Below are 57,671 nucleotides of genomic sequence, written 5' to 3' on the forward strand. Positions count from 1 at the left end.
CGCGCCAGGGCTTCGAACCCGTGCAGGCGCCCCACCGCCAGTTCGATCTGTGGCTGGTAATACAGCTCCAGACCACCGCTCTGCAGCGCCTCCCGCAGCGCTATCTCCAGGGCAAGGCGCTCCTCGGCAGCGCGGCTCAGCGACAGACTGAAGAACCCGACCCGCCCGGTCCCGCCGCTCTTGGCCTGATGCATGGCCATCTCGGCCCGGTGCAGCAAGCTGGTAATGACGTTGCCGTCCTGCGGATACATGGCCACGCCCACGCAGACGCTCAGATCCACCTGGGCTTGGGGCAGCTGCAGCGGGCGCATCAGATGGGCCTGCCAGCGCTCGATCAGGGAACTGACTTTTTCCTCGGCATCCAGCAACGACGCCACCACAAACTCGTCACCGTGAAGGCGCCCTGCCACGCCGCCACTACGCACCAGATTCCTGATGCGAGCGGCCACCTCACGCAACAGCGCATCCCCATCGGCATGGCCGAAGGAGTCATTGATATTCTTGAACCGGTCCAGATCCAGATCCAGATACAGGATGGCGACGTATTGGCCGGTCTGCTGTGCAGTGTCCAGCAGCTGCGCGATCTGCGTTTCCAGCAGACGGCGATTGGGCAAACCGGTGAGCGCGTCATAGTAGGCCAGCTCCTTGATCCGCTGGCGCGCCTGTTCCCGCTCCATGGCCAGGGCGCACAGGTCCGTACACGCCTCCACCAGCTGCTGATGGAAACTGGAGGCCACGAAGGGGCCGTTTTCCTTGTAATAGAAGGCGAAGGTACCCAGCACCTTGCCGTCTTTCTGCAGGATGGGCGTCGACCAGCAGACCTTGTAGCCCAGCGGCCGGATCAGCGCCTTGAAATCGGCCCACAAGGGATCGGTCTCGATGTCCGTCACCAGCACGGGCTCCTTGCGCCAGGCGGCGGTACCACAGGAGCCCACCGTCGGGCCGATCGCCACACCATCGAGCTGGGAGGAATAGCTGAACGGCAGACTCGGGCTGGCCAGCGGATGCAGCAGGCCCTGTTCATCGACCTGCAGAATGGAAGCGCAGACCTCCGGCGCCACACGCTCCACTTCCTCGCACACCACCTCCAGCACCCGCATCAGTGGCAGGTCATGGGACATGGCCTGCAGTGCACGGTGGTGCAGCACCTCGTGGATCTTGGTCTTGGTGATATCCAGCAGTACCAGCACCGTGTACGCCCATTTCCCCTGGGCATCCATGACCGGGTTGCAGATGATCTTGCCCCAGTAACGCCGACCGCCCTTGCCCGTGACCACCTCTTCCATCTCGACGGGAATGCCCCGGCGCAAATCGGCGCGCACACGCTCGAACAGCTCCACGGGTGTCTGCTGCGCCAACAGTTCCAGTGACTTGTGGTCCTGGATTTCACTCAGAGTCCAGCCGAACATGCGCTGACAGCCGCCGTTGCTGTAAACCACCCGGGAATTGGAATCGGTGATCAGGATCGCCGCATCAGTGGAGTCAGCCACCAGTGACAGGCGCCACAGGTGATCCTGCCGGGCCAGCTCCGTGCGCTTGCTCTGGGTAACGTCGGTGGCGACCATCATGATGTGGGTAACAACGCCCTGCTTGTCCCGCACCGGGGCATACAGGGCCTCGAGCCAGCGATGATTGCCATCACTGCCCACACGCTCCACCACCCCGGAAAACTCGTGACCGGCACAGAGTGACTGCCACATGGCGTCGTACTCCGGGGTCTGAACCATTCCCGCCGGGCATAACTGGGCATGCTGCAGCCCCACCAGATCCGCTGGGGTCAAATGCAGCAATGCCTGGAACTTGGCATTGGCGGAGATCAACTGCCCATCCAGAGCAAAACCCGCCAGCGCCAGTGCCTTGTCAAAAGCACTCCAGCGAAGTTCCAACTGTGCAGCGGTATCAGCGCTAGCGGAGGAAGAAGGCATGTTAGAACTCCAAAATGGTCGGCTGCTGGCATCCATTTCCCAAGGCGCTCCAGCTCCCGAATCAAACCGATCCGGATGCACTGGAATCAAACATCAAACCTCGCCGGTCAACCCGGCAAAACTACACCCCCAACCGCGCAAGGGCAAACTCGCCGACACCTGAGCAATACATAGACCGCCCCGCGCGAAACGTCGATCTCCACTCCCGAATAATAGACGCAGTACCCTAAGCTTGAACCTGGGCGGTCGCGGAGGGAGCAACAGACAGCATGAACAGCGTCCTGCGCTGTGCATAGGGAGCAGACCACTTAGGCGATGGTCTCAACCACACCATTGGACTCGGTCTGCCGCTGCTCGCGCGTCACCTGCATCACTTCCACCTTAGGGCGAGCCTGTACATCTGAGTTGGCCACAAGATTGATGAACAGTTCCTTCACAGCCTTGGTATCCATCCGGCGCCCATGGACTGCACGAAAGTTCGTATCGTCCTACAGGATCAGCACATAGGTGCCATGCCGGTCCGGCACCGGCCACGCCTGCCCCTGGCGACCGACCAGAAAGTGAACCGCCTTCTCCGGCGGCAACTGGGGAACAGACTGCAGCTGCTGGCGCAGTGCATCAAGGTTGGGTAAATGCCGAAAACAGGTGGTAGCAAAGATACCGCTTTGATTAACGCCAGTGGTAATGGGCGCCAACGGAGCGCAGCGTAGTTGGCGTCCCGTTGACCACCTTGTTAGTTCACAGTCGGGCGCAACCCCGTTCTGTAAGAATCATCCGCCTCTATCATTTGCTTTACTAAGCCGAACCTGTCCTCTTCACAAAATATGTACTGCTCTGCAAACCTGACCTGTAAGCTATTCAAAAATTTCGTGTTATCAGAGGTGGTTATGAAGGCCTCACCTTTTTTAAACGCATTTGCATAGTCAACGATCATTTTTGGGTTTTTTACGTGTATAAACTGACTGATATCGTGATCTACAATAAACTGCAACTGTTCTCTTGCTTGGAGCGCTCTCTGCTCATGTGACGGGCATACGAAAGCGAGAGTCAACCTGCTTGATATAGGCAAGTGAATTTGAATGCCTCGGACGGCCAAGCCTAGATTTCCCCAAAATCCCATATCTACATCGTTATGCAGAGTCACTGGGTTATCAGATATATAATAAGGATCTTTTTCGCTAGTTTTGTATAGAATCCAGCTTTTATTCAGTATATGTTCGGCGTGGTCTGCATGCTTCAAAACCGTCTCAAGAAAGAAATTTTTAAGATCTGAGTGGTCTTGGCTACCTATCAGGTTCGGAAGATCTTCAGGCTTTGCCCCCATGTTCAGTAAGCGATCACCAAGACCGGTTACAAGGGCTTTTATAGACTGAAGACCATGGTATGTTCGCGCCTTCTGAATAACTACAAATACAGCTAGTTGTATCCTTTCGTCGTTAGTTAAGGAGCTTAGACTTTCTTCCTCGATGACCTTCCTGATCGCAGATGATGCTTCTGACTCGATTTCACCTAATATAGGCTCCAAGCTATGCTTATCAGGATGGTTTTCAAGATTGTAAAAAGAATTACGTGTAGATGCGTCGTAAACAGACTGGATATAGGAACGCTCAGACTGCTTATCGTAGGTATATAATTTTTTGGCCTTGCCCCCCTTCTCAAACCCGAAATTATCGAGGAGGAAGCGAGGGACCGTATGCTGTTTTTTGACCTCAGTTGTCAGCTTTAAGTCTTCGGTCATTACTGAACTGCCCTTGATGGTAGATGAACTAACGCCCGCCATAAACGGCGCGAGGAACGAGTGTCCGGCGACCGAAGGGAGCGAATTTGATGGCTTGGTTAGGTTTATTGACCATTTATTAATGCCTCCCAGCTTGTGGAGCTAAAACTACCAGCAGGTCTTGCTGGGCTTGCAGGAGTGGCAGGTGTTGCTGGAGTAGCAGGTGTTGCCGGAGTGGCGGGTGTCGCTGGGGTGGCAGGCGTTGCTGGCGTTGCACCGGGCGAGCTACCCCTCAAAAATGCCACAGCACCCGCACGCTTGTCCCTGAAGATTCCATTAATAAAAAATCCAATATGGCGACTTTTGTTTGTAAATAAGCCGTTACCTCTTATAAATGCAACAAATCGCATGCGAGTATTGAATACATACCCTCGCTCTTGGTTTAGCCATCCAACTAGCGAGCAGCTTTTATCGAAAATTGGTTCCATTTTTTCCTCTCAGCTCTTAAACCTAACGCCCGCAGCATGCGCGGCTTTGGAATGGGGGCGAAGCCGCCATGGAAAAGACGTCGCCGTGCCTGCGATGGTTATACCGATTCATACTCACTCGGATGATTGAGCTCACGCTTTTTCCCCTTGAACGCCTCGTAAAGCGCCCGATGGCGACGGAGACCGTATTCGTCTGAACGGGTGTCGTAGGCAGCTACCCATTCGATTAGATTTTCCAAGTTTTCATCCTGCTCTTCTTTCGAGCTGAATTTCTCTGGCTCCCAGGGGCGCGCGCGACAATGAGCGATACAAATCTCAACTCCGGGGTTCAGAAAAATGAGTTCGTCACACTCGCACATAATCGGCTCGATGATGTCTGCGTAACAGCCTTCAATTATCCAGCTCTCATTATGGGCAATAAAAAGCCTTACATCCGCGATGCTATCTTGGATCGGGCGCCGCTGCGCCCCATTGTGAAATGCCACTTCATCAAGAGAAAGGCGAGCGGCTGGCTGTTTGGCAATTAATCTCTTTGAGAGAGTGCTTTTACCAGCACCGGCATTTCCAAGAAGTATCGTTCTCACCTCGCTGTTCCTTCCTCGGTATAACGCCTGCATAAACGACGGCTTTTGCGCAGCGAAGCGGAGAAAAAGCCGTCCGGTGGAGGGCCATCGGCCCGGAACGAATTTAATGCAATTGTTAAACGTTTTTAGCCTGCCGCCTGGTACCTCTCATACTCGGAAACCAGAAAAGGTGGGCCGACCAATAATAGAAAACAAAGCAGGTAACTGCCGATGCTGTCGCCACCTAACGTGGCAATGCGATATATCAAAAATGGCAGAACCAACGCACAATATCCAACCATCCACAGCTTCAGCAGGCCATGCCGACCGATGAAATCCCCAAGCGACTGTTGCTCAGCTCCGTAGCCTCTCCAATTCCTGATCTCAGGGTTTAACAGCGGCCACAACGAAAACAAAACCCCAAGGACCAAACCGGTCTTCAGGCGATACTCGTGCGGTAGCTGAAATACCACTGCGACAGCCACCAGCCACACGCAGCCGATGACCCAGTTTTTAACCATAACTTTCTGGGCTGAGGTCATAGACGTTTAACGCCTGCATCAGGTGCGCCGTAAGCGTCACCTGGATGCACTTGTTATATTCCGTATGCGGCTCTCTCTAAGAAGCTTTTGATTACAGGATCTTCTATTTTTGAAGTGTCAACCGCTGATAGGCGATTTAGAGCTTCATCTAAGTCTCCATCGGTGGACAGATAATCCTCAATTAATGCAGATATTTCTATTGGAAGCCCATACTCTTCTAGAGCGACTATGGATGAGTCATAGAAATAGTTCTCAACTGAGGAGGCATAAGCTGTGTATTCGCACTCGTAATCAATTTTGTGCTTTCTCAAGTACTCATTCGTGATAGTTTCAATTGCTCGTATTATTCTAGGGAAGTGAAAATTCGCCCAAAGCCTTTTAAAATCGAGCTCTTTCGTAATTATGCTTGTAATATCTGAGTCTGCATTATAATTGAGCCTGTCATTAACTATGTTATGGATAGTGGGCTTAGACATTAACTGGTTTATTTTGAAAGCAAGCTGTTTAGCTGAGCTAATACTTCTGTTACCAAGACTTTTACCATTAAAGTTGTTCCAAATCAGTGTACAGATGAAGGACAACTGCTCATAGTCAGGGTATCCCCTCCAGAGCAGCATATGACTCCAGTTCTGAAAATTTGCCTCAAGAGCTTTAGCAAAGTTGACTTGATCACTTGGATCTATCGTCTTATTTAATCTTATTGTTTCAAGCGACAAATGATCTTGCTCGTAGTATTTCTTGATCTTCTCTTTGCCTTTTTCAGTGAGGTCATTTTCATCAATATTTAATAGCAAAGAGTCAGGTGTATTCTCATCTTGATTGTATAAAGGCAGCTCTACAAGGGGGAGCTGATCTATTGGAGGTGGAGATAATATATACACATTTCCAACGAAATGCTTAAACATTCGACCACTTCTTCCTGAGATATTATTAAATGTAAATATATCTAGCTTCTTCCTGTTAATCGAATCATCATAACAGACTATGTTTTTTGCTGATGTATTAACACCTTCAATAAGCGTTGACGTGCATACTAAATATTTGATTTCACCCGAGTTAAATAAATCAACAATATACTGAGAAATTCCTCTTGGAATTCTCGCATGGTGAATGCCTACACCATTTTTTAGTGCTTTGGTAAGAATCCACTCTTCATGATAATTTTCAGAAACCCATGCCGCTAGCTCCCTAGCTTTATTGCCTGGTTCTGTTCTAATATTCTCATAGATTAACTCAGCTGCTTTGTTTGCTCTATCAGGTGAACTTGAGAATACAATAGTTGGCCCTTCGACTTTTTCACATATGTCAATTAGTGAGCCCTCTTTATCAGAGCCTGTGAAGTCATGTATCTCAGTAACAACTGTATTGTAATTGTATTTGACAAATTCAAACTTTACATTTTCAACAAATTCACCAGCCACACCATTTATGTTTGGCCCTAACATATAAAAATGTTCGCATTTTTTATAAAGCCTGTAAAAAGCCTCATTGAGCAATGCACACCTATTTCCACTGTCGGCCCAAGTACTTAATTTATAAAACTCATCAATCACAAAAAAATCAACATCACCAACAAAATCTTCTTCTATCACTCGCTCTTGAGTTAGAACATATATATTTTTGTCAGACGCTTCCTGTAAGGAATGGGTAATCACCTTATAGTTTTCTTTGAACTTTGAAAGCCGGCGTCTTGTTTCATCTATTAGAGATATAGTAGGAACAACAACTACTATATTGCTAAACTTTTGACTCGCTATTACCGCATCAATGATCAAGCTTTTACCAAAACTTGTTGGAGCACTAAGAACAACACTAACTCCAGACAAAAGCTTGTAGAAAATTTCAGCCTGAGGGCCATGCAGTACAGCTTCTGAGTCATTTCCAATGTCTGTTGTATGTGCAAAGTACGCTAATGCATCCGCAAGGGATAATTCATCTGAATTTAAGTATGGGAATAGCTTTAACTCCCTCAACAAATTATCAATTATTATTTTGCTTGAACCGAACAACTCATATTTTTCTAACGACCTTATCACTAAATTTTGCACTTTACTCACTGATTGGGAGTCCGCATTGTTGTATAAAGTACAAAGATTTTTTGCAAGCTCGAATGAGTTCCTTGAAATATAGTCGTCATCTTTAAGATGATTTTCAACTTCTACTAGTTCCATCTTTGAAGCTCTCCATGAAGTTTATCCTGGAGGTCTTTCTTTGACTTCAGGGGCAATAAAATTAGAACTATGTTGACTGATTTTGGGAGGTTTTTACTTCTAAAAGTATTCCAGTGCTCGTTTACTTCAGACGCAAAGTCCCGCTTGAAGTCATCTGTAACTCGATCATAGCTGTTTACAGTGCCACTATCATACGACAAAAGAACAGGAATGGTGACTGAATCAAATATCTCATCTAGTGAAGTATTATTATCTAAAAGCTTGCTTAATTTATCTGAGCTAGGCCAGCTTTTATCTATTTTATTTGTAATGGCTGAAAATTCATCTCTTAGATAGTCACGCTTCGTATGGTCATTTAATTCTTTTATGACATCTCGAATTGCACTCCCAATATCCTTATAAAATTTAACCTCTCCTAGCCAAAGTTCCAGCTTATCTTCTTTTGCAATTGTGTGAACACAATCAAATCCTTTTACTGTGTCATTCCTTGAATCTTTATAATGTATCTTACTTATAGCGGGAAATGTTCTAAATACATGGCGTATAACAATGTGAAGAAGTAGTTCACCAAATTCACCTCTACTTCCATATTTCTCTGTTTTATATATTGCTTTTGCCGCCTTCTTAATCAATTTTACAGCGTTGCCTGGGCCAAGTGATTTCCATTCACTATATTTCAAAGCAAATTCAGGCAACCATTCCATTACATGCTCTGCAAGTTGCTCACCTCTCCACTCCCCAAGTTCATATCCCGCACACATTGCAACTAACCAAGGTTCAGCCTCATATTGTTGGCACCTTACTTCTAAAAACTTTTCGGGATGAGGAGGAGTTACTCCATGAGACATGATCTTTCCTTCGTGAACTTACTCAAAACTTGAATTAGGAATTAACGCCCACCATAAGCGGCCGAGTGAAACGAGGTCCGGCGCACGAAGTGCGCGAAATTAATGGCTTGGTTATGCAATTTTTAGTGCCCTTCTCCAGCGGATAGCATAGAAAGCTGCGAAGCAGATGGCGGGCATGCCTAAAGGAATAGCGAAAACCAAAAATTTGAAGTTAATGATTACTGGCACCACAATGCCCATTGACCCAATACAAACTCCGACAATTATTTTTTTGCGCGAGCTCTCTTTTATTACTTGTTCCGTCAACACCCTTTGATGAAGATTTCCCATCCACCAAAGAGTGAACAATCCGACATAACCACATAGCAGCAGCGCAAGAAACGGAAGCAAGCTCACCGTCAACGACTCCAGTAGCAGACCTGTCAGGCCGAAAAGCATAAGGCAAGCGAACATGACGTATATTCTTGTAAGCCATTTAGCAATCATCAGCCTTCTCTACTGGTTTTGTATAACGCCTACATTTGCGGCTGGTTTGGAGCGCAGCGGAAAACCAGTCCGCCAACATGTACTTGTTAGGCAATTTCATTCACTCCACTTGGCCTTAATGTGTTTGCCAGTGCCCTTTCCAAAGCTCTTTCTATCGAGCATTTTTGCTTTAAACTCGAAGTCTTTGCTGATTTTCACGATAAGAAGTTTGCTGAAATTACCGGCTCGCTTCACTAGCACGGCATTGTCGGACTTAAATGGGCTAATTGTTTTTATTTCGACGAAATCGTTTCCCAATTTGCCATCGGAGCCTCGTGTATAAGGCTTATGCCTTTTGATTCCGTATTTAGCTTCACCGTATAGCTCGCCAAGCTCTCCATAAATTGGCAGATGCCGACCTGTAACTTCGAAGTAATTTCGGGCGGTTTCAACCAATTCATCTAGCAACTCCCAAAGCTCTAGAGTCGTAGGGTTCTTTGGCTCACTACTAGAATCCCAGCCCGCTTCATCGTCAATAAACTCCTCGATGTTATCCCAATCGCCATGCTCCCAAGGGTTATAGCCACAGGCAGCAGCATCCGCTATCTGCTCTGGGCTAAAACCCTCATTATGCATATCGTGCAGAAAGTCCCAGTCGCTCATATGTTCCTCTTGCCTAACGCCCCGCTAAACGGCGAGCGATAGCGAGTCCGGTGTAGGCCACGATTTTTGTGGCCGGAACGAATTTGAGCGGCTTGTTATGAATTTTGTACAGCACCAAACAGCTCACTCAACTGCTGCTCAATCAGCCCTGTGTGTCCGGTATAGCCCACTAGCCGATCATCACCAGCCTCAATGGCAAGCAGCAGTATTTCTCTTGCCTTGCCTCTGGAGATCAAATCACGCGGAGTGACGAATTGGCCATCAGAACGGCTGAAGTAAAGGGAATCTTCGCGAAGAGTACGAAATTCGCCATTTGCAGCCTCTTTCAGGAGCTCCTTACAGCGCTCTTGCCCAAGCGCATCCTCTAGCCGCTTGCCCATAAATACGGTGGGAAGAATTGCCATTTGATGTTTAGACGCATGATTGAATAGCTTATCGTTCCCTCGTTTCATTGGTTTGATACTTTTTTCTCTGCGGTACAAGCCTACTTCGGCTTTCGCGATTTCTTCGATTGCCGTAATAGCCAGGAATACCGCGGTTCCATAGGAATCACGCTCGAAGCAAGAAACCGCATCGCGAAGCAAAACCACTATATGATCACAGGCGCGATTGAAGTCCACGCCCTTCGATTCTTCGCCAAACACGAGTTCTCCGTTCTCGATGGCTATTCCAATTGCATCTAAACCAACGTTCTGCAGATCGGTTTCCATGTCTATTCCTAACAGTGATTAGACCGCATGCGGCACTAATACATAACAATGACTGCGGTATAACTCCGGTTCAACCAGAGCTATGCCTGCCATAAAACCCATAAAAATCAATAGATTACGAACGCAATGCCAACTTTACCCGTATTCGCTTGACTGCGTCTTTTCACAATCCATTACTACTGGATAAATCCGCTCCCCAGGCACGCTACCGCCCTACCCTTTTCGGCGGGCATGGCCTGGGTGGTTTATCAAAATTCGGAGAGACTGATGGCTGTCCTTGCCTCTGGGCGGGGATAACCGCAGTCCTTTGCCTGACCCAACCATAGTCGAAAAGTATGGCGCATGGCTACCAGTTGGGACCCGCTGGTGTCAGTGAAAATCCCGGCTTCTGGTATCCAGCCCCTGCAGCATGGGCGTGAGGTCAGTCAGGCTGCTGGCGATCAGGTGGCGGATGCCTTCCTTGTGTTCGAGCTTGCCCTGTACCTGCAGTAATTGTGAGTGCACCAGTTCCTTTCTCTGGCGTTCGGCTAGTGTGCGCCAGACGACGACGTTGATCATGCCGTGTTCGTCTTCGAGGGTGACGAAGGTGACGCCGCTGGCGGTGCCGGGGCGTTGGCGTCCGGTGACCAGGCCCGCGACCTTGACGTGGCTGTTGTCGTTCATCTGCTTGAGCTGCTTTGAGCTGCGGCAGCCTCTGGCCTTGAGCTGGCTGCGCAGCAGGCGCAGGGGGTGTGGGCCCATGGTGGTGCCGACCAGGGCGTAGTCGGCCATGAGGTTTTCGCCGACGCTGGGCAGTGGCAGGGCTACGTCCTGCTCTGTCTGGGCAGGTGCTTCGGTAAACAGGGGCAGTGGTTCCTGTACACCGGCGACGGCCCAGCGGGCCTGGTGGCGGTGGCCGGCGAGGCCGCGCAGGGCGCCGGCGTCGGCGAGCAGTTCCATGGCCCGGCGGTTGAGTTGGCTGCGCAGGGCCAGCTCCTCTACTGATGTGAAGCCCTGCCGTTGTCTGGTTGCAACCAGTCGGTGGGCATCGTCCTCGCGGAAGCCGCGGATCATGCGCAGGCCGAGGCGGATGCCGTATTCGCCCTTGCGGTCGTGCTCCAGGGTGCAGTCCCAGTCGCTGTAGCGCACGTCTACCGGCCAGGTTTCGATGCCGTGGCGGCGGGCGTCCTGCAGTATCTGGTCGGGGCTGTAGAAGCCCATCGGCCAGCTGTTGATCAGGGCGCAGGCGAAGGCGGCCGGTTCGTGGCATTTGAGCCAGCTGCTGGCGTAGGTGAGCAGGGCGAAGCTGGCGGCGTGGGATTCGGGGAAGCCGTAGTCGCCAAAACCCTTGATCTGCTCGAACAGGCGTTCGGCAAATTCCTTTGTATAGCCGCGCTCGAGCATGCCTTGGGTGAGTTTCTCCCGGTGCGGCTCCAGCCCGCCCTTGCGCTTCCAGGCGGCCATGGAGCGGCGCAGCTGGTCGGCTTCGCCGGCGCTGTAGCCGGCGGCGACTATGGCAATTTCCATGACCTGCTCCTGAAACAGGGGGACGCCGAGAGTACGCTCCAGCACTTTTTTCAGCGCGGGGGATGGATAGCTGACCTCCTCTTCGCCGTTTCGGCGGCGCAGGTAGGGGTGCACCATGTCGCCCTGGATCGGGCCGGGGCGGACGATGGCCACTTCGATCACCAGATCGTAGAACCGTCTGGGTCGCAGTCTGGGCAGCATGCTCATCTGTGCGCGGGATTCGATCTGGAAGACGCCTATGGTGTCGGCCTGGCTGATCATGCTGTAGGTCGGCTCATCCCCGGCGGGGATGGTGGCCAGGGTCAGTTCCCGGCCGCGGTAATGGCGGACCAGATCGAAGCAGCGGCGCAGCGCGGTGAGCATGCCCAGCGCCAGCACATCCACCTTGAGCAGGCCGACCGCATCCAGATCGTCTTTGTCCCACTGGATGACGGTGCGGTCTTCCATGGCGGCGTTTTCCACCGGCACCAGGGTATCCAGCGGCTGCTCGGAGATGACGAAGCCGCCGGGGTGCTGGGACAGATGTCGGGGGAAGCCGATCAGCTGGCCGCTGAGGGTCAGTACTCGGTGCAGTACCGGACTGTCCGGTTCAAAGCCCGCTTCCCGCAGGCGCTCGGCATCGGGAATACGATCGCTCCAGCGGTTGCAGCAGCGGGCCAGGGCATCCACCTGATCCGGCGGCAGGCCGAGGGCCTTGCCGACATCGCGGATGGCACCAGCGGCGTGGTAGCTGCTGACCACCGCGGCCAGTGCCGCGCGGCGGCGGCCATAGCGGTTGAATATGTACTGGATGACCTCTTCCCGGCGCTCGTGCTCGAAGTCCACGTCGATGTCCGGCGGTTCGTTGCGCTCGCGGGACAGGAAGCGTTCGAACAGCAGGTTGGATCGGGCCGGGTCGATTTCGGTGATGCCCAGAGCAAAGCACACCGCCGAGTTGGCGGCCGAGCCACGGCCCTGGCAGAGGATGCCCTGCCCCCGAGCGAAGCGGACGATGTCGTGCACGGTGAGGAAGTAGCTTTCGTATTCCAGTTCGCTGATCAGGGTCAGCTCCTTGTCGAGCTGGGCGCGCAGTTCGCTGGAGATGCCCCGGGGCCAGCGCCAGGCGATGCCTTCCTCGGTGAGGTGGCGCAACCAGCTGGACGGGGTGTGGTCGGCGGGCACCAGCTCCCTGGGGTACTGGTATTTCAGATCGCCCAGATCGAAGCGGCAGCGCCTGGCAATCTCCACTGTGGCCTGAAGCAGTGTTGGGGGATAAATCTGGGCCAGCTGCTGCAGCGGACGCAGGTGACGTTCGCCATTGGGGAACAGCCGGTGGCCGGCCTCTTCCAGCGTGCAATGATGGCGGATGGCGGTCAGGGTGTCCTGCAGGGCCCGCCGGCCCCGGGCGTGCATGTGCACATCGCCGCTGGCCACGGCGGGGACCTCCAGCTGGCGGGCCAGTCCAAGCAGTTGCTCCAGTCTTTGCGCATCATCCGGGCCGCGGTGCAGCTCGACCGCCAGCCACAGCCGCTGGTCAAAGCGGGTTTTGAGCCATTCGCCGTGCTGCGGGTCCGGCTCCGGCTCGGGCAGCCAGAGCGCCAGCAGGCCGCTGGTGTCGGTTTCCAGATCGTCCCTGAGCAGTTGATAGCTGCCCTTCTCGGTGCGGCGGCGGGCATTGGTGATCAGTTGGCACAGGCGCTGGTAGCCGGTCTTGTCCTCGGCCAGCAGGACCAGCCTGGGGCCGGATTCTACCTGCATTTCGCTGCCGATGATCAGAGGGATGCCATGAGCCTTGGATGCCTCCCAGGCTCGGACTATGCCGGCCAGGGTGCACTCGTCGGTAATGGCCAGGGCCTGATAGCCGTGCTGTCTGGCACGGGCAAAGAGCTCGTCGGCGCTGGAGGCGCCCCGCTGGAAGCTGAAGTTGCTCAGGCAATGCAGTTCGGCGTAGTCGGCTGTCATGCGAACCACCCGTGCAGCATCCAGGGGCCCTGCCCGTCCACCGCCTGCCAGACCCAGGCCAGCCGCCCATCCCGGGTGCGCACCACATAGTAGTCGCGACGGCGGTCGGCCCCGTCCCACCAACCGGACTCGATGCGCTCCGGCCCGGCGAGGATCTCCGGCACCAGCTCGTTCAGGGGCTCGGGTTCTGCCAGCAGCCAGCCGGGGCGCTTGCCGAGCTGTGCGGGCGGAAGGCCGGCGCCCTCGGTGTCGCGCCGCCAGGCACATTCGGGCCTGTGATCGGCCACTGCGACCAGACCGTGAATGGCCTCATCACCCAGGCGCGCCCTGAGCCGTTCGCGCAGTTGGTCCCAGGGCTGAACCGGTGGTGGGCGTTCCTCCAGCAGTGAGACCGGTTTGGGGGTGAAGGACGGCAGGTCACTGGCGCGCAGCCTTACCGCCAGCACGGGTTCGGGCAGCTGCAGTTGCTCCAGCCGGCTGCGGGTGACTTCGAACAGCTGCTGGGCATCCCGTTCGGCGCTGAGCAGGCCGATGGGCAGACAGGTCGGTTCGTGATCCCGGTGCTCAAGGGTCAGCTCGAAGCGCTGCACGCTGCAGTCCCGCCCGGCCAGGAAGGCCTGCAGGTCCAGCAGCAGGCGGCGGATGGGGAACAGCAAGGCCTGGTGGGAGTCGACCTCGAAGTTGAATTCGATGCGGGCAGCAAACTCGTCCGCTGGCTGGTAACTGCCCAGCGCCACCGGCAGCACGCCGAGCAGCCGGTCGAGATGGGCCAGCACCTCGGCGGGGAAGCGTCGGGCCAGGGTATCCCGCGGCAGGCGGAGTATCTGCCCCAGTTGTTTGAGCCCCATACGCGACAGTGTGGCCACGCTCTGGGCATCCAGACCGCTGCGCTGGATCGGCAGGCGCTGGATATGCTCGCGCAGGGCCAGGCTGTCCATGACCGCCAGCCCGTCGTGCACATTGGTCAGCGCCCGGGCGGCGGCGGGGTTGGGGGCCAGCACTATGCGGTGCTGAAAGCCCAGCCCGGTCAGATCCTCCCGCAGGCGCTGCTCGAATCGCGGCCAGGGGCCGAACAGCCCCAGGCTGGATTCGACCTCCAGCAGCAGTGCATGGGGATAATCCAGACTGACATGGGAGCTGTAGCGGTAGGCCCAGGCGGCGAGAAAGTGCTGCCAGTGGCTGATCTGCTGTTCATCGTATTCGGCCACGGCAAAGTCGGTGACCAGGGTCTGGGCGGCGGTCAGGCTCATGCCCGGCCGCAGGCCCAGGGCCCTGGCCTGGGCATTGACTGCCCGGATCAGGCGGCGCGGCACATGCCCGGATACCAGCACCAGGGGCGCATCGGCGTCATCCCGCCCGCGCTGCACCCCATCCAGGGCCAGCCGGGTCAGCAGTATGCAGGCCCAGCGCATGGCGGCTAACCCAGCGCCAGGGGGCGGGCTGCCGGCATGGCACCTCGACTCTTGAGCACCCGGACCTGCCGCGGCCAGGCATCCAGCGCCAGGCGCAGGGCGGCGGGGGACGGGTTGTCCGCCTCGCGCAAGGAACGGCAGGCAAACCCCAGGGACTCGCCGGTGGCAGCAGCCAGTTGCAGGCGGCGCAGGCCGCGGTCATTGATCCGCTCGGGCCAGCACAGTACGGCGGCGCAACTGCCGGAGCGCAGGCACTGCTCTGCCGCCCACAGGGCTTCCTTCTCGCTGGCCTGCACCAGTACCAGCCAGCGCAGATCGACCCCGGCCTGCAGCCAGGCCGGCGCAAAGGGAATGAAGGGCGGCGCCACCAGCACTACCCGTTCCCGTGCCCGGGTCAGGCGGGCCAGGGTCGGCCACAGCAGCTGCAGTTCGCCACTGCCGGGGTGGGCCAGCAGCAGTTCGCTCAGGGCCGCTTCGGGCCAGCCGCCGCCGGGCAGCACGGCATCCAGTTGCGCATGCCCGGTGGGCTGGGCCGGCGCCGCGGCAATATCCGCACCGCCCTTCCACACCCGCCGCTGCTGTAGCAGGGCGTCCAGGGACACCACGGCGCTCATGGCTGCCGCTCCGGTTCGGAGTCGGTTGGAATGGAGGATGGGAAAGCTGGGCCGCACATGACAGACACCGAATTACTGTATGGGCATACAGCTTATTCACTGACTAATGTCTGGTCAATCCCGGAGCGGAGGTGCCGGATGGATGGCTGTGACGGACAGGACGAGCTGGTGCTCGTCCTTCCCATAGCGGGCTCAGTCGGCCAGTTCGATATGATCCGGGTGGATGCGGATCAGACCCTGCTTGTACAGGCCGCCGATGGCCTTCTTGAAGTTGGCCTTGCTGACGCCGAACTCGGCGGTGATGAGTTGCGGCGGGCTCTTGTCGCTCAGCGCCAGCTTGCCGCCCTGTTCGCGCAGGCGATCGATAATCTGCTGCTCCAGAGCGCTGGCGGCATGGCGACCGACCGGCTGCAGGCTGAGGTTGATCTTGCCGTCGGGGCGGATCTCGCGTATGTAGCCCTTCTCGCGCATGCCCCGGCGCAGGAACTTGAAGGCTTCGTTCTTGTGAATCAGCCCCCAGTGGGCGTTGTTGATGATGGCCTTGAAGCCCAGATCGGTGACCTCGGCAATCAGCAGATCCACCTCTTCCCCGACCTTGTAGCGGGCCGGCTTCTGGTCCAGGTAGCGGTCCAGCCGGGCGGTGGCCACCAGCCGCTTGCTGTGCTTGTCCAGATAGACGTGAACCACGCAATAGTCGCCTACCTGCAGCGGGCGCTTCTCTTCGGAGTGCGGCAGCAGCAGGTCCTTGGGCAGGCCCCAGTCGAGGAACAGGCCGGTGCGGTTGATATCCACCACCTTGAGGCTGGCGAAGCCGCCGACCATGACCTTGGGTTTGAGGGTGGTGGCGATCAGCCGGTCGTCGCTGTCGAAGTAGACGAACACATTGAGCCAGTCGCCCACCTCGCTCGGCGTGTCCCTGGGGATGTAGCGCCGGGGCAGGAGGATCTCCCCTTCCATGCCGCCATCCAGATAGAGGCCGAAGTCCGTGTGCTTGAGCACCTCGAGTGTGTTCATTCGTCCAATCAGTGCCATGCCCTTGCCCGCCTTGCTGACCCGGTCGTGCCGGAGAGGCCGCCAGTATATAGAGTGGCCCTGACCAGACCAATCACTGCGGGGGGGTGACGGACTCCCGGCTGCGCCGGAGCAGTGCACTCAGGGACTCATCATCCACCGCTGCACTGAACAGAAAACCCTGATAGGCATGGCAGCCCTGCTGCCGCAGGAAGTCGAGCTGATCTGCCGTTTCCACGCCCTCGGCCACCAGCTTCAGGTTCAGACTGCGGCCCATGGCGATGATGGCGCGGATGATCTCGGCATCATGACTGTCCACCGTGCAGTCACGCACAAAGGACTGGTCGATCTTCAGCTGATCCACCGGCAGGCGCTTCAGATAGCTGAGTGAGGAATAGCCGGTACCGAAGTCGTCAATCGCGAAGCTCAGGCCCATGCTGCGCAGCTCGTGCATCTTGGCCACGGTATCGTTGATGTCGTGAATGACCATGCTCTCGGTGATTTCCAGTCGCAGACACCGGGAGGGTATCTGATGGGCCGCGATGGCCTCGCCCACGCGGGCGACGAAATCAGCCTGACGGAACTGCAGTGGGCTGATATTGATGCTCAGGCTGAATCCGTCCACATCGATCAACCGCTGTTCAAGGAGTCTGGCTATAAGTCCGCAGGCTTCCTCCAGCACCCAATGGCCGACATCCAGAATCATGCCGCTCTCTTCCAGCACGGACATGAAGCACCCCGGGCTGACCAGACCTTTCTCGGGATGCTCCCAGCGCAGCAGCGCTTCGGCTCCGAGAATACGCTGCTGATGGACATCGATCTGGGGCTGATAGTGCAGACGGAAGGCGCCCTGCTCCAGAGCGACGCGCAGGTCGGTCTCCAGCTGCAGCCGGCGGCTGACGTCGACCTGCATCTGCGGTTCGAAGAAAGCAAAGCCGTTGCGCCCGCTGGCCTTGACCCGGTACAGGGCAGTGTCGGCGTGCTTGAGCAGATCCTCCGGGGTGCGGCCGTGCTCACCGGACAGGGCAATACCGATACTGCAACCAAGCTGCAGGGCGTGGCCTTCCACCCGCATGGGGGCGGAGAGTGTTTCCAGCAGAGCCAGGGCATGGTTCCCGACCTGCTCGGTGATCTGCTCCCGGTTGCCGCTCAGACCGGCGAGCACCACCACGAATTCATCGCCGCCCAGCCGGGCCACGGTATCGGTCTTGCGCACGCCCTGACACAGGCGCCGACTGGCCTCGCGCAGCACCGCATCCCCCAGGCCGTGGCCGAGGGAGTCGTTGATGCGCTTGAAGTGATCCAGATCGAAGAACAGCACCGCAAAGCGCAGGCCATGCCGCTCGTCCAGCGCCAGATGCTGCTGCAGGCGGTCCTGCAGCAAGAGGCGGTTGGGCAGATTGGTCAGCGCATCATGGTAGGCCTGATGCTTGATGCGCCTCTCGATGGTCACCTGCTCGGTCACGTCCTTGAAGCAGGACAGGGTGCAACGGTCATTCCCCACGCGGATGAAATTGCTGGATACTTCGCAATTGAGGATGCGGCCGTCCCGGGTAACGAAGTCCACCGGTTCGGAGCGCAGGCAGCGGTGGCGGATGAGCTTCTCGATCAGCGCCGAACGCCGCTCGGGATAACGCCACAATCCAAGCTCGGTCGCCGTCCTGCCGACGGCTTCCTCTGCGGTATAGCCGAACACCTCGGTAAAACGCCGGTTGATCTCGGTGATTCGGGCGTTGTCCTTGTCGAACAGCAGGTAGGGCTCGGGGGAGTCCATGAACAACGCAGTGAATTTGGCCTCACTGCGCCTGAGCGCCGCCTCAGCCTTTATCCGATCGGAAATGTCATGGATCATCGACAGCCGGCAGAGCTCGCCGGCCACCGTCATCTGTTCCACATACACCAGACAGGGCAGGATGCGCCCATCGCTGCAGCGGAAGCGGGTCTCCGACTGCCGCAGGCTGCCCATCCGGTTGAGATCGTGAAAGAACGCCGCGCACTGTTCATCGGACAACCACAGCGGCAGCGCTTCCGTTCTGTTCTCCAGGATCATCTCTTTCGGCCAGCCGAACAGCTTGTCGAACGAGGGGTTGGTCGCCACCACAGCGCTGTCACTGAGGCGGGTCAGGATGCAGGCAATGGGCAACTGCTGGACGAAAGCGATGAAAGCCTGGTCACCGCCCGCCTGACTGGCACTCATGCCGACAGCCCGGCGTGCAGAGGGAGTAGAAGATAAAAACGGGCAGATTCCATGGCCTTTTCTCGTTATTTTTCCTAAAAGTAGCGCTTCGCTACTATTGATTCAAGCCTGCATGGCCGCTCTGGCGCGCGTTCTGTGCAGCTTCTTCAGGCTGTCGATCATGCGCTGGTGCCGCTCCAGCCCTTCCAGATTCATACTGGTGGGGGTCAGGCCGTGGAAGCGGACACTGCCCTGCACCGAGCCGATCACGGCATCCATGCGCTCGTCGCCGAACATGCGGCGGAAGTTGGGTTCGAAGTCCTCCAGCTCCAGCTCGTCATCCAGCACCACCTCCAGTACCGCCTGCATGGCCTGGTAGAACAGGCCGCGTTCGACGGTATTGTCGTTGTACTGCAGGAACTCCTCGACCAGCTCCAGAGCCGGTTCCAGATTGCCCAGCGCCAGATGGATCAGCAGCTTCAGTTCAAGGATGGTCAGCTGCCCCCAGACGGTGTTCTCGTCGAACTCGACGCCGATCAGGGTGATGATGTCGCCGTAGTGGTCCAGCTCGCTCTCTTCCAGACGGTCCACCAGACTCTGCAGCTGCTCGTCATCGAGCCGGTGCAGATTGAGGATGTCCTCACGGAAGTACAGCGCCTTGTTGGTGTTGTCCCAGATCAGGTCGTCCACCGGGTAGACCTCGGAATAGCCCGGGACCAGGATGCGGCAGGCCGTGCCGCCGAGATGCCGGTACACCGCCATGTACACCTCGTGGCCCATTTCCGCGAGGATGCCCAGCAACTCATCGGCCATTTCCGCATTGCTGAGGCGACCGCCGTCGGTGAAGTCCCAGTCGACGAACTCGTAGTCGGCCCGACTGCTGAAGAAGCGCCAGGAGATCACCCCGCTTGAGTCGATGAAATGCTCGACATAGTTGTTGGGCTCGGTGACTGCCTGGCTCTCGAAGGTAGGTCTGGCCAAGTCGTTCAGGCCTTCGAAGCTGCGCCCCTGCAGCAGCTCGGTCAGGCTGCGCTCCAGCGCCACCTCGAAGTTGGGGTGTGCACCGAAGGAGGCGAACACGCCACCGGTGCGCGGGTTCATCAGGGTTACGCACATGACCGGGAACTGGCCACCGAGGGAAGCATCCTTGACCAGCACCGGGAAGCCCTGCTCCTCCAGTGCGCGGATGCCGGCCAGAATGCCCGGATACCGTTCCAGCACCGCCTGGGGCACATCCGGCAGCGCCAGCTCGCCCTCGATGATCTCCCGCTTCACCGCCCGCTCGAAGATCTCCGACAGGCACTGCACCTGCGCCTCGGCCAGGGTGTTGCCGGCGGCCATGCCGTTGCTCAGATACAGGTTCTCGATCAGGTTGGAGGGGAAGTACACCACCTCGCCGTCGGACTGACGGACGTAGGGCAGCGAGCAGATGCCGCGCTCGACATTGCCCGAGTTGGTGTCATACAGATGGGTGCCGAGCAGCTCGCCCTCGGGGTTGTAGATGGCCAGGCAGTGCTCGTCGAGGATCTCCTCCGGCAGCTCGCCGTCGGGGCCCGGCTGGAACCAGCGCTCCTCGGGGTAATGCACGAAGTCGGCATTGGCCAGTTCCGGACCCCAGTACTGGTCGTTGTAGAAGAAGTTGCAGTTCAGCCGCTCGATGAACTCGCCCAGCGCCGAGGCCAGGGCGCTTTCCTTGGTCGCGCCCTTGCCGTTGGTGAAGCACATCTGGGAGTGGGCGTCGCGCAGGTGCAGGGACCAGACGTTGGGCACAATGTTGCGCCAGGAAGCGATCTCGATCTTCATGCCCATGTCGGCGATCAGCCCGGACAGGGTGGCGATGGTCTGCTCCAGCGGCACGTCCTTGCCGGGAATGCAGGTGCGCGCGTCCGTGGAGGGCGCCAACAGCAGGCCCTGGGCGTCGGCATCCAGATTCTCCACCACCTCGATGATGAACTCCGGACCGGTCTGCACCACCTTCTTCACGGTGCAGCGGTCGATGGAGCGCAATATGCCCAGACGGTCCTTCTCGGAGATGTCCTCGGGCAGCTCGACCTGGATCTTGAAGGTCTGCTGGTAACGGTTCTCCGGATCGACGATGTTGTTCTGCGCCAGGCGGATGTTTTCCGTGGGAATGCCACGGGTCTGGCAGTAGAGCTTGACGAAATAGGCCGCACAGAGCGCCGAGGACGCCAGGAAGTAATCGAAGGGACCGGGCGCCGAGCCATCGCCCTTGTAGCGGATCGGCTGGTCGGCGATTACCGTGAAGTCGTCGAATTTGGCCTCGAGACGAAGGTTGTCGAGGAAGTTGACCTTGATTTCCATGCGGGTACCAGAGCGGGCGAACAGAATGACCGGCCATTATCCGGATTTTCGCCGCCCGGGTCGCGGCTAAATGACTGGTGGCAGGCCGCGATTCAGTTTCTGGCGACGTCCACCAGCAGATCTTCCGGACCGGTTACGTCCTGACGGGTACTGCCGATCACCCGGATCGCCTGCTCCGCGCGTTCCGGCTGGAACACGAAACAGGCGCCGGCACGGGCCACCATGGCCTGCCCGGCATTTTTGATCAGGTCCAGATTGACGCCCTTGCTGGCGGCGACCATGACCGAGCGACGCTGCACATAGAGCGCTTCGAGCAGCCTGTCGTCCAGGGTCTGCTCGGCCCAGGGCATGATGCTGCGCAGGTCCTGCTGGTCGAACTGGTCGTTGCTGTGAATGGCGGTGCCGCGCAGCCGCCAGTCGAGCAGCTTCTCGCCATTCAGCCAGAGTTCGGCGTGGCGGTACTCATGCATGGCGCCCACCACCCGCGAGACATACTCGCGGTAGCCGGGCCTGGCCGCCTGGACCAGGGCCACCATGAGCAGGTCGTACTGGTGGGTGCACTGCTGCTTGGCATCGATCTCCGGCAGGTTGACCGCAATACGCTGGCGCAGCGGCTGACCGACGAATTCCTGCAATCTGGCGGCGGCCTGGGGGCACAGGGTCCAGGGGGTGCGGCGGGCGGTGCTGTCGACCGAGGTGATACGCTGCCCATCATGCCCAAGGGTCAGGACAAAATAGTGATGCTCATCTTCCATGGCCACCTGGCACTGGGTCTCGGTGACATCGAAGATGACGCGGCGGAAGAAGACGTGCGGTGAATCCAATGCTGGCATGCTGAGCCCCGACTGCTGTTCTTGTATTTGGCTTTGACCTGGGCAGATCTGTCTCGACAGTGGACAGGTTACCCACATTCGGGTGTGGCAACAAAGATCATTTAGCCCGAAAATACCCGTTCACAGCGTGGGTCCGCGCTCATTACAATCAGAACACAGGATGATCCATGTATCAGTTGATCGGCGCGCCGGTTTCCCTCTATACCGGCAAGGTACGCAGCTATCTGCAGTTCAAGGGCATCCCCTTCACCGAACAGTTGGCCACGCCCCAGGTCTATCGCGACCTGATCATTCCGCGCACCGGGGTGCGCTACATCCCGGTGCTGGTCACCTCCCAGGACCAGGTACTGCAGGACTCCACCGGGATCATCGACCATCTGGAGCAGCAGTTTCCCGAGCCCGCCATCTACCCCACCAGCCCCTGCCAGAAGCTGATCGCTCTGCTGCTGGAGATCTACGGTGACGAATGGCTGGTGATTCCGGCGATGCTCTACCGCTGGATGATCGATGAGAACCGGGAGTTCGCCATTGCCGAATTCGGTCGCGTGCGTCTGCCCGAGGCCAGCGCCGAGGAGCAGTATCAGGCCGGCCTGGAAGCCTCCGGCCCCTTCGCCGGTGCCCTGCCCCGGCTCGGCGTTACCCCGCACTCCCGGGCGGCGCTGGAGCAGAGCTATCTGGCGCTGCTCGCGGAACTGGACCGGCACTTTGCCGAGCACGACTTCCTGCTGGGTGGTCGCCCCAGCATCGGCGATTACGGTCTGATCGGCCCCCTGTATGCCCACCTCTATCGGGACCCGGCCTCGGGCCGGCTGATGCGCGAGAAGGCGCCCCAGGTCGCAGCCTGGGTGGAACGGATGATAGATCCGCCCGCCGCCGGGGATTTCCTGCCTGACGATGAGCTGCCCCTCACCCTGCTGCCGGTACTGCAGCGCATGTTCACCGAGCAGGTTCCGGTGCTGCAGGAGACGGCGCGCCAGCTGCAGCAGTGGGCCGACGCCAATCCGGATACCCCGGAAATCCCCCGCGCCATCGGCAGCCTGCGCTACCGCGTGGGGGATACCGAGGAGGAGCGGCTGGTGTTTCCCTACAACCTGTGGATGTGGCAGCGAGCGCTGGACCTCTTCGCCGAGATGGATGATCAGGCAAGGCAGACGGTGACCGCTCTGCTCGGCGAGCAGGCGGCAGCGGCTCTGGCGACACCCCTGCCGGTGCGCGTGCGCCGCGAGAATAATCGACTGGTGCGGGGCTGAGCCCGAGCAGGTACGGCTTCAGCCAGCTGGAGAAAAAAGCCGGCTCAACGCCGGCGCAGAAATTCCAAGTCTTCCGGGCGGGTGACCTTGATATTGTCCGCCCGGCCTTCGATCAGCCGTGGCGCCTGCCCTGCCCATTCGATGGCCGAGGCTTCGTCGGTGATATTGGCGCCGGCGGCCAGTGCCTCGCCCAGCGCACGGCGCAAGGCACCCAGGCGGAACATCTGCGGCGTATAGGCCTGCCAGAACTGGGAGCGGTCCGGCGTGGCGGTCACCCGGCCATCGGCGCCGACCATTTTCAGGGTATCGCGTACCGGTACGGCCAGCAGGCCGCCAACCGGGTCGTCACGCAGCTCCGCCAGCAGGCGGTGCAGATCGGACACAGCCAGATTGGGTCGGGCGGCATCATGCACCAGCACCCAGTCGGCATCATCGGCACCCAGCTCGACCAGCCGGTCCAACCCGCTGAGCACCGAATCCGCCCGCTCCCGTCCGCCATCGGCGCGCTGGATGCGCTCATCGCTGGCACAGGGCAGATCCGGCCACCAGCCATCATCCACGGACAGGCACACCACCAGACCCCGCAGGCCGGGCTGGCCGAGGAAGCAATCCAGGGTATGTTCGATCAGGGTGCGCCCGGCAAGGGGCAGGTACTGCTTGGGACGGTCGGCCTGCATCCGCGAGCCGACGCCCGCTGCAGGAATCACCACCCAGAAGGGAATAAGGGGGTCAGTCATCGCCACTCAACTGGAACAGGGTTTCGCCTTCCTTGACCATGCCGAGTTCGTGACGGGCACGTTCCTCGATGGTCTCCAGGCCCTGCTTCAGCTCGATGACTTCGGCGGTCAGGACGCGATTGCGTTCCAGCAGCTTCTCGTTCTCGCGCTGCTGTTCGGCAATCTCCTGCTTGAGCTGGGCAACATGCGCCAGACTGCCTTCACCGACCCACAGGCGATACTGCAGGGCGGCGAGCAGGGCCAGCGATATTACCCAGAGCCATTTCAAGCGCAGATTCTCCATAGGGGCGGACCAGGGTCCGCCCTCTGCCGGCTATCAGCCGCGGAACTCGGCACGGCCCTTGTACGGAGCCTTGTCACCCAGTTGCTCTTCGATGCGCAGCAGCTGGTTGTACTTGGACACCCGGTCGGAGCGGCACAGCGAACCGGTCTTGATCTGGCCGGCGGCGGTACCCACAGCCAGATCGGCAATGGTGTGGTCCTCGGTCTCGCCACTGCGGTGGGAGATGACGGCGGTGAAGCCGGCGGCCTTGGCCATGCGAATGGCTTCCAGGGTCTCGGTCAGCGAGCCGATCTGGTTGAACTTGATCAGGATGGAGTTGCCGATCTTCTCGTCGATGCCGCGCTTGAGGATCCTGGTGTTGGTCACGAACAGGTCGTCACCGACCAGCTGGACCTTCTCGCCGATCTTGTCGGTCAGCACCTTCCAGCCGGCCCAGTCGGACTCGTCCATGCCGTCTTCGATGGAGATGATCGGGTAGCGCTGGGTCAGACCGGCCAGGTAGTCGGCAAAACCTTCGGCGTTGAATACCTTGCCTTCACCGGACAGGTTGTAGTTGCCGTCCTTGTAGAACTCGCTGGAGGCGCAGTCCAGGGCCAGGGTCACGTCCTCGCCCAGCTTGTAGCCGGCGTTGGCAACGGCTTCGGCGATGGCGGCCAGGGCGTCTTCGTTGGACGCCAGGTTCGGCGCGAAGCCACCTTCGTCACCCACGGCGGTGCTCAAACCACGGCCCTGGAGTACGGCCTTGAGGTGATGGAAGATTTCGGCACCCATGCGCAGGGCATCGGCGAAGGTCTTGGCGCCCACCGGCTGGACCATGAACTCCTGGATGTCGACGTTGTTGTCGGCGTGCTCGCCACCGTTGATGATGTTCATCATCGGCACCGGCATGCTGTACTGGCCGGAGGTGCCGTTCAGGTCGGCAATGTGCGCGTACAGCGGCACGCCCTTGGCCTGGGCAGCGGCCTTGGCGGCAGCCAGGGACACGGCGAGGATGGCGTTGGCGCCCAGCTTGGCCTTGTTCTCGGTACCGTCCAGTTCGATCATGGCGCGGTCCAGGCCTTCCTGATCCAGGGCATCACGACCGACCAGCAGTTCGCGGATGGGACCATTGACGTTGGCAACCGCCTTGAGTACGCCCTTGCCCAGGTAACGGCTCTTGTCGCCGTCACGCAGTTCCAGTGCTTCGCGGGAGCCGGTGGAGGCGCCGGAGGGGGCACAGGCGCTGCCGACGATGCCGCCTTCCAGAATCACGTCTGCTTCAACGGTCGGGTTACCGCGCGAGTCCAGTACTTCACGACCCTTGATTTCAATGATCTTCGCCATGACTGCTGCTTTCTCCATCTGAAACATAGTATGTAAGTGAAGGGATAGGGATGCCTGGCAATCAGGCAGTATCGAGTTGCGGGAAGCTTTTCACCAGATCGTCCAGCGCCTTGAGCTGGCCGAGGAAGGGCTCCAGCTTGTCCAGGCGCAGGGCGCAGGGACCGTCGCACTTGGCGTTGTCCGGGTCCGGGTGCGCCTCGAGGAACAGACCGGCCAGGCCCTGGCTCATGCCGGCCTTGGCCAGATCGGTCACCTGGGCACGGCGTCCGCCGGCGGAGTCACTGCGGCCGCCGGGCATCTGCAGGGAGTGGGTGACGTCGAAGAACACCGGGTACTCGAACTGCTTCATGATGCCGAAGCCGAGCATGTCCACCACCAGGTTGTTGTAGCCGAAGCTGGAACCGCGCTCGCAGAGGATCAGCCGATCATTGCCGGCTTCCTCGCACTTGGTGAGGATGTGGCGCATTTCCTGGGGAGCCAGGAACTGCGCCTTCTTGATATTGATGACGGCATCGGTTTTCGCCATGGCCACCACCAGATCCGTCTGCCGGGACAGGAAGGCCGGCAGCTGGATGATGTCGCAGACCTCGGCCACCGGGGCGGCCTGATAGGGTTCGTGCACGTCGGTGATGACCGGCACCTTGAAGGTGGACTTGATCTCTTCGAAGATCTTCAGCCCCTCTTCCATGCCCGGGCCACGGAACGAGTTGATCGACGAGCGGTTGGCCTTGTCGAAGCTGGCCTTGAACACGTAGGGGATGCCGAGCTTCTCGGTCACCTTGACGTATTCCTCGCAGATGCGCAGGGCCAGGTCACGGGACTCCAGCACGTTCATGCCCCCGAACAGGACAAAGGGCTTGTCGTTGGCGATCTCGATATCCGCCACCCGAACGATCTTCTGTGCCATGAACTACTCCTCAGGCTTTGCTGGCGCGCTGCTTCAGTGCCGCATCGACAAAGCCGCTGAACAGCGGATGGCCGTCACGCGGGGTGGAGGTGAATTCCGGGTGGAACTGGCAGGCAACGAACCACGGATGATCCGGTACCTCGACCATTTCCACCAGGGCACCATCCACGGAGCGGCCGGAAACGCGCAGACCGGCCTTCTCCAGCTCCGGCAGCAGGTTGTTGTTGACTTCATAACGGTGGCGGTGACGCTCGACGATCACATCCTGACCGTAGCATTCGCGGGCCTTGCTGCCCTCGACCAGCGCGCACTCCTGACCACCCAGGCGCATGGTGCCGCCCAGATCGGAGCTTTCGTCGCGGGTTTCCTTCTCGCCGCTGGCGGTCTGCCATTCGGTGATCAGGCCGACCACCGGATGCTCGGTGGTCTTGTCGAATTCGGTGGAATTGGCGTCCTGCCAGCCCAGCACGTTGCGGGCAAACTCGATGACCGCCACCTGCATGCCCAGGCAGATGCCCAGATAGGGAATGTTGTGTTCACGGGCGTAGCGGGCGGCGGCAATCTTGCCTTCCACACCACGCAGGCCGAAGCCGCCTGGCACCAGGATGGCATCAACGTCTTCCAGCTGGCCGGTGCCGTTCTCCTCGATGGTTTCGGAGTCGATATAGCGCAGGTTGACCTTGGTACGGCTCTGGATGCCGGCGTGGCTCATGGCCTCGATCAGCGACTTGTAGGCGTCCAGCAGCTCCATGTACTTGCCGACCATGGCGATGGTAACTTCCTTCTCGGGATTGAGCTTGGCGTCTACCACACGGTCCCACTCGGACAGATCGGCGCCGCCGCATTCCAGACCGAAGCGCTCGACCACATAGTCGTCCAGGCCCTGGGCGTGGAGGATGCTGGGAATGCGGTAGATGGTGTCGGCATCCGGCAGGCTGATCACCGCACGCTCTTCGACGTTGGTGAACAGGGCGATCTTGCGGCGGGAAGCCAGATCGATCGGATGATCGGAGCGGCACACCAGTACGTCAGGCTGCAGACCGATGGAGCGCAGTTCCTTGACCGAGTGCTGGGTCGGCTTGGTCTTGGTTTCGCCGGCGGTGGCGATGAAGGGCACCAGGGTCAGGTGCATGAGCATGGCGCGGCGTGCGCCCACTTCCAGGCGCAGCTGACGGATGGCCTCGAGGAAGGGTTGGGACTCGATGTCGCCCACGGTGCCGCCGATCTCGACCATGGCCACGTCGGCATCGCCGGCGCCACGGATGATACGGGTCTTGATCTCGTCGGTGATGTGCGGAATCACCTGGATGGTAGCGCCCAGATAGTCACCACGGCGCTCCTTGCGCAGCACGTCCTCGTAGACGCGACCTGTGGTGAAGTTGTTGTTCTGGGTCATGCGGGTGCGGATGAAGCGCTCGTAGTGGCCCAGGTCCAGGTCAGTCTCGGCGCCGTCATGGGTGACGAAGACCTCACCGTGCTGGAACGGGCTCATGGTGCCTGGATCCACGTTGATATAGGGGTCCAGCTTGAGCATGGTGACCTTGAGGCCACGTGCTTCGAGAATCGCCGCGAGGGATGCCGAGGCGATGCCCTTGCCCAATGAAGATACAACACCACCCGTGACGAAGATGTAGCGCGTCATGAAAAACCCGTAGATTTGAAGTTAAGCGGTCGCAGCCGCAGGAATTCGAAGGGAGACGAAAGTCTCGTCAAGATGGGAAGTCAGGATACCAGACAGCCCGATCTTGCTCAATCCGGAATCGGCTCCCAGATCACACCAAAGCCGGTCTCACCGGCATCGGCCAGCGCGGATTCCGCATGCCACCGGCCCGCCACCGAAACGAGCCGCTCGTCGCAGTATAGCAAGGGCACCGCGGGGCGCAGCCAGGCCGGGATACCGGCGCTCTGGAACAAATTCTTCAGGCTCTGGGTCGGACGCCCGGGCAACCGGATCTCCTCGCCGCCCTGCCGATAGCCGATACGCCACTGCCCGGCGCGCAGAGCTAGCGGGCCACCTGCGCTGCAGCGCAGCCAACCATTGCCGGCAGCCAGCTTCACGCTGCTGCCCGCCTCCCAGCTCTGGTCCTGGCCAGCGGGTACACCTTGCTCCGGCAGCAGCCAGAGACGTCCCGACGAGCGGTGCACCAGCCCCTGGTGAATGCGCACCCGGGGCTGACTGTCATCGGCGGCGGCCAGCTGCTCGAGCAGGGTGTGCAGATGGCGCTGATCGGGCAGACGCAGGCCCTGCTGGTGCAGCCAGTAGCGCAACAGATTCTTCTGTCTGGCCGGGCTGAGCCCGCCCAGAGCCTGCATGTCCAGACTCGGCCAGCAGGCCAGCCAGGGATCAGCCGGTGGCTCGCCCAGCGCCTGCAGATCCTCGGCGGCGCGCTCGTCGAGCAGCTGGTTGGCTTCGCCCGCATGCCCAGCCAGGCGCAGCAGATTGTTCGGCAGCATCGGCCAGTGCTGGCGCAGATAAGGCAGCAGCTGGTGGCGCAGCGCGGTACGGGCATAGCGGGGATCGGCGTTGGCCGGATCCTCGATCCAGGCCAGCCCCTGTGCCGACGCCCAGTCGGCCAGCTGCGCCCGGGTCCAATCCAGCAGCGGGCGCAGCAGCCGGCCCTGCCCCAGCGCGCGGCTGCGCGGCATTCCGGCCAGACCGCGCACGCCGGTACCGCGCATCAGACGGAACAGCAGGGTTTCCAGCTGATCATCGGCGTGGTGGGCCAGCAGCAGCCAGTCGCCGGCGCCCAGTTGCTGCTCGAACACGGCATAGCGGGCATCCCGGGCCAGTTCCTCGACATTGCCGCCGGAAGGCAGGGTCACGCGGTGGACAACAAGATCGACCTGGCGCGCAGCGCACTCGCGCTGGCAATGCTCGACCCAGCGATCGGCGTCCGGATGGATGCCGTGGTGAACATGGATGGCCTTGAGGGGGGGAAGCGGAGAGTGGCGGCGCAACTCGGTGACGGCATGCAGCAGCACCATGGAGTCGAGCCCGCCGGATAGCCCCAGCCAGACTGCCGGGGCATCCATGCAGGGTGCCAGTTGCTCCAGCACACCCTGCAGATCAGACATTTACTGCAGACCGAAGGCCATCAGCCGCTCGAAGCGACTGTCCAGCAGCTCGTCGACCGACTGCTGGTCGAGCTTCTCCAGCTCGAGCAGCAGCTGCGCCTTGATGCGCGCGGCGACTTCGGCGGGATCCCGGTGGGCACCGCCCAGGGGCTCCTCGATGAGGTTGTCGACCAGACCCAGCTCCTTCAGGCGGCCGGCGGTCACACCCATGGCCTCGGCGGCATCGGTAGCCTTCTCGGCGCTCTTCCACAGGATGGAGGCGCAGCCTTCGGGGGAGATGACCGAGTAGATGGAGTATTGCAGCATCATCAGGCGGTCGCAGACACCGATGGCCAGGGCACCACCGGAACCACCCTCACCGATGACGGTGGAGATGATCGGCGTCTTCAGGCGCGACATGACCTGCAGGTTCCAGGCGATGGCCTCGCTCTGGCCACGCTCCTCGGCGTCGATGCCCGGGTAGGCACCGGGGGTGTCGATGAAGGTGATGATCGGCATCTTGAAGCGCTCGGCCATCTGCATCAGACGGCAGGCCTTGCGGTAGCCTTCGGGCTTGGGCATGCCGAAGTTGCGGCGCACCTTCTCCTTCACGTCGCGGCCCTTCTGGTGGCCGATGACCATGACCGGACGGCCGTCGAGGCGGGCGATACCGCCGACGATGGCGGCGTCATCGGCAAAGTGCCGGTCGCCATGCAGCTCTTCGAAATCGGTGAAGATGTGCTCGATGTAATCCAGGGTGTAGGGACGTTGCGGATGGCGGGACATCTGCGTCACCTGCCAGCTCGACAGATTGGCAAAAATGCTCTCGGTCAGTGTCCGGCTCTTCTCCTGCAGACGGGAGATCTCTTCGGTGATGTTCAGCGCGTTGTCACTGCCCACCAGCCGCAGCTCTTCGATCTTGGCCTGCAAGTCGGCAATCGGCTGTTCAAATTCGAGGTATTTCTGGCTTCTGATCATAAGCGTCGATTATCCGCGGCCCCCAGCGGGGCGTCCTGTTTTGTGCGTTACCTTACGGGATTGCCTTTACGGCGTCGACCCGTACCTTGGGAATCCGGTTTATCTATAGTGCAGAGAGACGCTGCCTTTGCCCAGCTGGTCACGTAAAGTCTGAACCAGATCATCGGCCGGCTCCACCCGCCACTCATCGCCCAGCCGCAACAGGGCGTGGGCATCAGGCCGCTGCACTTCTATGGTTACCGGGCATTCTCCGCGGTAGCGCTGCAGCACACCGGCGAGCATCTGCAGACAGCCCGGATCGTGGTGCTGACTGTCGAGACTGATGCGCACGCTCTCCAGCAGGGAGGTTCGCGCCTCCTCCAGACTCATCACCCGCTTGGCGCGCACCCGCATGCCGCCGGAGAAGTCATCCACCGCGACCTCCCCTTCGACCACCAGCAGGGCATCCTTCTGCAGCAGGTTCTGCGCCGCCTGGAAGGCCTCGGAGAATAGCGAGACCTCGATGCGCGCCGAGCGGTCATCGAGGGTCACGAAGCCGACCTTGTCGCCGCGCTTGTTCTTCATCACCCGCATGTCGAAGACCAGACCGGCGATGGTCTGGGCGTCGCGGGAGGGCTTCAGGTCGATGATGCGCTGGCGGGCAAAACGGCGCACCTCCTGCTCGTACTCGTCGATCGGGTGGCCGGTGAGATACAGCCCCAGGGTTTCCTTCTCGCCGCGCAGGCGCTCCTTGAAGCTCCACTCGCGCACCTTGCGGTAGGCCTCGAACACATCCCGGTCCGCCGCCGGCCCGAGCAGGTCGCCGAACAGGTCATCGTGGCCGCTGTCGGCGCTGCGATGGGTCTGCTCGGCAGCGGCGATGGCTTCCTCCATGGCTGCGGCCAGGGCCGCGCGGTTGCGGTCCACCTGCTGCAGGTAGGCCTGCTGCTCGGTACTGAAGAAGGGCCCCATGGAATCCAGCGCGCCGGAGCGGATCAGCGCCTCCATGACCCGCTTGTTGATGCGCTTGAGGTCGACCCGGGCGCAGAAGTCGAACAGGTCGGTAAAGGGACCGCCCTGCTGCCGGGTGTTGACTATGGTCTCCACCGGGCCTTCGCCCACCCCCTTGATGGCACCCAGACCGTAGACCACGCTGCCGCTGTCATCCACAGTGAACTTGTACTCCGACAGGTTCACGTCCGGCGCCTTGATGCGCAGCTTCATGCTGCGGCATTCCTCGATCAGCGTGACCACCTTGTCGGTGTTGTGCATATCCGCCGAGAGTACCGCGGCCATGAAGGGCGCGGGATAGTGCGCCTTGAGCCAGGCGGTCTGGTAGGACACCAGACCGTAGGCGGCGGAGTGCGACTTGTTGAAGCCGTAGCCGGCGAATTTTTCCACCAGGTCGAAGATGTTGCCCGCCAGCTCGGCGGAAATGCCGTTCCCGGCGCAGCCTTCGAGGAAGATGGCGCGCTGCTTGGCCATTTCCTCGGGCTTCTTCTTGCCCATGGCCCGGCGTAGCATGTCCGCGCCGCCCAGGGTGTACCCGGCCATGACCTGGGCAATCTGCATCACCTGTTCCTGATACAGGATGATGCCGTAGGTCGGCTTGAGTACCGGCTCAAGACCGGCGTATTGGTAATCCGGGTGCGGGTAGGAAATGGGCTCGCGCCCGTGCTTGCGGTTGATGAAGTCGTCCACCATGCCCGATTGCAGCGGCCCCGGACGGAACAGGGCCACCAGTGCGATCATGTCTTCCAGGCAGTCAGGCTTGAGCTTCTTGATCAGCTCCTTCATGCCGCGGGATTCGAGCTGGAATACCGCCGTGGTCTCCGCCTTCTGCAGCATGGCGTAGGTCTTGGGGTCGTCCAGCGGGATGCGGTCGATATCCACCGGCGGCAGGCCCTGGCGCGCCTGCTCGCGGTTGATGGTTTCCATGGCCCAGTTGATGATGGTCAGGGTCCGCAGACCGAGGAAGTCGAATTTCACCAGACCGGCGGCCTCGACGTCGTCCTTGTCGAACTGGGTCACCAGACCCTCGCCGGCCTCGTCGCAGTACAGGGGCGCGAAGTCGGTGAGCTTGGTCGGGGCGATGACCACACCGCCGGCGTGCTTGCCGACGTTACGGGTGATGCCTTCGAGCTTGACCGCCATGTCCCAGATTTCCTGGGCCTCCTCGTCGGCGGCAAGGAAGTCGCGCAGCATCTCCTCCTGCTCGTAGGCCTTGGCCAGGGTCATGCCGACCTCGAAGGGGATCATCTTCGACAGCTTGTCGGCCAGGCCGTAGGACTTGCCCTGCACCCGGGCCACGTCGCGCACCACCGCCTTGGCCGCCATGGTACCGAAGGTGATGATCTGGGATACCGCGTTGCGCCCGTAGGCCTCGGCCACGTATTCGATGACCCGATCGCGGCCTTCCATGCAGAAGTCGATATCGAAGTCGGGCATGGATACCCGTTCCGGGTTGAGGAAGCGTTCGAACAGCAGGTCGTACTGCAGCGGGTCCAGGTCGGTGATCAAAAGCGCGTAGGCGACCAGCGATCCCGCCCCGGAACCCCGGCCGGGGCCGACCGGCACGCCGTTGTTCTTGGCCCACTTGATGAAGTCCATCACGATCAGGAAGTAACCGGGAAAGCCCATCTGGATGATGATATCCAGCTCGAACTTGAGCCGGTCCAGATAGACCTGGCGGCGCTCCTCGTAATTCTCCGAACCGGGTGGCAGGATCACCTTGAGCCGCTCTTCCAGACCTTCCAGCGAGACCTTGCGGAAGTACTCGTCCATGGTCAGGCCATCGGGGATGGGGAATTCCGGCAGGTAGTAGGTGCCCAGCTGCACGTCGATATTGCAGCGCCGGGCGATCTCCACCGAGTTTTCCAGCGCCTCGGGGATGTCGGAGAACAGCTCGGCCATTTCCTCGGGGGACTTGAGGTACTGCTCCTCGCTGTACAGGCGCACCCGCCGCGGGTCGCCCAGCGCCCTGCCCTCACCGATGCAGACGCGGGTTTCATGGGCCTCGTAGTCCTCGCGCTTGAGAAAGCGCACATCGTTGGTCGCCACCACCGGGCAGCCCAGACGTCCGGCCAGTGCCACGGCGGCATGCAGGTACTGCTCGTCATTGACCCGACTGGTGCGCTGCAGCTCCAGATAGAAGCGCCCCGGAAACACCTGCATCCAGTAATCTGCCAGACGGTCGGCCTGGGCCGGGTCGCTGGACAGCAGGGCCTGGCCGATCTCCCCTTCCTTGGCGCCTGACAGCGCGATCACCCCGGCGCTGGCCTCGGCCACCCAGTCGCGGTGGACGGTAACCAGACCATTGCGCTGGCCCTCGGTATAGCCGCGGGACACCAGCTCGGTGATGTTGCGATAACCCACATTGTCCATGGCCAGCAGGGTCAGCCGGCTGACCGGGCTGTCCTCGTCCTCGCCCTGGACCCAGAGATCCACCCCGGAGATCGGCTTGATCCCTGCGCCCATGGCCGCCCGGTAGAACTTGACCAGACTGCACATGTTGCTCTGGTCGGTCACCGCCACGGCCGGCATGCCCTTCTCAGCGACCGCCTTGACGAACGGCTTGATTCTGACCAGGCCGTCTACCAGAGAGTATTCGGTATGGACGCGCAGGTGGACGAAGGAGGGGCTCATAGATTTCCTGAGTTCGGGGCGAAAAAACGGATCGGGTGATTGTAACGACGGGGGCAGTCAGGGACCAGTGGTGATGGTCCCGACCGTCGCACGGGCTAGTCGAGCAGAACGACCGCAGTCTCGGTTGTGGTCTCGGGCATGGTTTCCAGGGCACTGCGTACCGGCGCAAAGGAGCGCCGATGGATGGGCGTGGCACCCAGTGTACGCAGCGCCTCAAGGTGTTCCCGGGTCGGATAGCCTTTGTGCTTGCCGATGCCGTAGCCGGGATAGATCAGCTCCAGCTCCTGCATCTCCCGGTCACGGGTGACCTTGGCCAGGATGGAAGCGGCGGAAATCGCCGGCACCAGGCCATCGCCCTGGATCACCGGCTCGCTGGGCATCGGCAGCACCGGGCAGCGATTGCCGTCCACCAGCACCCGATCCGGCTGCACCGCCAGACCGGCCACCGCCCGCTGCATGGCCAGCATGGTGGCGTGGAGGATGTTCAGCTGATCGATCTCGTGCACCTCGGCCCGGCCGATGGCCCAGGCCAGCGCGCGTTCCTGGATGACCGGGAACAGCGCCTCGCGCTGCACGGCAGTCAGCTTCTTGGAATCATTCAGCCCCTCGATGGGGCGGGCCGGATCGAGGATCACCGCCGCGGTGATCACCGCCCCGCACAGCGGGCCGCGGCCGACCTCGTCCACACCGGCTACCAGTTCCTGCCCCTCGGGCAGGGACCAGTCGATCATGATCTGTGTCATGCCAGTCGTCCCTTGTCACGCAGCAACTGGATGATGGCGTCGGCCGCGGCCTGATCCGCGTCGCGCCGAAGCAACTGATGCAGCTCGCGGAAGCGCGCCTCGGTCTGCTCCCGTTCTGCGGTCGGCCCGAGCCGGTCGAGCAACGCCTGCCCCATGGCCTCGGGGGTGGCGGCATCCTGCAGGAATTCCGGCGCTACCTCCTGCCCGGCGAGCAGGTTCGGCAGCGCCACATGCCCTACCCGGACCAGTCGCTTGAGAATACGAAAGGTCAGCCCCGCCATACGATAGGCTACCACCATGGGGCGCTTGAACAGCATGGCCTCCAGGGTCGCCGTGCCGGAGGCGATCAGTACTGCATCACAGGCCGCCAGTGCCGCATGGCTCTGGCCATCAAGCAGGGTCAATGGCAATTGCAGGCCGCTGTCGGCCAGAATGCTCTCCATCTGCTGGCGGCGTTCGGGGTTGGCGCAGGGCAGGATGAAACGCAGTTGCGGATTGTGCTCCAGACACCAGGCCGCAGTCTGCAGGAACAGCAGCCCGAGCTTGCGCAGCTCGCCGTTGCGGCTGCCGGGCATCAGGGCAATTACCTGATCTGCCGGGCTCAGACCCAGCTGGCGGCGAGCCGCCTCCCGGTCGGGCTCCATGGGAATCTCGTCCGCCAGGGTATGGCCCACGCAGCGCACCGCGACGCCATGCCGGCGATAGACCTCCTCCTCGAAGGGAAACAGGGTGAGCATCAGATCGGTGGACTTGCGGATGCCCAGCACGCGCTTCTCGCGCCAGGCCCAGACCGAGGGACTGACATAGTGCACCGTAGGAATGCCGACATCGCGCAGACGTTGCTCGACACCGAGGGTGAAGTCCGGCGCGTCGATACCGATGAACACGTCCGGCCGGCGCTGCTTCAGAAACTCCACCAGATCCCGGCGGATGCGCAGCAGCTCGCGCAGCCGGCCCAGTACCTCGACCAGCCCCATCACCGCCAGACGCTCCATGGGCACCTGGCTGGCCAGACCCTCGGCCTGCATGCGCGGGCCGCCGATACCGATGAACTCGGCGTCGGGAAAATGCTGCTTCAGGGCACGGATTACCCCGGCGCCCAGGGTGTCACCGGAGGCTTCTCCGGCGACCAGGGCAATGCACAGGGGCTTGGTGGAGGCCACGGCACCACCCATGATCAGCGGGTAATACCGCGCGTGGAGGCGAGGATCGAATCGCGGTAAAGGGCCACTTCCGGAAACTGGGTAGCTTCTTCCTCCAGCTCCTGGAGAGCGTCCTGCAGGGTCTTGCCCTGGCGGTAGACCACCTTGTAGGCGCGGCGCAGGGCGGTGATCAGTTCCTGACTGTAACCACGCCGGCGCATGCCTTCGAAGTTCATGCCGTGGGCGCTGGCCGGGTTGCCACCGACCATGACGAAAGCCGGTATGTCCTTGAACACCGCGCTGTTGGCGGCGCTCATGGACCAGGCACCGATATGGCAGAACTGGTGCACCGTGGTGTAGCCGCCGAGAATCGCGCCGTCGCCGACATGCACATGCCCGGCGATGGTCGCGTTGTTGGCCATGATGATGTTGTCGCCCACCACGCAGTCATGGGCGATGTGGACGTAGGCCATCAGCAGGTTGTTGCTGCCGATGCGGGTCACGCCCTGGTCCTGCACGGTACCACGATGCAGGGTGCAGCCTTCCCGGATCACGTTGTTGTCACCAATGATCAGGCGGGTGGGCTCGCCCTTGTACTTCTTGTCCTGACAGTCCTCGCCGACGGAGGCGAACTGGAAGATGCGGTTGCCCCTGCCTATGGTGGTGGGCCCCTTGACCACCACATGGGAGCCGATCACGGTGCCGGCTCCGATTTCCACATCCGGACCTATCAGGGTCCAGGGACCAACCTCGACGTCATCCGCCAGCCGCGCGGCCGGATCAATGATCGCCAGAGGGTGAATTCGACTCATACCTTGTGTTCCGCACAGATGATTTCACCGGAGCAGGCTTCCTTGCCGTCGACACTGGCACGACAGGCGAACTTCCAGATGCCGCGACGGTTGCTCAGGTAGGTGGCTTCCAGCTGCAGCTGATCCCCGGGCACTACCGGCTGACGGAAGCGCAGCTTGTCGGAGCCGACGAAGTAATACAGGGTGCCATCTTCGGCCTTGGTGTTCATCATCCGGAAGCCCAGCAGCCCGGCCGCCTGGGCCATGGCTTCGATGATCAGCACGCCGGGCATGATCGGGTGGCCGGGGAAGTGGCCGGTGAAGAACGGCTCGTTGACCGACACGTTCTTGTAGGCGCGAATACGCTTGCCCTCCAGATCCAGATCGACGACCCGATCCACCAGCAGGAACGGGTAACGATGGGGCAGGTATTCTTTGATGTCGTTGATGTCCATTTTAATCCGCTAGGCCTTGATAATGGTTGGGTGCGCAACGCGCACAGCTCAGGACTCAGATGAGTCCTGAGACGGCTGGGTCACCGCTGCCAGCTGCTTCTCCAGTTGCTGCACCCTCTTGGCCAGCGCATCCAGCTGACGGATCCGGGCAGCGCTCTTTTTCCATTCGGCGGCGGTCTGCATCGCCGTGCCCGAGGAATAGGCACCCGGCTCGGTGATCGAACGGGTCACCATGGTCATGCCGCTGACAAAGACGTTGTCGCAGATCTCGATGTGCCCGACCATGCCTACCCCACCGGCGATCATGCAGTGACGGCCGATGCGGGTACTGCCGGAGATGCCGACGCAGGCGGCCATGGCGGTGTGGTCGCCGATCTGCACGTTGTGGGCGATCTGGATCTGGTTGTCCAGCTTGACGCCATTGCCGATCACGGTGTCGCTGAGCGCGCCGCGGTCGACCGTGGTATTGGCACCGATCTCGACATCATCACCGATGAGCACACCGCCGATCTGGGCGATCTTGTTCCAGCGCCCGCCCTGGTTGGCGAAGCCGAAGCCCTCGCCGCCGATCACCGCGCCGGACTGGATCACCGCCCGCTCGCCCATGCGCACGTCATGGTAGAGGGTGACCCGGGGAGCCAGCCAGCTGTCGGCACCGATACGGCAGCGCTCACCGATGAAGCAGTGGGCACCTATGGTGACCTTGGCGCCGACGACTGCGTCGGCCTCGATCACCACACCCGGGCCAATGCTGGCACTGGGGTCCACGCTCGCGGACTCGGCGATCACCGCTGTCGGGTGAATGCCCGCCCGGCTGCGCGGTCTGGGATCGAACTGGTGGGAAATCCGTGCGTAGGCCAGATAGGGGTCGGCCACGATCAGGGCGTTACCGGTGAAATCCGCCGCGTCGTCCTCGGTCAGCAGCACCGCGCCGGCGTGGGTACTGGCCAGCAGCTTGCGGTATTGCCGGTTGGCCAGAAAACTCAGATCGGAGGCGGTCGCGCTGTCAAGCGCGGCCAGACCCCGGATCAGCGTGTCGCCATCGCCCTGCACGCGGGCGCCCAGCTTCGCCGCCAGCTCGGCGAGGGTGAAAACCATCGAATCCGCCATGCCGATCAGCGCATGCTGTTCAGGCGTTCGATCACCTGGCGGGTGATGTCGAGGTTGGGCTTGACGTCCACCACGGCGCTGCGATCGATCACCAGGTCATAGTTGCCGGCCTGGATAACGGTTTCCACCGCCTGATCCAGCTTGGGCTTGAGCTGCTCGAGCATCTCGCGGTCAGCCTGGGCCTTTTCCTGGTTCAGCTGACGGGACTGGGTTTCGAACTCGCGGGCCTTCTGGCGGAATTCCAGCTCCAGACGCTCCAGTTCGGTCTGACCGAGCTTGTCGCCGTCACGCTGCATGCGCTCCTGCAGGCGCTTGGCCTCGGCTTCGAGGTTCTGCAGGCGCTGCAGCTGGCTGCCGAACTTCTTCTCGGCATCCACCGAGTAACGCTTGGCCGCGTCCGACTCGAGCAGGGCCATCTGGTAATCCAGTACAGCAATGGACTGGGCGGCAACCGGCAGGCTGGCCAGCGCCATGACTGACATCGCCGCTATGCAAAGACTCTTGCGCACTCTAAGTTACTCCTGATGAATTGGACCCTGACTCAGAAAGTCTGGCCGAGGGTGAACTGGAACACCTGACGATCGTCATCGGACTCGTCGTTCAACGGCACACCCAGACTGAAGCCCAGCGGGCCCAGGGCGGTCAACCATGACAAGCCAATACCCGCACTGTAACGCAATTCACCGACGCTCACATCAGGGCAATCACGTCGCGGTGCCGTGGCACCCAGCGGCTGCACGCAGTAGGTGTCGAACACGTTACCGGCATCCAGGAAGAGCACGGTGCGCAATGAACGCTGGTCCTGCACGAAGGGTGTCGGGAAGATCAGTTCCAGACCGCCGGTGACCTTCACGTTACCACCGAAGGGCAAGGGGTCCTTGTCCGGGTCATTCTCGTTGGGAGTACTCTTGGGACCCAGGGTGCTGCTTTCGAAACCGCGCACCGAGCCGATACCGCCGGCAAAGTAGTGCTCATAGAAGGGCACCATGTCGGTACTGCCGAAGCGACGGGCCACGCCGCTGTCGGTGTGCACGCGCAGGGTCCAGCCGTCGGTGATCGGGAAGTAGCGCTGCCCGCGGTAGCCCAGCTTGTAGAAGTGCAGGTCGCTGCCCGGCACCGTGACTTCCAGACCCAGGTTCTGGGAGTAGCCGCGGTCGGGGAAGACGCCACGGTTCAGGGTTGATTGCGACCAGCCCAGGTTGGCGCGGACGCTGAAGAAGCTGTCCCCTTCGGCATCCAGGAAGCGCTGGATTTCCTGAACGGTGTAGACACCCTCCTTGATCTCGTCCTGCTGCACGCTGAGGCCGAAGGACAGACGGGAGGTATCGCTGACCGGGTAGCCGATGTTGAAGCCGGCACCGTAGGAGTCCACCGCGTAGCTGGAGATGTCCACATCCAGCTCGTCATAGTCGGTGGTGCGGTAGAAGGCGTTGTAGCCCATGCTCACGCCATCGGGCGTGAAGTAGGGATTGAGGAAGCCGAAGGACAGCGAGGTCTGGTAGGCCGAACGGTTGGCGCTGAAGCTGACCCGGTTGCCGGTACCGAAGAAGTTGTTCTGGCTGATCGAGCCGCCGAGGATCAGACCTGTGCCCTGGGCAAAGCCGAGGCTGGCGGTGATGGAGCCGGAGGGCTGCTCTTCCACGGTGTAGTTGACATCGATCAGGTCATCGCTGCCGGGCACCGGAATGGTCTCGACGTCCACTTCCTTGAAGAAACCCAGGCGCTCCAGGCGCAGCTTGGACTGGTCGATCAGGTAGGTGGAGGCCCAGCCGCCTTCCATCTGGCGCATTTCCCGACGCAGCACTTCATCGTCGGTCTTGGTGTTGCCACGGAAGTTGATGCGGTTGACGTAGGCACGCTTGCCCGGGTCGACCACGAAGGTCACGTCCACGGTGCGGTCCTGCTCGTTGATCTGCGGCACGCCGTTGACGTTGGCGAAGGTGTAGCCCTCGTTACCCAGACGCCGGCCGATCAGATCGGAGGTGGCGGTCATCACCTGACGGGAGAACACCTGGCCCGGCTCGACCAGCAGCAGACGGCGGACGTCCTCCTCCGGTACCACCAGGTCACCGGACAAGCGTACGTCGTTGACCGTGTACAGCTCGCCCTCGTTGATGTTCACGGTGATGTAGACGTGCTTCTTGTCCGGGGTGATGGATACCTGGGTGGAGGTGATATCCATGTTGATGTAGCCGCGGTCCAGGTACCAGGAACGCAGACGCTCCAGGTCGCCGGACAGCTTTTCCCGGGAGTACTTGTCGTCGTTGCGGATGAAGGAGAACCAGCCGGTGGTCTTCAGCTCGAACAGGTGCTGCAGCTCCTCATCGGAGAACACCGAGTTGCCGACCACGTTGACGTGCTTGATCGAGGCGATGGAGCCTTCGTCGATGAGAATCTTCAGTGCCACCCGGTTGCGCGGCTCGGCCACGACCTGGGTTTCGATGTCAGCCGAGTAGCGGCCCTGGGCGACATACTGGCGCAGCAGCTCGTTGCGCACCCCTTCCAGGGTGGCCTGCTGGAAGATCTCGCCTTCGCTCAGGCCGGCCATGCGCAGACCGTTGAGCAGGTCCTCGCTCTTGATCGCCTTGTTGCCTTCCAGCTCGATGGAGGAGATGGACGGACGCTCGACCAGATTGATGATCAGCACATTGCCTTCGCGGGCCAGCTGGATGTCCTGGAAGAAACCGGTACGGAACAGGGAACGGGAAGCCTCGACCAGCGCCTGGTCATCGGCCTGGTCGCCGATGTTCAGCGGCAGGGCACTGAAAACGCTGCCGGCGGAGACGCGTTGCAGGCCATTGACTCGAATGTCGGAAATCTGGAAGGCATCGGCGTAGACGCCCGGCGCCAGGAGAATCAGCAAAATCGCAGGCAATAGGTAACGTTTCATGAAGTCCGTTCTGGCTGACTGGTTGAATTCTTATCTGCCGCGTACGACAGTTCGTGTCGGTGTTTCTGTCGTTCAGTTACCCAAGCGACTTATATCGTTGTAGATGGCGAACAACATCACCCCCACAATCAGGGTCAAGCCTATCTGCAATCCCCAGCCCTGGATACGCTCTGAGAGGGGTTTGCCTCTGATCCATTCGGCCACGTAATACACCAGATGCCCGCCGTCCAGCACCGGGATCGGTAACAGGTTCAACACCCCCAGACTGATGCTCAGATAGGCGATGAAACTGAGGAAACTCTCGAGCCCTGACTTCGCCGAAGCGCCCGCCACTTTAGCAATGGTTATCGGGCCACTCAAGTTTTTTGCCGAGACCAGCCCGGTGACCATCTTCTTCAGCGAGTCGAGGGTCAGTACCGTCATGTCCCAGGTCTTGACCACCGCCACGGGGATAGCCACCAGCGGGTTGTAATCGATCTGGCGGACCATGTGCTCGGGCCATTCGAAGGGCGCGATACCGGCGCCGATGAAGCCCACCTGGCGGCCATCCTGTTCGCGCACGTCCGGCGTCAGGGTAATGCTCAGGGTACGACCAGCGCGCTCCAGGGTCAGCTCCAGCGGTTCACCGCCACTGGCCTGAATGCGCGGTACCACCTGCCCCATCCAGTCCTGTACCGGCTCGCCGTTGATCGCCAGGATCAGATCCCCGGCCTGCAGCCCGGCGCGCTCGGCGGCGCCCTGCGGACTCAACTGATCGATCAGCGGTGCTATCACCGGGCGCCAGGTACTCAGCCCCAGGGCCTCCATGGGATCAGGCTGGTCCGCCCCACGCAGCCAGCTGTCCAGCTGCAGGGTATAGCTGCGCGGAGCATTCTCGCCTTCGCGGGCGAGAATCCGCAGTTCGCCGGTCTCGCCCAGACGGCGTACCAGCTGCAGATTGACGTCATGCCAGGAGGGGGTGGCGTTGCCGTCCACCTCGAGAATTTCCAGTCCTTCGACCAGGCCGGCACGCTCGGCGATGCTGCCCGGCTCAATCGGGCCGGTCACCGGCGCAATGGTGGTAATGCCGACGACGGCAATGATCCAGAAGGCCACGATGGCGAGCAGGAAGTTGGCCACCGGGCCGGCAGCGACAATGGCGATGCGCTGTTTGACGCTCTTGCGGTTGAAGGCCTGATCCAGCTGGTCCGCATCGACCGGCGCCTCGCGCTCGTCGAGCATCTTGACGTAGCCACCCAGGGGTATGCCGGCAATCACGAATTCGGTGCCGTGCCGGTCATGCCAGCTGTACAGCGCCGGACCGAAGCCGATGGAGAAGCGCAACACCTTGACACCACAGCGCCGGGCGACCCAGAAGTGCCCGTATTCGTGGATGGTGACCAGCAGACCGAGGGCTACCACGGTGGCCAGCAGGGTAAAGAGTAGATCCATCAGTGCCTCATTCGGAAAGTCACGCCGGGCACATCACGCGCCCCGGTTCAGGCCTGGTTGGCCAACCATTGCTCGGCACAGTCACGGGCCTGACGATCGGCCAGCATGACCTGGGCCAGCTCGCGCACCGGTTCGGGCGACAGGCTGTTCAGCGCATGCTCGATCATAACAGGGATATCGGTGAAACCGATACGCCGATCCAGGAAGGCCTGGACCGCGACCTCGTTGGCCGCATTCAGGATGGCGCAGGCCGTGCCACCGGACTCGAAGGCCTGGCGGGCCAGCCCCAGACAGGGGAAACGCAGCGGGTCAGGTGCCTGGAAGTCGAGCCGTGCAGTGAGCAGCAGATCCAGCGCACTGACCCCGGAGTCGATGCGCTCAGGCCAGGCCAGGGCGTGGGCGATGGGCGTGCGCATGTCCGGGTTGCCCAGCTGGGCCAGCACCGAACCATCCACATAATCCACCAGCGAATGCACCACGCTCTGCGGATGCACCACCACCTCGACCTGATCAGGCCGGGCGTCGAACAGCCAGCAGGCCTCGATCAGCTCCAGGCCCTTGTTCATCATGCTCGCCGAATCCACGGAAATCTTCTGCCCCATGGACCAGTTGGGGTGGGCACAGGCCTGGGCCGGGGTGACCCGGGCCAGGTCCTCCAGCGCGGTTTCGCGGAAGGGCCCGCCGGAGGCGGTCAACAGGATGCGGCGCACACCCACCTGCTGCAGGCCATTGGCATAGTTGCCGGGCATGCACTGGAAGATGGCGTTGTGCTCACTGTCGATGGGCAGCAGCCGGGCACCGGAGTCGCGCACCGCCTGCATGAACAGGGCCCCGGACATGACCAGCGCCTCCTTGTTCGCCAGCAGCACACGCTTGCCGGCGCGTACCGCGGCCAGGGTCGGCGACAGGCCGGCAGCACCGACGATGGCCGCCATCACCGCGTCCACCCGCTGGTCGGAGGACACCTCGGCCAGTGCCTCGGCCCCGTGCAGCACACGGGTCTGGCAACCGGCCTGCAGCAACTGCTCCTGCAGGCGGGCGCACTGGCCCGCCTCGGAGACCACTGCGTACAGCGGATCATGGGTAATGCACTGGTTGAGCAGCACATCCATGCGACTGTGGCCGGTCAGCGCGAAGACCCGATAACGGTCCGGGTGGCGACCTACCACATCCAGCGTGCTGACGCCGATGGAGCCGGTGGCGCCGAGCACGGTAATCCATTGATGACTCACCCCAGCAGACTCCCGAACAGGAACCAGCCGAGGGCAAACAGGGGGATGGCAGCGGTGAGACTGTCGATACGATCCATGATGCCGCCATGACCCGGCAGCAGGTTGCTGCTGTCCTTGAGCCCCTGCTCTCGCTTGAACAGGCTCTCGGTCAGATCACCGACCACGGAGAACAGCACCACCACCAGGGTGCCGAGCATGCCCGCCAGGATGGAACTGGCAGACCAGTTCAGGTAGAGCATGGCGCCCACCGCCAGCAGCTGGGTCAGCAGCACACCGCCGAGCAGGCCTTCCAGAGTCTTGCCGGGGCTGACCCGGGGCATCAGCTTGCGCTTGCCCAGGCTCTTGCCGGCAAAGTAGGCGCCGATATCCGCCGCCCAGACCATTACCACCGCCGCCAGCAGCAGCCACAGCCCGCCGTTCTGGGCGCGCAGCCAGACCAGCCCTGCCCAGGCCGGAAGCAGTACCGCCAGACCATAGGCCAGCGGCAGCAGCCCCGCGCGCAGCGCTCTGCCCTCGGGGTACTGGAGGACCAGCACCAGCGCCAGCAGCCACCAGAGCAGCGACAGCCACAGCAGATAGGGCGGCCAGCTGGCCAGATAGAGCCCGATCAGCAGCAGCGCCACCAGACCGGCGTAGGCGACCCGGCCGACCTGAGCGGTGATGCCCGCCAGACGAGCCCATTCCCAGGCCGCCAGGCTGACAATGGCGCCGACCATGACGGCGAACCACAGGGAATCGAGCAGCACGAAGCCGGCGATAACCAGTGGCGCCAGGATGATACCGGTGATGAAACGTTGCTTGAGCATCAGGACTCCGCAGCCACTTGCTCGCTGGTCTTGCCGAAACGCCGCTGCCGGCGGGCAAAATCAGCCAGCGCCTCGCGCATGGCGTCATGTTTGAAATCGGGCCAGTACAGATCGGAGAAGTACAGCTCGGCATAGGCCAGCTGCCACAGCAGGAAATTGCTGATCCGCCGCTCGCCCCCGGTACGGATGCACAGATCCGGCAGCGGGAAGGCAGCGGTACTGAGCCGGCCTTCCAGTGCGCCGATATCGATGTCGCCGGGCTGGATAAGGCCGTCGGCCACATCCCGGGCCAGCGAGCGTGCTGCCTGGGTGATATCCCACTGGCCACCGTAGTTGGCCGCAACCAGCAACTGCATGCCGGTGCAGCCGTCGGTGCTGGCCTCGGCATCGGCCATGGCGGTGCGCAGTTCGGGGCTGAAGCGGCTGCGATCGCCGATGATCTGCAACCGGATGTTGTTGTCCCGCAGCTTGCGCACTTCCCGGCGCAGGGCAAACAGGAACAGCTCCATCAGGGCACCGACCTCGTCCTGGGGCCGGGCCCAGTTTTCGCTGGAGAAGGCGAACAGGGTAAGTACCTCCACCCCCTCGCTGGCACACACCTCTATGACCGCGCGAACGGCGTCGACGCCGGCCTTGTGACCCGCCACGCCGGGCATGAGGCGCTTGCGCGCCCAGCGGTTGTTGCCATCCATGATGATGGCAACGTGGCGGGGGATGGTGCCGTTATCGGCTTTCTTGTCAGTCATGACCGCAGTGCCTTCAGGATGGACGGAGGGCATCAGATCGCCATCAGATCCGCTTCCTTGGCTTCCAGCGCCTTGTCGATCTCGGCGATGTACTTGTCGGTCAGCTTCTGCACCTCATCAGCGGCACGGCGTTCCTCATCCTCGCTGATCTCCTTCTCCTTCTGCAGGTCCTTGAGCTGGCCCAGGGCATCGCGGCGGATGTTGCGCACCGCAACCCGGGCGTTCTCGGCCTCGGCACGGGCCTGCTTGGTGTAGCCCTTGCGGGTTTCCTCGGTCAGGGCCGGCATGGGCACGCGGATGGTGGTGCCGGCGGTGGCCGGGTTCAGGCCCAGATCGGAAGTCATGATGGCCTTTTCCACGGCCTGGATCATGCTCTTGTCGAATACGGTGAGAGCCAGGGTGCGGGAGTCTTCAACAGTGACGTTGGCGACCTGACGCAGGGGGGTATCGGCACCGTAGTAGGACACCATGACGCTGTCGAGAATACTCGGGTGTGCGCGACCGGTACGGATCTTGGCAAAGGCGCTGTCCAGCGACTCTACCGATTTCTTCATGCGCTCCTGCGCTTCCTTCTTGATTTCGTTGATCATTACTCAGCCCTCGATCAATGTGCCTTCGGCGCTTCCTACCACTGCATTGAGCAGTGCGCCAGGCTTGTTCATATTGAATACCCGCAAAGGCATCTTGTGATCACGAATCAGACAGATCGCCGTCAGATCCATCACGCCCAGTTTCAGGTCCAGGACCTGATCATAGTTGAGACGCTCGAAACGCTCGGCATTGGGATCCTTCATCGGATCACGATCATACACCCCATCCACCTTGGTGGCCTTGAGCACCAGATCGGCATCGATCTCGATACCGCGCAGGCAGGCTGCCGTGTCGGTGGTGAAGAAGGGGTTGCCGGTACCGGCGGAAAATATTACCACGTCGCCACCGGTGAGATAGCGCATGGCCTTGCGGCGGTCATAATGCTCGGTCACCCCTTCCATGGCAATGGCGGACATCACCCGGGTCTGGATGTTGGAGCGCTCCAGGGCGTCGCGCATGGCCAGCGCGTTCATCACGGTGGCCAGCATGCCCATGTGATCACCGGTCACCCGATCCATGCCGGCGGCACTCAGCGCGGCACCGCGGAACAGGTTGCCGCCGCCGATCACCAGCCCCACCTGCACGCCGATACCGACCAGCTGTCCCACCTCCAGAGCCATGCGGTCGAGCACCTTGGGATCGATACCGAAGTCCTCGGCACCCATCAGGGCCTCACCGCTGAGTTTCAAAAGGATGCGTTTGTACTTGGGCTGACGGCTCGCTGGTACCTGTGCCATTGATCACTCTCCTGCTGTCGGGCGAAACACTCAACAAGTCACCCCCAGACACCCGGAGCGCTGACTTGTTCAGCGTTTGGTCGGTTTTTCTTAAAAAGAAGGCTTCTCGCCTGCACGAGAAGCCTTCCGTACTACCTGCTGGCAGTACTCCCATAAGGGAGACTGCCTGCGCAACGCACCTGGCGTTTCATTACTTCTTGGAAGCAGCCACCTGGGCAGCCACTTCGGCAGCGAAGTCGACCTCGGCGCGCTCGATACCCTCGCCCACTTCGAAGCGGGTGAAGGAAACGATTTCGGCACCGGCCTTCTTGGCCAAGTCGCCGACCTTGACTTCCGGGTCCTTGACGAAGGGCTGCTCGACCAGGCTGGCTTCGGCCAGGAACTTGTTGATGCGGCCCTTGACCATGTTCTCGACGATGTTCTCCGGCTTGCCGGCGATCTTGTCGGCGTTCAGGGCCAGGAAGATTTCCTTTTCCTTCTCGACCACTTCCGGAGAAACCTGGGAAGGCTCGACGAACTGCGGGTTGCTGGCGGCAACGTGCATGGCGATGTCGCGGGCCAGTTCGGCGTCGCCGCCCTTCAGGGCCACGACCACACCAATGCGGTGACCGTGCAGATAGGCACCGACCACGTCGCTTTCGATACGGGCCAGACGACGGATGTTGACGTTCTCACCGCACTTGGCAACCAGGGCTTCGCGGGCGGATTCCTGGTCGGCGATCAGCGGAGCGGCGTCGGTGTAGCCGGCGGCAAAGCCCTTGTCCAGGCTCTCGTTGACGAAGGCCTTGAAGTCGTCCTGCATGGCCAGGAAGTCGGTCTGGGAGTTGACTTCGATGATGACGGCGGACTTGTTGTCGTCAGCCACCTTGACCGCGATGGAGCCTTCAGCGGCAATGTTGCCAGCCTTCTTGGCGGCCTTGATCGCACCAGCGGCGCGCATGTCGTCGATGGCTTTCTCGATGTCGCCACCGGCTGCTTCAAGGGCCTTTTTGCAATCCATCATGCCCTGGCCGGTACGCTCACGCAGTTCCTTGACCATGGCTGCAGTAATCTGTGACATGAACTAATCCTCTGACTTGCTTGAGTGGGTGTCGTCCGCTGCTCTGGACGACCTCAACATGTTGCTTTCAAGATATTCCAACATAGTGCAAAAAGGGGGCATGGCCCCCTTTTTGAATACGGCATTCACACGAGGTGCCGAATTCCTGCTCAGCCTTCGGAGGCCTCAGGGGCAGTCTCTTCGACGAACTCGCCTACACCGCCGCTGCTCTTGCCGCGCAGTACGGCGTCAGCCATGGCACCGGCGTACAGCTTGATGGCGCGGATGGCGTCGTCGTTACCCGGGATGACGTAGTCAACGCCTTCGGGGCTGCTGTTGGTATCAACGATGCCGATGACCGGGATACCCAGCTTGTTGGCTTCGGTGATGGCGATGCGCTCGTGCTCGACGTCGATGACGAACAGAGCGTCGGGCAGACCGCCCATGTCCTTGATACCACCCAGGCTGCGGTTCAGCTTTTCCAGATCGCGCGAACGCATCAGGGCTTCTTTCTTGGTCAGCTTGGTGAAGGTGCCGTCTTCGGCCTGGGTTTCCAGGTCGCGCAGACGCTTGATGGACTGACGGATGGTCTTGTAGTTGGTCAGCATGCCGCCGAGCCAGCGGTGATCAACGTAGGGCATGCCGGCGCGGGTCGCTTCCTCGGCGATGATCTTGCTGGCAGCACGCTTGGTGCCCACGAACAGCAGCTTGTTCTTGCCGCTGGCCAGCTTCTCCACAAAGCTCAGGGCTTCGTGGAACATCGGCATGGTTTTTTCCAGGTTGATGATGTGAATCTTGTTGCGTGCGCCGAAAATGTACTTGCCCATTTTCGGGTTCCAGTAGCGGGTCTGGTGGCCGAAGTGCGCACCGGCCTTCAGCATGTCACGCATGGTAACTTGGGTCATGATAACTCCGTGAATTGTCTTGGGTTGAGCCTCCACATATCCCGCTGTTCAACCCCACAGGGCACCCAGAACAACGTGTCGATATGTGTGCGGTTTCAGTAAGGCCTGGGGCGGAAATGTCCGACCTTCGTTCAGGCGCGGCGCTTTATATCATGGAACCCCGGTGCAGATAAAGACCGATGTGCCGGACGGTCGTCCTTCGGCGCAGCAGAGCTGCCCCGGTTTCTGATAGACTCTGCCGTCAGTCAACCCATCCCACGCCGCCGTGGCGTGGTCGAACGAGAGAATCCCGCTTCATGAGTGTATCCATCAAGACCGCCGAAGACATCGCCGGCATGCGCGTGGCCGGCCGGCTCGCCGCCGAAGTGCTGGAAATGATCGAGGAGTACGTCAAGCCGGGCGTCACCACCGATGAGCTCAACCGCATCTGTCACGACTACATCGTCAATGTGCAGAAGGCCATCCCCGCACCGCTGAACTACGGCGGCGGCCACGGCCGCATCCCCTTTCCCAAGTCCATCTGCACCTCGCTCAACCATGTGGTGTGCCACGGCATTCCCAACGACAAGCCGCTGAAGAACGGCGATGCGATGAACATCGACGTCACCGTCATCAAGGACGGCTACTTCGGTGACACCAGCAAGATGTTCCATGTCGGCGAGGTGCCGGAGTGGGTCGAGCGGCTGTCCCGGGTAACCCAGGAATGTCTGTACAAGGGCATCTCGGTGGTACGCCCCGGTGCGCGCCTGGGCGATATCGGCCAGGTCATCCAGGATCACGCCCACGCCAACCGCTACAGCGTGGTGCGCGATTACTGCGGCCACGGCATCGGCAAGGTATTCCATGAAGAGCCCCAGGTACTGCATTATGGCAAGGCAGGAACCGGCATGGAGCTCAAGGAAGGCATGACCTTCACCATCGAGCCGATGATCAACCAGGGCCGCCCCGAGACCCGTCTGCTGGGCGACGGCTGGACCGCCATCACCAAGGACCGGAAGCTGTCGGCCCAATGGGAGCACACCATTCTGGTCACCGCCGACGGCTATGAGGTGCTGACCCTGCGCAAGGACGAAGACTTCCGCTGACCGGGTGGCGCCCGCGCGCCACCCTACCGTTGCCCCCCCGAGGAACCATTGTGGATCACGAACTGTTCAACCGCAGCCAGTTCGATGTCGATCTGGCTGCCGCCCGCAGCCCGGCCCGCGTTTTCAAGAAGGCATTGCAGCACGCCGACGCCGTACTCAAGGCCCGTTTCGAGGGTCAGCGCGACATCCACAAACTGATCCACGACCGCGCCTGGTTGACCGACCAGATTCTCTCCCAGGCCTGGGCGAGCCTGGATTGCCCGCTGGACAGCGACATCGCCCTGCTCGCCGTGGGCGGCTACGGACGCGGTGAGCTGCATCCGCATTCGGATATCGACCTCTTGATCCTGCTGCGCGACGGCAGCGCCGGCGAGCGCTACCACGAGGCCATCAGCCGCTTCCTGACCCTGCTCTGGGATATCGGCCTGGCCGTCGGCCACAGCGTGCGCAGCATCAGCGAGTGCCAGCAGGAAGCGCGCTCGGACGTGACCGTGATCACCAACCTGATGGAGTCGCGCCTGCTGGTCGGCGACAGCCAGCTGCGTCAGGAGATGGTCGACGCCCTGGGGCCCGACCACATGTGGACCAGCGCCGAGTTCTTCCGCGCCAAGCGCGCCGAGCAGCACGCCCGGCATGCCAAGTTCAACGACACCGAGTACAACCTCGAGCCCAACGTCAAGAGCTCCCCCGGCGGCCTGCGCGACATCCAGACCATCGGCTGGGTGGCGCTGCGCCACTTCGGTACCAATGACCTGCGCCAGCTGGTCGAACAGGGTTTTCTCAACGAGTCCGAGTACAGCCTGCTGACCAGCGGCCGGGCCTTCCTCTGGCAGGTACGCTTTGCCCTGCACATCCTTGCCGGGCGCGCCGAGGACCGGCTGCTGTTCGACCACCAGCGGGCCCTGGCCCGGATGTTCGGCTTCGAGGACAACGATGCCAAGCTGGCGGTCGAGCGCTTCATGCAGAAGTACTACCGGATAGTGATGTCCCTGTCCGAGCTCAATGACCTGCTGATGCAGCATTTCGAGGAGATACTGCTGCGTGATGCCGAGGCGGCGGAGATCCAGCCGCTCAATGCCCGCTTCCAGGTGCGCAACCACTATATCGAGGTGACCCACCCGCAGGTGTTCAAGCGCACGCCCTTTGCGCTGATGGAAATCTTCGTGCTGATGGCCCAGCACAAGGAAATCCGCGGCGTGCGGGCCGACACCATCCGCCTGCTGCGCGACCACCGCCACCTGATCGATGACGCCTTCCGCAGCGACATCCGCAACACCAGCCTGTTCATCGAGCTGTTGCGCTGCCGCGAGGGCATCCACCGCAATCTGCGGCGGATGAACCGCTACGGCATCCTCGGCCGCTACCTGCCGGAATTCGGCCGCATCATCGGCCAGATGCAACACGACCTGTTCCACATCTATACGGTCGATGCGCACACCCTCAACCTGATCAAGCACCTGCGCAAGCTGGGTCGCCCGGACTTCCAGGAGAAGTACCCGCTGGCCTGGAAGATCTTCTGCCGCCTGCCCAAGCCCGACCTGCTGTATATCGCCGGTCTGTACCACGACATTGCCAAGGGCCGCGGCGGCGATCACTCCGAGCTGGGCGCGGTGGATGCGGCCAATTTCTGTCAGCGTCACCAGCTGCCGGCCTGGGATACGCACCTGGTCTGCTGGCTGGTGGAGAACCACCTGCTGATGTCCACCACCGCCCAGCGCAAGGACATCTCCGACCCCGAGGTGATCCACGACTTCGCGCTGAAGATGGGCAACCAGGTGCGCCTGGACTATCTGTACGTGCTGACCATCGCCGACATCAACGCGACCAACCCGAACCTGTGGAACTCCTGGCGCGCGTCCCTGCTGCGCCAGCTGTACGCCGAGACCAAGCGCGCCCTGCGCCGCGGTCTGGACAATCCGCCGAACCGGGCCGAGCAGATTGCCGACACCCAGCGCGCTGCCATGGACATCATGGTGCGCAACGGCATCGACGAGGACGATATCGAGAACCTCTGGGACCAGCTCGATGAGGGTTACTTCCTGCGCCATACCGCCAGCGACATCGCCTGGCAGACCGAGGCCATACTGCAGCATCCGCAGCACCGTGGCCCCCTGGTGCTGGTCAAGGAAACCGCCCAGGGCGAATACGAGGGTGCCACCCAGATCTTCCTCTATACCCCCGAGCAGCACGACCTGTTCGCGGTGACAGCGGCGGCCATGGACCAGCTCAACCTGAGCATTCAGGACGCCCGGGTGATCACCGCCAACCACATCAATCTGGGCACCTATATCGTACTGGACGCCGACGGTGGCCCGATCGGCGACAATCCCGGCCGCATCCGCGAGATCAAGAGCGAATTGAGCGAGGCGCTGTCCGACCCGGATGCCTACCCGGCGATCATCCAGCGGCGGGTGCCGCGCCAGCTCAAGCACTTCGCCTTCGCCCCCGAGGTCACCATCTTCACCGACCACGGCGGCCAGCACACCATCCTCGAACTCAGCGCCCCCGACCGACCGGGGCTGCTGGCGAAAATGGGAAAAATATTTCTCGATTTCGACATCAGCGTGCAAAATGCACGCATCGTCACGCTGGGTGAGCGTGTGGATGATGTTTTCGTACTGACCGATGCGGACAACCAGCCCCTGTCCGATCCCCAGCTGTGCCAGCGCCTGCAGAGCACCGTCATTCGTACTCTCAGCTACAACATCGACCAACCGGATCACGATCCGCCATTGAGCATGGATATCTGAGCATGAACAGCGACCTGCAACTGCTGCAGCCCTACCCCTTCGAGAAGCTGCGGGCGTTGCTCGCGGGCGCGGTCGGCAATCCCGACCTGAGTCCGGTGTCGCTGTCCATCGGTGAACCCAAGCACGAGGCTCCCGGCTTCGTGCTGGATACCCTGGCCCGGGAGATGGGCCAGTATTCGGTCTACCCCACCACCGCCGGCGTGCCTGCCCTGCGTCAGGCCATAGTGGACTGGCTGAACCGGCGTTTTGCCGTGCCTGCCGGCTGGCTGGATGCCGACCGTCATGTACTGCCGGTGACCGGTACCCGCGAGGCCCTGTTCTCCTTTACCCAGGCTCTGGTGCAACGCGACCCCGACGCCCTGGTGCTCAGCCCCAACCCCTTCTATCAGATCTATGAAGGTGCGGCGCTGCTGGCCGGCGCCCAGCCCCAATACCTGGCCTGCACGGCGGACAACGGTTTCATCCCCGATTTCGATCAGGTACCTGCCGAGGTCTGGCGACGCTGCCAGCTGCTGTTCCTCTGCTCACCGGGCAACCCCACCGGCGCGGTGATTCCGCTTGAAACCCTGCAGAAGCTGATTCGCCTGGCTGATGAACATGACTTCGTGATCGCCTCGGACGAGTGCTACAGCGAGATCCATCACCCCGAGCAGGCGCCGCCGCCGGGTCTGCTGCAGGCCTGCGCCGCCATGGGCCGGGAGGACTTCGCCCGCTGTGTGGTATTTCACAGCCTGTCCAAGCGCTCCAACCTGCCGGGCCTGCGTTCCGGCTTTGTCGCCGGTGATGCCGCCCTGCTGGCACCCTACCTGACCTACCGCACCTATCACGGTTGCGCCATGCCGCTGCCGACCCAGCTGGCCAGCATCGTCGCCTGGCAGGACGAGGTCCATGTGCAGGCCAACCGCGAGCTGTACCGGCGCAAGTTCGACGCCGTGCTGGATATCCTCGGCGACGTGATGGATGTCCAGCGCCCCGATGCCGGCTTCTACCTGTGGCCGGCCACCCCGATAGACGATGAGAGTTTTACCCGGCGCCTGCTGATCGAGCAGAACGTGGCGGTGCTGCCGGGCAGCTACCTGTCCCGAGACATCGACGGATTCAACCCCGGTGCCGGGCGCCTGCGCCTGGCCCTGGTCGCGCCGCCGGATGATTGCATCGAGGCCGCGCAACGTATCCGCACCTTTATCCGGAGTCTGTAGAGAGATGATTACCCTGTACGGCATCAAGGCCTGTGACACCATGAAGAAAGCCCGCACCTGGCTGGACGAGCATGGTATCGACTACCACTTCCATGACTACAAGAAGGAAGGCATTGACGCCGAACGTCTGCGTAGCTGGTGCGATGAGCACGGCTGGGAAAAGATCCTGAACCGCCAGGGCACCACCTTCCGCAAGCTCGATGATGCGGACAAGCAGGACCTGGATCAGGACAAGGCCATTGCGCTGATGCAGGCCAACCCCTCGATGATAAAAAGACCGGTACTGGATATCGGCCCACGGCGTCTGGTCGGCTTCAAGCCCGAGCTGTACGCCACTGCCTTTTGAATCCACGCACGAAGGACCCACTACCGATGAGCAACCATTTCAGTCTTGCTCTGGGCATCGGCACCCAGAATCTGGCCGGCGACTGGCTGGAGGTGTACTACCCCAACCCCATCCTCCATCCGGAGCCGGCACTGGTCGCGGTATTCGCCGAGCAGCTCGGCTACACCGGCGGCAATCAGGCCATTGCCCTGTCCACCAGTCAGTGCGCCGCACTGGGTAAAGCCCTCCGTGATGCTGGCTTTGCCGAGCCCGGCGCATTGGCCGAGCAGCTTCAACACAGCAGCCGCCCGCTGGTGGTCACCCTGCTGGAGACCGATGACGCCCCGATCACCACTCCCGGTGCCTACCTCAAGCTGCACCTGCTGTCGCACCGTCTGGTCAAGCCCCACGAAGTGGTGCTGGCCGGTCTGTTCCCGCTGCTGCCGAATGTCGCCTGGACCAACCAGGGCGCCATCGACATCCAGGAGCTTCCCCAGCGCCAGCTGCAGGCGCGCCTGCGCGGCGAGGACCTGCAGGTGTTCAGCGTCGACAAGTTCCCGATCATGACCAACTACGTGGTGCCCACCGGCGTGCGCATCGCCGACACCGCGCGGGTTCGCCTGGGGGCCTACATTGGCGAAGGCACTACCGTCATGCACGAAGGCTTCATCAACTTCAATGCCGGTACCGCCGGGACCAGCATGGTGGAAGGCCGCATTTCCGCCGGGGTGTTCGTCGGCAAGGGCTCGGACCTGGGCGGCGGCTGCTCGACCATGGGCACCCTGTCCGGTGGCGGCAATATCGTCATCTCGGTGGGTGAAGGCTGCCTCATCGGTGCCAACGCCGGTATCGGCATTCCGCTGGGCGACCGCTGCACCGTGGAAGCCGGTCTCTACATCACCGCGGGCCTCAAGGTCGCGCTGCTGGATGAGCACGACAACCAGATCGGCATCGTCAAGGCGCGGGAGCTGGCCAACCAGCCGGATCTGCTGTTCCGCCGCAACTCGCAGACCGGTGCCATCGAGTGCAAGACCAACAAGAGCGCCATCGCGCTCAACGAGATGCTGCACGCACACAACTGAGCCTGACAGCCATCCCCGGGGCGTGGCGCAGATGTGCTGCGCCCTGCTCGCTCAGCGCAGCAAGCGCTCCACCGCTCTGGATGCAGCCACCATGCCGAAGGTGGCCGTGACCATGGTCACCGAACCGAAGCCGCCGGAACAGTCCAGCTTGACCCCTTCCCCGACAAAGCTCTTCTGCTGGCATACCGAGCCATCCGGCTTGGGGTAGCGCAGTTGCTCCAGGGAATAGACGCAGGGCACGCCGAAGCTGCGCTTGCTCTCGGCGCGGGGGAAATTGTGGTCGCGGCGCAGCAGGGAGCGGGCCTTGGCCGCCAGCGGATCGTTGACTGTCTTCGACAGGTCGGCCACGCGGATCTGGGTGGGGTCTATCTGGCCACCGGCGCCGCCCGTGGTGACGATGGCAATGCGCTGGCGCCGGCACCAGGCGATCAGCGCCACCTTGGACGCCACGCTGTCGATGCAGTCCACCACACAGTCGATGTCCGGGGTGATGTACTCGGCCAGGGTGTCCGGGGTGACAAAGCCCATCATCGGTCGCACCTCGCAGGCCGGGTTGATGGCGCGGATGCGTTCGGTCATCACCTCGACCTTGAGCCGTCCTATGTTGCCCGCCATGGCCGGCAGCTGCCGGTTGGTATTGGTGACGCAGATGTCATCCATGTCGATCAGGGTGATGCGGCCGATGCCGGTGCGCGCCAGCGCCTCGGCCGCCCAGCTGCCGACACCGCCGATACCGACCACGGCCACATGACTGCCCTGCAACCGGGCCAGGGCTTCGGTACCATAGAGTCGCGCTATACCGCCGAAGCGGGGATCATCTGTCGCCATGCCAACCTCGCAATTTTGAAGCGGCACAGTATACCCCAGGTGACCGCTCGCCCCGCGCCACTGCTCAATAAATCACCAGCTCCGGCAAAGCCAACGCCAGTGTGGGCTGGCCCTGCTTATCACAGGCTTATCCACAGACTCATCCACCTGAACTGTGCACAAGCGGGGATGCCAGCGGCGCGCCGCTGTGGGACAATTGCCGGCCGAATCAGAGGTCCAGCATGTCCACCCGATCCCGTCCGCCGCGCCCGGCCCGAGCCGGCCTGCATCCGCGCAACCGTCACCAGGGGCGCTATGATCTGCAGGCGCTGGCACGCGCCTGTCCAACGCTCAGGCCCCATATCATCAGGGCTGCAGACGGGTCGAGCACACTGGACTTCAGTCAGCCTGCCGCCGTGCTGGCGCTGAATCAGGCTCTGCTGCAGGAGCAGTACGGCATCCGCGGCTGGACCCTGCCCGAGGGTTACCTGTGCCCACCGGTGCCCGGCCGCGCCGACTACATCCACGCCCTGGCGGACCTGCTGGGAGCGAGCCACGACGGCAAGATACCCACAGGCGACGGTCTGGTCGGTCTGGACGTGGGCACCGGGGCCAATCTGATCTATCCCCTGCTGGGCCGCAGCGAATACGGCTGGCGCTTTGTCGGAAGCGACATTGACCAGGCCGCCCTGGCCAATGCGGCGCAGATCCTGGCCGCCAACCCGACGCTGACTGTCGGCATCGAACTGCGCCACCAGAGCCGGCCCGAGCACATCTTCGGGGGGCTGGTCGGCGCTGACGAGCGCTTCGATTTCACCCTGTGCAATCCCCCCTTCCATGCCGACCTGGCCGAAGCAACCCGGGGCAGCCAGCGCAAGTGGCGCAATCTCGGCCGAGACACCGATCGGCAACCGCTGCTGAACTTCGGCGGTCGGCACAACGAACTCATGTGTGACGGTGGCGAAGCCGGTTTTCTGTCTCGCATGATTGATCAGAGCGCCGCCATCGCCGGTCAGGTGTTCTGGTTCACCACCCTGGTGTCCCGGGCCGCCAACCTGCCGCCCCTGCGTGCCCGGCTGGCCACACTGCCGGTACGGGATGTGCGGGTAATCCCCATGGGTCAGGGCCAGAAGCAGAGCCGCCTGCTGGCCTGGACCTTCCTCGACAAGAAACAGCGCCGGGCCTGGCGAAGAGCTCGCTGGCCCGCCTGCTAGACCGCCGGAGCCGCGCCGGAAGTACGCAAGCTTTGTTGAACAGCTCCAGCAAGCCGGGGTCACAAATTCTGAACCCACTGTGAATGCTATCTGGAGTCCACTATGTCCATGCTGTCCCACGCACCATGCACGTCCAGAACCCTGTTCACCGCAATGACCCTGAGCGTCGCCGTTTTCGTCACCGGCTGCGCCAGCACCCCGCCACCCACCAGCCAGCTGGCCGTTGCCCAGCAGGCCGTCAATTCCGCTGACACCGCCAGAAGCGCCGAGTTTGCGCCGCTGGAGCTGCGTACCGCGCGGGAGAAACTGCTGCAGGCCGAGCAGGCCAACCTGGAGAAGGATTACGACCGCGCCCGCGAACTGGCTGAGCAGGCGGAGTGGGATGCGCGGGTCGCCGAACGCAAGGCCCAGGCCGAGAAGGCCAAGCGGGGGCTGGAATCGGCCCGTCAAGGCACGCAGGAGCTGCGTGAAGAAAGTCTGCGCCGCGTGCAGTAAGCCAGGCCACCACGAACACTTGCGAGGAGTCAT

General features: G+C 61.2%; 51 protein-coding genes (1 of these 51 only partly in view). 8 read left to right on the forward strand and 43 right to left on the reverse strand.

Translation table 11 applies throughout. The features are described from left to right. From VF673_RS07710 to VF673_RS07800, 19 genes are all read right to left on the reverse strand, one after another. A protein-coding gene (locus tag VF673_RS07710; RefSeq protein WP_440291500.1) for a bifunctional diguanylate cyclase/phosphodiesterase crosses the window boundary here: on the reverse strand, positions 1-1,886 show its 5' portion. 670 nt of this gene lie to the left of the window's left edge; 1,886 of the gene's 2,556 nt are visible here — the first part of the coding sequence; the start codon lies at positions 1,884-1,886; its stop codon lies beyond the left edge, outside the window. A 347-nt stretch (positions 1,887-2,233) separates the two neighbouring features. Next, entirely contained in the window at positions 2,234-2,377 is a 144-nt protein-coding gene (locus tag VF673_RS07715; protein WP_440291501.1) for a hypothetical protein, read from the reverse strand. 36 nt (positions 2,378-2,413) lie between these two features. Continuing rightward, positions 2,414-2,620 (reverse strand): NMCC_0638 family (lipo)protein, encoded by a 207-nt coding sequence (locus VF673_RS07720; protein WP_440291502.1) that lies wholly within the window; start codon positions 2,618-2,620, stop codon positions 2,414-2,416. Between the two features lie 38 nt (positions 2,621-2,658). Continuing rightward, positions 2,659-3,663, reverse strand: coding sequence for a DUF4238 domain-containing protein (locus tag VF673_RS07725; RefSeq protein WP_440291503.1), 1,005 nt, complete (start codon positions 3,661-3,663; stop codon positions 2,659-2,661). Positions 3,664-3,767: 104 nt separating this feature from the next. Next, entirely contained in the window at positions 3,768-4,130 is a 363-nt protein-coding gene (locus tag VF673_RS07730) for a 4-fold beta flower protein (RefSeq protein WP_370589739.1), read from the reverse strand. Positions 4,131-4,228: 98 nt separating this feature from the next. Then, positions 4,229-4,714 carry a hypothetical protein gene (locus VF673_RS07735; protein ID WP_320332105.1) on the reverse strand — a complete coding sequence of 162 codons (486 nt, stop codon included), beginning with the start codon at positions 4,712-4,714 and terminating at the stop codon, positions 4,229-4,231. A 125-nt stretch (positions 4,715-4,839) separates the two neighbouring features. Then, entirely contained in the window at positions 4,840-5,235 is a 396-nt protein-coding gene (locus VF673_RS07740; RefSeq protein ID WP_440291504.1) for a hypothetical protein, read from the reverse strand. 53 nt (positions 5,236-5,288) lie between these two features. After that, positions 5,289-7,406, reverse strand: coding sequence for a DEAD/DEAH box helicase (locus VF673_RS07745; RefSeq protein ID WP_440291505.1), 2,118 nt, complete (start codon positions 7,404-7,406; stop codon positions 5,289-5,291). Then, positions 7,397-8,254 carry a HamA C-terminal domain-containing protein gene (locus VF673_RS07750; RefSeq protein WP_440291506.1) on the reverse strand — a complete coding sequence of 286 codons (858 nt, stop codon included), beginning with the start codon at positions 8,252-8,254 and terminating at the stop codon, positions 7,397-7,399. Before VF673_RS07750 ends, VF673_RS07745 begins: the two co-directional genes overlap by 10 nt. 111 nt (positions 8,255-8,365) lie before the next feature. Further along, entirely contained in the window at positions 8,366-8,740 is a 375-nt protein-coding gene (locus VF673_RS07755) for a hypothetical protein (protein ID WP_417501994.1), read from the reverse strand. 96 nt (positions 8,741-8,836) lie between these two features. Continuing rightward, a complete protein-coding gene (locus VF673_RS07760; protein ID WP_440291507.1) occupies positions 8,837-9,382 on the reverse strand; it encodes a hypothetical protein in 546 nt (181 codons plus the stop codon). 95 nt (positions 9,383-9,477) lie between these two features. Further along, a complete protein-coding gene (locus VF673_RS07765) occupies positions 9,478-10,092 on the reverse strand; it encodes an AbiV family abortive infection protein (RefSeq protein WP_440291508.1) in 615 nt (204 codons plus the stop codon). Positions 10,093-10,461: 369 nt separating this feature from the next. Further along, the gene (locus tag VF673_RS07770) at positions 10,462-13,539 is read right to left on the reverse strand and encodes an error-prone DNA polymerase (RefSeq protein WP_440291509.1); all 3,078 of its coding nucleotides are present in this window, start codon (positions 13,537-13,539) and stop codon (positions 10,462-10,464) included. Then, on the reverse strand, positions 13,536-14,951 hold the full coding sequence (locus tag VF673_RS07775) for a Y-family DNA polymerase (RefSeq protein WP_440291510.1): 1,416 nt from the start codon (positions 14,949-14,951) through the stop codon (positions 13,536-13,538). The genes VF673_RS07770 and VF673_RS07775 overlap by 4 nt, the downstream gene beginning before the upstream one ends. 5 nt (positions 14,952-14,956) lie before the next feature. Further along, positions 14,957-15,565, reverse strand: coding sequence for a translesion DNA synthesis-associated protein ImuA (gene imuA, locus VF673_RS07780; protein ID WP_440291511.1), 609 nt, complete (start codon positions 15,563-15,565; stop codon positions 14,957-14,959). Between the two features lie 192 nt (positions 15,566-15,757). Continuing rightward, entirely contained in the window at positions 15,758-16,597 is an 840-nt protein-coding gene (locus VF673_RS07785; RefSeq protein WP_090536320.1) for a CvfB family protein, read from the reverse strand. Positions 16,598-16,670: 73 nt separating this feature from the next. After that, positions 16,671-18,773 carry a putative bifunctional diguanylate cyclase/phosphodiesterase gene (locus tag VF673_RS07790; RefSeq protein WP_440291512.1) on the reverse strand — a complete coding sequence of 701 codons (2,103 nt, stop codon included), beginning with the start codon at positions 18,771-18,773 and terminating at the stop codon, positions 16,671-16,673. Positions 18,774-18,875: 102 nt separating this feature from the next. Further along, positions 18,876-21,074 (reverse strand): OsmC domain/YcaO domain-containing protein, encoded by a 2,199-nt coding sequence (locus VF673_RS07795; protein WP_440291513.1) that lies wholly within the window; start codon positions 21,072-21,074, stop codon positions 18,876-18,878. Positions 21,075-21,166: 92 nt separating this feature from the next. Further along, on the reverse strand, positions 21,167-21,907 hold the full coding sequence (locus tag VF673_RS07800) for a DUF2889 domain-containing protein (RefSeq protein WP_440291514.1): 741 nt from the start codon (positions 21,905-21,907) through the stop codon (positions 21,167-21,169). A 167-nt stretch (positions 21,908-22,074) separates the two neighbouring features. Here VF673_RS07800 and VF673_RS07805 point away from each other — a divergent pair, with 167 nt between their 5' ends. Next, positions 22,075-23,157 (forward strand): glutathione S-transferase family protein, encoded by a 1,083-nt coding sequence (locus VF673_RS07805; RefSeq protein WP_440291515.1) that lies wholly within the window; start codon positions 22,075-22,077, stop codon positions 23,155-23,157. A gap of 44 nt (positions 23,158-23,201) precedes the next feature. Here the strand turns inward: VF673_RS07805 and ispD are convergent, their stop codons facing one another. The 23 genes from ispD to rpsB all read right to left on the reverse strand — a co-directional run bounded on the left by ispD (position 23,202) and on the right by rpsB (position 48,681). Further along, the gene (gene ispD, locus VF673_RS07810; protein WP_440291516.1) at positions 23,202-23,894 is read right to left on the reverse strand and encodes a 2-C-methyl-D-erythritol 4-phosphate cytidylyltransferase; all 693 of its coding nucleotides are present in this window, start codon (positions 23,892-23,894) and stop codon (positions 23,202-23,204) included. Next, positions 23,887-24,177, reverse strand: coding sequence for a cell division protein FtsB (gene ftsB / locus VF673_RS07815; RefSeq protein ID WP_440291517.1), 291 nt, complete (start codon positions 24,175-24,177; stop codon positions 23,887-23,889). The genes ispD and ftsB overlap by 8 nt, the downstream gene beginning before the upstream one ends. Before the next feature lie 33 nt (positions 24,178-24,210). Beyond that, complete coding sequence (eno, locus tag VF673_RS07820; RefSeq protein ID WP_090536308.1) at positions 24,211-25,500, reverse strand: phosphopyruvate hydratase; 1,290 nt, start codon at positions 25,498-25,500, stop codon at positions 24,211-24,213. A gap of 61 nt (positions 25,501-25,561) precedes the next feature. After that, positions 25,562-26,407: a 3-deoxy-8-phosphooctulonate synthase gene (kdsA, locus tag VF673_RS07825; protein ID WP_090536306.1), complete on the reverse strand. Its 846-nt coding sequence runs from the start codon at positions 26,405-26,407 to the stop codon at positions 25,562-25,564. Between the two features lie 10 nt (positions 26,408-26,417). Further along, positions 26,418-28,049 (reverse strand): CTP synthase, encoded by a 1,632-nt coding sequence (locus VF673_RS07830; protein ID WP_320330954.1) that lies wholly within the window; start codon positions 28,047-28,049, stop codon positions 26,418-26,420. Between the two features lie 107 nt (positions 28,050-28,156). Further along, the gene (gene tilS / locus VF673_RS07835) at positions 28,157-29,482 is read right to left on the reverse strand and encodes a tRNA lysidine(34) synthetase TilS (protein ID WP_440291518.1); all 1,326 of its coding nucleotides are present in this window, start codon (positions 29,480-29,482) and stop codon (positions 28,157-28,159) included. Then, positions 29,483-30,439: an acetyl-CoA carboxylase carboxyl transferase subunit alpha gene (gene accA / locus VF673_RS07840; RefSeq protein WP_090536300.1), complete on the reverse strand. Its 957-nt coding sequence runs from the start codon at positions 30,437-30,439 to the stop codon at positions 29,483-29,485. A gap of 99 nt (positions 30,440-30,538) precedes the next feature. Further along, positions 30,539-34,063: a DNA polymerase III subunit alpha gene (dnaE, locus tag VF673_RS07845; protein ID WP_440291519.1), complete on the reverse strand. Its 3,525-nt coding sequence runs from the start codon at positions 34,061-34,063 to the stop codon at positions 30,539-30,541. A gap of 95 nt (positions 34,064-34,158) precedes the next feature. Further along, a complete protein-coding gene (gene rnhB / locus VF673_RS07850; protein ID WP_273128091.1) occupies positions 34,159-34,806 on the reverse strand; it encodes a ribonuclease HII in 648 nt (215 codons plus the stop codon). Next, positions 34,803-35,969, reverse strand: coding sequence for a lipid-A-disaccharide synthase (lpxB, locus tag VF673_RS07855; protein ID WP_440291520.1), 1,167 nt, complete (start codon positions 35,967-35,969; stop codon positions 34,803-34,805). Before lpxB ends, rnhB begins: the two co-directional genes overlap by 4 nt. A 14-nt stretch (positions 35,970-35,983) precedes the next feature. After that, positions 35,984-36,760, reverse strand: a complete 777-nt coding sequence (lpxA, locus tag VF673_RS07860) for an acyl-ACP--UDP-N-acetylglucosamine O-acyltransferase (protein WP_440291521.1) — start codon at positions 36,758-36,760, stop codon at positions 35,984-35,986. Further along, positions 36,757-37,194 (reverse strand): 3-hydroxyacyl-ACP dehydratase FabZ, encoded by a 438-nt coding sequence (fabZ, locus tag VF673_RS07865; RefSeq protein ID WP_090536239.1) that lies wholly within the window; start codon positions 37,192-37,194, stop codon positions 36,757-36,759. Before fabZ ends, lpxA begins: the two co-directional genes overlap by 4 nt. A 48-nt stretch (positions 37,195-37,242) precedes the next feature. After that, positions 37,243-38,292: a UDP-3-O-(3-hydroxymyristoyl)glucosamine N-acyltransferase gene (gene lpxD, locus VF673_RS07870; protein WP_440291522.1), complete on the reverse strand. Its 1,050-nt coding sequence runs from the start codon at positions 38,290-38,292 to the stop codon at positions 37,243-37,245. Between the two features lie 17 nt (positions 38,293-38,309). Further along, positions 38,310-38,786 (reverse strand): OmpH family outer membrane protein, encoded by a 477-nt coding sequence (locus VF673_RS07875; RefSeq protein WP_090536236.1) that lies wholly within the window; start codon positions 38,784-38,786, stop codon positions 38,310-38,312. 59 nt (positions 38,787-38,845) lie between these two features. Next, complete coding sequence (gene bamA / locus VF673_RS07880) at positions 38,846-41,194, reverse strand: outer membrane protein assembly factor BamA (protein ID WP_440291523.1); 2,349 nt, start codon at positions 41,192-41,194, stop codon at positions 38,846-38,848. Positions 41,195-41,266: 72 nt separating this feature from the next. Further along, entirely contained in the window at positions 41,267-42,625 is a 1,359-nt protein-coding gene (gene rseP, locus VF673_RS07885; protein ID WP_090536232.1) for a sigma E protease regulator RseP, read from the reverse strand. 47 nt (positions 42,626-42,672) lie between these two features. Next, positions 42,673-43,857 (reverse strand): 1-deoxy-D-xylulose-5-phosphate reductoisomerase, encoded by a 1,185-nt coding sequence (gene ispC, locus VF673_RS07890; RefSeq protein ID WP_090536230.1) that lies wholly within the window; start codon positions 43,855-43,857, stop codon positions 42,673-42,675. Next, a complete protein-coding gene (locus VF673_RS07895) occupies positions 43,854-44,663 on the reverse strand; it encodes a phosphatidate cytidylyltransferase (RefSeq protein WP_320330949.1) in 810 nt (269 codons plus the stop codon). The genes ispC and VF673_RS07895 overlap by 4 nt, the downstream gene beginning before the upstream one ends. Further along, entirely contained in the window at positions 44,663-45,409 is a 747-nt protein-coding gene (uppS, locus tag VF673_RS07900; protein WP_090536868.1) for a polyprenyl diphosphate synthase, read from the reverse strand. Before uppS ends, VF673_RS07895 begins: the two co-directional genes overlap by 1 nt. Before the next feature lie 32 nt (positions 45,410-45,441). Continuing rightward, the gene (frr, locus tag VF673_RS07905; RefSeq protein WP_090536227.1) at positions 45,442-45,999 is read right to left on the reverse strand and encodes a ribosome recycling factor; all 558 of its coding nucleotides are present in this window, start codon (positions 45,997-45,999) and stop codon (positions 45,442-45,444) included. Positions 46,000-46,002: 3 nt separating this feature from the next. Then, positions 46,003-46,737, reverse strand: coding sequence for a UMP kinase (gene pyrH, locus VF673_RS07910; protein ID WP_440291524.1), 735 nt, complete (start codon positions 46,735-46,737; stop codon positions 46,003-46,005). Between the two features lie 190 nt (positions 46,738-46,927). Then, positions 46,928-47,797 (reverse strand): translation elongation factor Ts, encoded by an 870-nt coding sequence (gene tsf / locus VF673_RS07915; protein WP_273123776.1) that lies wholly within the window; start codon positions 47,795-47,797, stop codon positions 46,928-46,930. Positions 47,798-47,946: 149 nt separating this feature from the next. Further along, positions 47,947-48,681 (reverse strand): 30S ribosomal protein S2, encoded by a 735-nt coding sequence (gene rpsB / locus VF673_RS07920; RefSeq protein ID WP_090536223.1) that lies wholly within the window; start codon positions 48,679-48,681, stop codon positions 47,947-47,949. Between the two features lie 296 nt (positions 48,682-48,977). Between rpsB and map the strand changes: the two genes are divergently transcribed. From map to dapD, 5 genes are read left to right on the forward strand one after another with little or no spacing between them, the layout of a single operon-like run. Further along, on the forward strand, positions 48,978-49,766 hold the full coding sequence (gene map / locus VF673_RS07925) for a type I methionyl aminopeptidase (RefSeq protein WP_090536222.1): 789 nt from the start codon (positions 48,978-48,980) through the stop codon (positions 49,764-49,766). 50 nt (positions 49,767-49,816) lie between these two features. Further along, positions 49,817-52,516 (forward strand): [protein-PII] uridylyltransferase, encoded by a 2,700-nt coding sequence (locus VF673_RS07930; RefSeq protein WP_440291525.1) that lies wholly within the window; start codon positions 49,817-49,819, stop codon positions 52,514-52,516. Between the two features lie 2 nt (positions 52,517-52,518). After that, on the forward strand, positions 52,519-53,715 hold the full coding sequence (gene dapC / locus VF673_RS07935; protein ID WP_440291526.1) for a succinyldiaminopimelate transaminase: 1,197 nt from the start codon (positions 52,519-52,521) through the stop codon (positions 53,713-53,715). Between the two features lie 4 nt (positions 53,716-53,719). Further along, complete coding sequence (locus tag VF673_RS07940; protein WP_440291527.1) at positions 53,720-54,061, forward strand: ArsC family reductase; 342 nt, start codon at positions 53,720-53,722, stop codon at positions 54,059-54,061. 26 nt (positions 54,062-54,087) lie between these two features. Continuing rightward, positions 54,088-55,122, forward strand: a complete 1,035-nt coding sequence (gene dapD, locus VF673_RS07945) for a 2,3,4,5-tetrahydropyridine-2,6-dicarboxylate N-succinyltransferase (protein WP_090536215.1) — start codon at positions 54,088-54,090, stop codon at positions 55,120-55,122. Between the two features lie 51 nt (positions 55,123-55,173). Here dapD and tcdA read toward each other — a convergent pair whose 3' ends face one another. Further along, a complete protein-coding gene (gene tcdA / locus VF673_RS07950) occupies positions 55,174-55,950 on the reverse strand; it encodes a tRNA cyclic N6-threonylcarbamoyladenosine(37) synthase TcdA (RefSeq protein WP_440291528.1) in 777 nt (258 codons plus the stop codon). A gap of 221 nt (positions 55,951-56,171) precedes the next feature. Between tcdA and rlmF the strand changes: the two genes are divergently transcribed. Together rlmF and VF673_RS07960 are read left to right on the forward strand one after the other, a co-directional pair. Beyond that, a complete protein-coding gene (gene rlmF / locus VF673_RS07955; protein WP_440291529.1) occupies positions 56,172-57,143 on the forward strand; it encodes a 23S rRNA (adenine(1618)-N(6))-methyltransferase RlmF in 972 nt (323 codons plus the stop codon). Positions 57,144-57,245: 102 nt separating this feature from the next. After that, positions 57,246-57,638 (forward strand): DUF4398 domain-containing protein, encoded by a 393-nt coding sequence (locus VF673_RS07960; RefSeq protein ID WP_440291530.1) that lies wholly within the window; start codon positions 57,246-57,248, stop codon positions 57,636-57,638. Positions 57,639-57,671 lie beyond the last annotated feature (33 nt).

Source organism: Halopseudomonas sp. Lyrl_26 (assembly GCF_051948695.1).
In the GTDB taxonomy this organism is placed as follows: domain Bacteria; phylum Pseudomonadota; class Gammaproteobacteria; order Pseudomonadales; family Pseudomonadaceae; genus Halopseudomonas; species Halopseudomonas formosensis.

Coding starts and splice junctions, on each gene's coding strand:
- VF673_RS07715 (WP_440291501.1), bottom strand. CDS start 2,377: ATGGATACCAAGGCTGTGAAGGAACTGTTCATCAATCTTGTGGCCAAC.
- VF673_RS07960 (WP_440291530.1), top strand. CDS start 57,246: ATGTCCATGCTGTCCCACGCACCATGCACGTCCAGAACCCTGTTCACC.
- eno (WP_090536308.1), bottom strand. CDS start 25,500: ATGGCGAAGATCATTGAAATCAAGGGTCGTGAAGTACTGGACTCGCGC.
- VF673_RS07800 (WP_440291514.1), bottom strand. CDS start 21,907: ATGCCAGCATTGGATTCACCGCACGTCTTCTTCCGCCGCGTCATCTTC.
- VF673_RS07770 (WP_440291509.1), bottom strand. CDS start 13,539: ATGACAGCCGACTACGCCGAACTGCATTGCCTGAGCAACTTCAGCTTC.
- VF673_RS07830 (WP_320330954.1), bottom strand. CDS start 28,049: ATGACGCGCTACATCTTCGTCACGGGTGGTGTTGTATCTTCATTGGGC.
- VF673_RS07755 (WP_417501994.1), bottom strand. CDS start 8,740: ATGATTGCTAAATGGCTTACAAGAATATACGTCATGTTCGCTTGCCTT.
- tilS (WP_440291518.1), bottom strand. CDS start 29,482: ATGTCTGATCTGCAGGGTGTGCTGGAGCAACTGGCACCCTGCATGGAT.
- VF673_RS07795 (WP_440291513.1), bottom strand. CDS start 21,074: ATGGAAATCAAGGTCAACTTCCTCGACAACCTTCGTCTCGAGGCCAAA.
- VF673_RS07740 (WP_440291504.1), bottom strand. CDS start 5,235: ATGACCTCAGCCCAGAAAGTTATGGTTAAAAACTGGGTCATCGGCTGC.
- VF673_RS07760 (WP_440291507.1), bottom strand. CDS start 9,382: ATGAGCGACTGGGACTTTCTGCACGATATGCATAATGAGGGTTTTAGC.
- dnaE (WP_440291519.1), bottom strand. CDS start 34,063: ATGAGCCCCTCCTTCGTCCACCTGCGCGTCCATACCGAATACTCTCTG.
- VF673_RS07745 (WP_440291505.1), bottom strand. CDS start 7,406: ATGGAACTAGTAGAAGTTGAAAATCATCTTAAAGATGACGACTATATT.
- VF673_RS07895 (WP_320330949.1), bottom strand. CDS start 44,663: ATGCTCAAGCAACGTTTCATCACCGGTATCATCCTGGCGCCACTGGTT.
- VF673_RS07875 (WP_090536236.1), bottom strand. CDS start 38,786: ATGTCAGTCATGGCGCTGGCCAGCCTGCCGGTTGCCGCCCAGTCCATT.
- rnhB (WP_273128091.1), bottom strand. CDS start 34,806: ATGACACAGATCATGATCGACTGGTCCCTGCCCGAGGGGCAGGAACTG.
- bamA (WP_440291523.1), bottom strand. CDS start 41,194: ATGAAACGTTACCTATTGCCTGCGATTTTGCTGATTCTCCTGGCGCCG.
- VF673_RS07785 (WP_090536320.1), bottom strand. CDS start 16,597: ATGGCACTGATTGGACGAATGAACACACTCGAGGTGCTCAAGCACACG.
- VF673_RS07765 (WP_440291508.1), bottom strand. CDS start 10,092: ATGGAAACCGATCTGCAGAACGTTGGTTTAGATGCAATTGGAATAGCC.
- lpxD (WP_440291522.1), bottom strand. CDS start 38,292: ATGGTTTTCACCCTCGCCGAGCTGGCGGCGAAGCTGGGCGCCCGCGTG.
- tsf (WP_273123776.1), bottom strand. CDS start 47,797: ATGTCACAGATTACTGCAGCCATGGTCAAGGAACTGCGTGAGCGTACC.
- frr (WP_090536227.1), bottom strand. CDS start 45,999: ATGATCAACGAAATCAAGAAGGAAGCGCAGGAGCGCATGAAGAAATCG.
- pyrH (WP_440291524.1), bottom strand. CDS start 46,737: ATGGCACAGGTACCAGCGAGCCGTCAGCCCAAGTACAAACGCATCCTT.
- imuA (WP_440291511.1), bottom strand. CDS start 15,565: ATGAGCGCCGTGGTGTCCCTGGACGCCCTGCTACAGCAGCGGCGGGTG.
- VF673_RS07940 (WP_440291527.1), top strand. CDS start 53,720: ATGATTACCCTGTACGGCATCAAGGCCTGTGACACCATGAAGAAAGCC.
- map (WP_090536222.1), top strand. CDS start 48,978: ATGAGTGTATCCATCAAGACCGCCGAAGACATCGCCGGCATGCGCGTG.
- VF673_RS07750 (WP_440291506.1), bottom strand. CDS start 8,254: ATGTCTCATGGAGTAACTCCTCCTCATCCCGAAAAGTTTTTAGAAGTA.
- lpxA (WP_440291521.1), bottom strand. CDS start 36,760: ATGAGTCGAATTCACCCTCTGGCGATCATTGATCCGGCCGCGCGGCTG.
- VF673_RS07775 (WP_440291510.1), bottom strand. CDS start 14,951: ATGCGCTGGGCCTGCATACTGCTGACCCGGCTGGCCCTGGATGGGGTG.
- kdsA (WP_090536306.1), bottom strand. CDS start 26,407: ATGGCACAGAAGATCGTTCGGGTGGCGGATATCGAGATCGCCAACGAC.
- rpsB (WP_090536223.1), bottom strand. CDS start 48,681: ATGACCCAAGTTACCATGCGTGACATGCTGAAGGCCGGTGCGCACTTC.
- VF673_RS07730 (WP_370589739.1), bottom strand. CDS start 4,130: ATGGAACCAATTTTCGATAAAAGCTGCTCGCTAGTTGGATGGCTAAAC.
- VF673_RS07790 (WP_440291512.1), bottom strand. CDS start 18,773: ATGAGTGCCAGTCAGGCGGGCGGTGACCAGGCTTTCATCGCTTTCGTC.
- rlmF (WP_440291529.1), top strand. CDS start 56,172: ATGTCCACCCGATCCCGTCCGCCGCGCCCGGCCCGAGCCGGCCTGCAT.
- accA (WP_090536300.1), bottom strand. CDS start 30,439: ATGATCAGAAGCCAGAAATACCTCGAATTTGAACAGCCGATTGCCGAC.
- dapD (WP_090536215.1), top strand. CDS start 54,088: ATGAGCAACCATTTCAGTCTTGCTCTGGGCATCGGCACCCAGAATCTG.
- uppS (WP_090536868.1), bottom strand. CDS start 45,409: ATGACTGACAAGAAAGCCGATAACGGCACCATCCCCCGCCACGTTGCC.
- ftsB (WP_440291517.1), bottom strand. CDS start 24,177: ATGGAGAATCTGCGCTTGAAATGGCTCTGGGTAATATCGCTGGCCCTG.
- rseP (WP_090536232.1), bottom strand. CDS start 42,625: ATGGATCTACTCTTTACCCTGCTGGCCACCGTGGTAGCCCTCGGTCTG.
- dapC (WP_440291526.1), top strand. CDS start 52,519: ATGAACAGCGACCTGCAACTGCTGCAGCCCTACCCCTTCGAGAAGCTG.
- VF673_RS07725 (WP_440291503.1), bottom strand. CDS start 3,663: ATGACCGAAGACTTAAAGCTGACAACTGAGGTCAAAAAACAGCATACG.
- fabZ (WP_090536239.1), bottom strand. CDS start 37,194: ATGGACATCAACGACATCAAAGAATACCTGCCCCATCGTTACCCGTTC.
- ispD (WP_440291516.1), bottom strand. CDS start 23,894: ATGACTGACCCCCTTATTCCCTTCTGGGTGGTGATTCCTGCAGCGGGC.
- tcdA (WP_440291528.1), bottom strand. CDS start 55,950: ATGGCGACAGATGATCCCCGCTTCGGCGGTATAGCGCGACTCTATGGT.
- VF673_RS07805 (WP_440291515.1), top strand. CDS start 22,075: ATGTATCAGTTGATCGGCGCGCCGGTTTCCCTCTATACCGGCAAGGTA.